We start from the raw sequence: 57158 nt of genomic DNA on the forward strand, positions 1-57158 counted from the left end.
TTGATGTTACAGGAGGAGTCAAGTTTCCACCCAGAGCAATAATCCTTGTTACTTCTGTCGCTACACATTTTGCTCTACTGATCGTGCGATCGACTAACACGGCTCCCACTGAAATAGTGGCAAATGCACCATACAAAATCTCATCATCGCGCCGACCCAAAAAACTAGCATCGAGGCGTAGTCTGCCATCAATGAACAAAATTTGATTAGGAAGTTCGGGTGCGATCTCCGCCCTAATTGGCTGCCATTCACCATTACCAAACTCAACTTCAGTATTTACCCTGTCACTAGTGGGAATTTCTTCAGGATTAATGCTGACAGGCGCATCATAGCCCATACTCCAAGGCTCTAAGCGAATATTATACTCGCTCCAAAAATTGTCTGCTATTGGCTTTATAAGGTTAGCAACCATAGAAATTAAGCTGTACAAATTGGAAAGGATTATACATGAGCAAGCCATTAATACCAATAAAACTAAGGTTTAGCTCCATAGGGGCGCAATCTTAAGGGCTTTGGGCATTCTTTTTTCGCTTACGTCTCCACACTCTATACACAATCCATCCTCCCAAAATAACTACGATTACTCCAGCAACTTGCAGACCAAAGATTAAAGTAATAGCAGGTTGATGTATCGCCACAAAACGACGCTGTGGCATAAAATAGACTTGAACAACGCGCACTAGATCCTGATCCGAGACTTTCTCAATCTCTGTAACATAATCTGGGATGGGTTCCATATCTGAAAGTATTGCTGACCAATACATCAACGAATCTGCGATCGCGCTGTTACTTTCCCTAGAGATTGACCAAGAGCGAATCAAACTCGTCTTAGCCTCAGCCAAGCGTTTTGCATCTATTTTTCCTTGACGGACATTCTCGATATAACCATCTATAAGCTGTAAAATCGTATCGCGATGCTTCTCCTCAGAGCGTGTAGTAACAGCAAAATATCCCACATCACGATAGCTACTGTTAAATGCAGATAGACTGTAAACCAATCCACGCTTTGTGCGGATCTCTTCAGATAGATCTCGACTCATCATTTTTGCTAAAACATCGAGACTCCAGCGATCGCTATGTCCATCTCCAACTGTTTGCGTACCAGTGATTAAGCGAATCTGATCATTGAGCATTGGGCCCGCGACCTTGACTCGATAACCTCCTTTATCAGCAGAAACTGCTTTATCAATAGCGGCAGGCTCACCCTGCGATCGCAAATCACCAAAGTATTTTGCTACCAAAGGTCGCAACTGCGACGCTTCAACATTACCGACAACGATGAGAGTCGCATTCTTAGTGTTGTAATGTTGCTTGTAATAATCAAGTAACATATTGCGATCAATCCGCTTTAGCGAATCCTCTTCCCCAATAACAGTCATCGTCAAAGTTGAATTTGGAAATAACGCTTTTTCTACCTCACGCCATAGGTCGTAACCATATCCCCATGCTTCCAATTGGTTAATAAACCATCCATATTGTCCTCCCTTCTCTTGAAAAACTACATGCCGTTCTTTTTCAACCTTATCCACAGGAAATGTCGGATAAAAAACTATCTGCGATAGCCAATCCAAAGCGATTTCCACATCAAGATCAGCAACTAAAGCATAAAAGCCAGTTTGCTCTTTATTTGTCCAACCATTCCATGACCCACCAATATTTGCGATCGTGTCTTTAACTTGTTCCTCTGTCCAACGCTCTGTACCTGTAAAGACCATATGCTCAACATAATGGGAAATTCCATTGTTGAGGATTGTCTCATTTCGCGAACCAGTTTGGAGCACGAGATAAACGATCACAGATTTGCTGTCAGGACGATATTGATGCCACACCCGCAGACCATTCTCTAGTTGATAACGATTTAATGGAACTGAAGAATTCGATTTAGCCTCTAGGACTGTAGGAGCAAAGGCTGCTACAGCGGCTAAAAGAAACAATGGCAGTAGAACAAAATCGCGAATTAATTTCATGTAGTCACGAATAGGCTGGTATGGTTGGACGATCTGTTAGCTCATCTTACCTTTTACTACCAAATACAGTGAACCAGGGAACCAAAAACCAAGAGTAACAGGAAATTGAGCAAAATCACCTCTACTACCACCTTCTATAAGATTAAATATGCAACTTGCTATTCCGATCACTCCGATAATTCGCAAGGTTACAGGTCGAGCTACGGGAAGGAAACAGGTAATGACAATCGTAGCGAGAATGCCAAAGATCAAAACACCACCTGCAATGAATTTAGGGCGATGTTCAGGTGATAAAGCTGCAAATCTCTCTGGTTGTGACATAAAGAATATCGTGCCTGCCACGATAGTAAGAATACCAAGAATATTCCAAGTCGTTTTACTCATGATAGGAACTCCAAAAAAACAGTGCTAAATCTATTTCTCCGCCTATTATGCAAGCTCTCTCGACTAGAGGAGATGATCTCTATCTGTCTAAATTTGTGTTCTTCAACATACATAACTGTGATCAAGATCGGGAAGCAGTTTTTGTGGCGCGGCTTCGCCGCGCCACAAAAACTGCTTCCTGATTTTACTGTTAGCCAATTACTGGGAACGACAGCCGTATGGTAATAAATAGTATTACCTATTGCTGATTTTGACTGGGACTAACATGCCACAAAACTTTGCAGGCGAATATTTGCGCGGACGCTCTTTTAAAGGACAAGACTTGACAGGAGCAAACTTTAGTCGTGCGGATATTCGTAGCGCTGACTTTACTGGAGCAAACCTCACAGATGCAAATTTTACTAACGCCAAAGCAGGTTTAACCGATGGGCGGAAAGCGATCGCGCTCACAGGATTGGTTGCTCTTGCTAGCGTGACAGGTGTTTTCTCGTTTTTCCTGAGTACTGCGATCGCTAGAGAGACGACGGAAAGAACAGGGCTTGAGACTATTCCTGGAATACTTTTACTAATTGTGCTGGCTTTTGGGACTCAAGTTACCTTGCGGCAGGGTTTTATTGTCCTAGATGGGTTCCTGTTTAATGGCATGGTAGCTGCAACAGTCATCGCAACTTCAATTATTGCTTCTCACCGTTTGTTAAGTGAGTCGCTAGCTACTAGTACTCTAGCCATACTTTTAGCATTCATAATTGCTAGAGGAGTAGCGGCGATCGTGGCAAGTGCGGAGATGATTCGGGGGAAGGCGATGGGGGCATTTGTCGGCGCGATCGCAATCGTGGCGGCATTTATCGGATGTCAGTTCGCCAATGCCCCTGCATGGAGCTCTTTGGGCGCAGTGGGCTTAGGTATCTATGTGGCGGTGAGGGCTGTAGCAGGTGATGTAGAACATACTGCCATTCATAATTTTGCTGTAGCCTTTGCCGCATTTTTAGGAACGAGTTTTCGTGAGGCAGATCTCACCAATACCAATTTTTCTCAAGCCCAATTGAATAATGCTGACTTTAGAAAAGCAATTTTGATGCGATCGCGCTTTTATGAAGCCGAGCAGCTATTGCTAGCCAGAGTAGATCGTGGCTCGATTTTGAGCCAGCCAGCTTTATTGCATCTGTTAGTCACAGGCAATGGCAGAAAGCAATCCTATGTGGGGATGGACTTTCAAGGGGCAAATCTAATTGGAGCCGACCTCAATGGTGCAAACTTAAGGGAAGTAGACTTGCGCGGCGCTACCTTAAAAAGTGCAAATTTGGAAAGTGCCAATCTTACCTTGACCAATGCTGTCGGTGCAGATTTCAGCAACGCACTATTTACAGGCATCTGTCTAGATCGATGGACTATTGATGCCACTACCAATCTCACCCAGATTGACTGTCGTTATATCTATTTACAGTCTGTTTTAACACAAGATTTAACGCAAGACAGTCGCTTGGAACGTATACCAAGTCAAGGCGACTGGACATCAGGAGAATTTACTCGCCTATATACAGTCGCCGAGCGCCAAGCTGAAAGCGTCTTTGATTCGACATCCTTAGAGGAGTCCGCGATAAATCGTGATGAGATCTTAGCAAGTCTGTTGATTTTGATACAGGTCGCGATCGCGGACAATCATATAGATGAGCAAGAAAAAGCGATTCTAGAAGAGGCGATTGCGGCTTTGGAGCTTGAAAAAGAGATTACGCTCGAACGTCTCTTAGAAGAACATATTTCTACCAACGATCTGCTCAATAAAATCAACAGTCCCTTAATTAAAGAGCAGTTGTACCAATCAGCCTACATCTTGGCAAAAGCCGATAGTGATGTCAGCAGACCAGAATCTGAACTCCTGCAGACGCTTCAAGACAAATTTGCATTGGCGGATGGCACAGTTGAAAAGCTAACTGCGATCGTTGATGCGGCTCAAAACATGTCAATTTCCGAGCAAATGGAAGCGATCGCCGATCCTGACAAGCGCGAACTAGCGGTTAATACCAATGTGCGCCTATTTGCAATTATGCATGCTGTGGGTGGCGCAATGCCCACTCCTGGATTTGCCACCGTCAGTCATCTAATGATTTATAAAGATCAAGTAGAGCTTGTCCAAAAAATTGGCAAGATTTGGGGATATCCTGCTAATCATGCTTCTCCAGATTTCAATAAGGTTGTGTTTGGTAGCGTAGGTGCTACAGCAGCAAGAATTGCTCTCTCCAATATCGTATTGCTGATCCCTGTCGCTGGCAGCATTATCAGTGGTTCCGCAGCATTTAGTATGACTTGGGCAATTGGGAACCTCGCAAATCAATATTTTGCTGAAGGCTGCGAAATGGATGATGTGACGCTAGCAGAACTATTTGCTAACGCCAAATCTGAGGGAAAACGCACTTTTCAAGATCTCCAAAAGGCAATTGCCGATAAGCAAAAAGAGCTGTCACCAGCGATCTCTGCTTTACAAGAGAAATTTCAGGCAGGAAAGATTAGTGAAAATGACTATATTCGCGAAATCAAAGAGATCGCATAAACGCGCATCGCCTTAAACCCAAAGACCAAAAAGACAAATCTCCCACTAAGAGGGAGATTTGTCTTTTTGGTCTTTGGTCTCATGCCTAGCGTATAATCTTAAGGTAACTTTTTATCTGTATTAATCTAATCAAAAGTGCAAGTAGTTAAAACTTATACTAAAATCTAGATTTAGTGATAAGTCCACAAAAATTCTGAACTTTGACGAAGATTCATGCCATCTCCAACTTCTTCCTCCCTCCGAAATACCTTTGCCAGAACTGAAATCCGCCGTCTGCAAGACTTGCTGCCGCCAGAATTACAAGCATGGGTAAAAGTGCTTAATGCTGACGGTGTCCGCCCGCCCCTAATAGCCTGTGAAGAAGCTGGCGGTGATGAAGTAGTGATTTTAGTTGATATGGTGCGCTGGGAACGCATGGCTGAGGATCAGCGTAATTTGTTGTATTGGCATGAAGTAGCCCGTATCCAAAATGACGCAGTGCCAAAAGATGGCTGGGAAGTCGCAGCGCTAGCTATTGGTCTAGGTGGTGCAGTTGGTGAGCTTTGGGTGCAAAACGGTTTACTATTTGTGCTGGCGCTTGGTATCTGTGGCGTAGCTGGGTTTCAGCTATGGCGCAAGGGCACGAGCAAAAAAGATATTCGCAACTTGATCGAGGCTGATCAAGGCGCAATTCGTCTAGCTGTTCGTAATGGTTATCCTTTGCCTGCGGCTTATAAAAGCTTAGGCAGTGGGCTGAAGATTATGCTCAGTGATGCATCAAAGGGGCGATCGCGTACATTGATCGAAAAACGTCTGGATGCATTGCGCAATGAAGCAAATAAAGCCAGACGTACCTATGAAAATTAGCAAACCAGAAATCCCACTCGCTGTGAACAATTAGTTGAGTGGGATTTCTAGTTTGCTGTTGCTCCCAATCAAAAATCAACAAACTGCGATCGTCCCAACCAAATATCAAACCAGCGATCACACATTCATCTCCTCAGCACCAAGCGATCGCCCCCATGTCAAACTTTTTAGGAATTTAGCTGAAATCTAGCTAGGATTTTATCAAAGATATCAATTGAGAATTTGTATCCGTCTATCTCCACAAACGTAGGTAATTCCACACTTTTAGAATGGTTGACAAAAACTCCTGACGTAATTATGTCACCCAAATAAAACATCTCAAAATCAGACTTTTTCTTGCTTGGGAAAATTTCAAATAAAAGGATTCTATGAATTAACGGCAGTGGTTCTGGTTCTGTTTGTGACTCTCGAAGATACGCTTTACTGTATACTCGCTCAGAGAAATCTTTCAGTGTTGAATAGAGCTCATCTAATCGACTGAATTTGAACATATAGGTTGTGCAACCAATAGTCATTGTAATCCCTTCTTCATCTACTTCTTCCACGAAATATTTATCTATACCTATAATTTTGTGGAGTTTTTCAAAGGATTCACGAAAGTCAATCTTTATACCAGTGCCAGCGATCTCACCAGTTTGAATGATGTATTTCCCAAGATTTTTGCCCATAAAAGTCTTAACCTTCCACATTTTGTAATTTCAACAATTGGTAGTACAAGTAAGCATCATCACCAGAAAGTAACACATCATCTTCTACTTCCTGCATCAACTTAGCCAAGCCAAAGTTTTCTAAAATTTCTTCGGATGTCATTCTGCTGCCCCCAATCCAAATCTTTTAAAGCGTTCTCAGTCCAAGTAAGCCTTAACATCTATTTCTCTTACTTTTCCTTGTTCATGCTGTGAAATACTTTGATATAGACGCTCTCTATTGGCTGGGTTGCTTAATAAATACAATGTTTCCATTAAGCTGCTATATTCTCTTTCATCCAAAATCACAATGCTCTTCTCAGGTTCTTTATAAACTGAAATAACTTCATGATTTTGCAGAACTCTCTCAAAAATTTTTGCAAATTGAGTATTGCATTCTTGGAATGTGACTTGCTGTGTTGACATGGCTTAATAGTCTCAGGGACAAGTTTGCATAATATTCTAACCTATGATTGTTTAAAGCATAACCTACTCACATTGCCCCAACCAAATATCAATAAGTGCTCGCCCCTTCATCTCCCCATAAAAAAGCGATCGCCCCAATCAAAAATCAACAAGCAGCGATCGCCATTAGTATTTGATTAGCTAATCGAGATTTACGGATTTTCAGATTTCATTGATAACTGGTCGTCTAATTGTGATGAATTTTGCTTAATTAATCGCATTAGCAATCTTAGACCTTCATTGACTGATACCGAATTTGGAAATAACTTAGCAACATCAGGATCTAGATTGACAGTGACAGTGCTTTTCTTTCTTCCCTGACCACGAGCAACAACGGTCATTTGAGTAAAATCATATTCAGGAAGTAAATCATCTTCCATATCAATCTCAGAGTTCTGATTCATATGCTTTACGTTCTTTACGAGTAGCTGGACGGACGCTAATTAGGCGTGTTGTATTTTGTCTTTCTGTATAAGATACGACTAGTAGTCTACCTCTAGCCGATTCTCCCATAATAATAAAACGTTGTTCTTGGATGGAATGTGTCGGATCGGCAAAAGTTAAAAACAAAGGATCGTCAAATACAGAGGTTGCTTCATCAAAGGATACTCCATGTTTAGCTAGGTTACTTTTGGCTTTGGTTTCATCCCAATCAAACAGCATGGGTTAATTATTTAACATTATTCTTAGAATTATAGTGGATCGCCCCTAACCAAATATCAACAATCCGCGATCGCCCCTTCATCTCCTCACAACAAAGCGATCGCCCAACCAAATATCAAAAACTAGCGATCGCCCCCAACCAAAATCAACAAACAGCGATCGCCCCCAACCAAATATCAATAAACAGCGATCGCCTATTCATATCTCCACAAAAAGCGATCGCCCCCAACCAAATATCAATAAACAGCGATCGCCTATTCATATCTCCACAAAAAGCGATCGCATCCACCAAATATCAACAACAGCGATCGCACATTCATCTCCTTAGCACCAAGCGATCGCACTCAATCAAATATCAAAAACTGCGATCGCCCCTTCATCTCCCACAAAAAAGCGATCGCCCCTAATCAAAAATCAGCAAGCAGCGATCGCTTATCTATTTCCCAATATTTAACTTCTACAAATGTAAATTTGGAGGTTCTTTAGTTGTTGTATGGCAAGTGAACGGATTATCTTCTACAAATAAAGAATCTAAATAGTGATCGGGGATTTTTGTGAAGTCTCTTAAAAAATTTACATGCTTTTTCTTGATTTCATCTTCTGACAAGGATTCATAATGTACTTCTATTCGATAAATGATTCCATCAAAATACATCAAATCTGATTCCTTTTCATCAGATTGCTTGCCAATGAAAATCCTATCTTCTTTGCCATCGGGATTTGTTTCAGGATACCTGATCGAATGTTTTCTACACTTACGAAGTTTAAAATCAGAAAGATTTAAATGGGACCATATGTGTCCTCTCTCCATCTTATCTATAATATTTTTGCGTTCGTCTAGGTATATACAGTTATCATAAAACTGAATAGTTCCTTCATTAATATCCTTGTCATTTTGAGTAATGGTAAATGCAAGGAAGTGGTTTTTATTGTCATCAATCTTAGCTCCAGAACCAAAGTCACCTGAATGAGCATGAATATTTGGTCTTAGGTGATTTACTGGTGGAATATATGCTTTAAATTCACCAAGATAATGCTCTGGGTAGTCTCCTTTGATAAGATTATCAGTGCTTTTTGGAACTCTACTCTTATCTCCTTGTATGATTATTTTATTGCCATTTTCGTCAATATCAATCGGTAATCCTTCTATGTAAAATTCAAAATGATGCTCATCAATAACTTTAAACTCCTTTTTAGGCTTGTTATATTGAGAAATAATAGTCCTATGATTTTTATAAGCAATAGAATTATCGTCAGGTTCGGAAGCTCTTAACCAAACCAAGACAGTCATATTTTTGCTATAAATTATTCTCTTTTTGACTGATATATATTCCTTTCTCCGCATCGTAAAGTTGTATCCCCAGCCTGCCCGTACTAATTCTTCTCGAAGGGATTGTAGCAAAGAGAAGCTAGCATTATTAACAGCATCAAGCTCAAATAAGCCTTCTGGACTAGGTAACTTACCACGATTCCTCTTGAATTTCTGAAAACTCATCCATGGAAATTCATCAATAGTGCGTTTGTCTTGACTACGGATACTTAAAATCTTGGGTGGTTTTACATATTCATATTCCTTACTTTCATTAATTGTAGATAATATTTTATCTAACGCTTCAGGGCTATCTTTTACCAGAGCAAGCAAGAGTTGGATTATTGATACGATGAATTCATTCATGGCAAAAAAACAATATGAATAATATATGTAAACCTGTATCTGAAAGCCCGTCAGCCTGATATTTTAAACTATTATAATTATATCTTGATGATTTTGTAACTGCGTATGAGAAACATATATATTCTCAAAGTAATTACTAGTTTTTGTTTAACGGTTTAAGATACGAGTAAGCAACATCACCAGAAAGCAACTAATCATCTTCTACTTCCTGCATTAATTTTGCCAAACCAAAGTTTTCTAAGATTTCTTCGATTTGGTTATAAATATCTATAGAGATTTGCACCGCAAGAGGACGGTGCTGCTCATCAAAAACATATTGCTTTGGGATATCTATCATATTCATGCCTTACTCTATACAAATAAATTACAAAGACTACGCTGCTTGATGAGCTTCAGCATAGATTTTTAATGCTGCTGCCATTTTCTTCTCATAGTCATCGCCTTGTGACTGAAACCACGCAAGTGTTTGAGGATCAACTTGCACAAGAGCATTCAATGGAGATACAGGCTTCCACCAGCGCGACTTATTGAAAAACTCTTCGGTCAAAGGTGGAATATCAGATGTATCAATTTCTGATTCTGATAGAGCGTCAAGTTTAGCCCAATTCGTCTCTGAGGTATTGTTCATAATATTTTTGCTCATATGGTAAAGCTTTGCGGAGTGAAATAACACGGATCGTTTGAGCGTCTATTTCTGTGAAAACAATAACGACAACACGACCATCAAGTAACCCAAGACCAACCCATCGCTCTTCTCCATAGTCTTGTCTTTCGTCTAAAGAAACTCGAAGAGGAAGTTTAAAAACCTTATAAGCATCAGCAAAGTCAAGTTGATGCTTGGCAATATTGCGCTGGTTTTTCTGTTGATCCCACTCGAATTTCATTTTTTGATTTTACCAAATTTTATTTGCGATCGCCATTAGCGTCAGAAATAACAAACAAAAAAGCCCCGCATTGCGGGGCTTTTTTGTTTGTTAAAGCTTAGTAACGAGCAGCGTTAGGCTTGTGTACGATGAAGCTTTGGACTTGGCACTGCTTGATGTTGTCGAAAGCAACAACGCGGATGAAGCTACCAGGATAGCTAGAGCGGCAAGCTTGAACTTCAGTCAAAACTTCTTGAGGAGTTCTGGCGCTGAACAAGGGCAACTTCCAAAGAGTCCAGTAGTGGATTGCTGGATCGGAATCTTCGTTGAATTCGATCGCAGGGTAGAAACCTTGCTTAAGGGTGTACTCGATTTGACGAGTGATTTGAGCATCGCTCAAAGGGGGAAGATAAGAAAGAGTTTCGTAACGACGCTCTTTTGGTAAAGTTTGCATTATTTCCTCGCGATTAGAATTATATTTCTATTGATTTTGTTGAGTGGTAGCGCGATCGCTATCAACATCTGAATCCGCAATCGATTCTAAAGGTTCTTCCAAGAGATTTCCAAGACTAACTTCTAAACTAGATTCTGGATTGCTTTTCTCATCAATCCCAGTATCTAACTTATTATCTAGATTCTCGCATTCTGCATATCCCTCAGAAGCCTGAACATTCATAATGCGTTCAAAATGCTGACGGCGAAGTTGCATATTTGATTGTTGGATGCCAGTCCGAGTCATCTCTGGCAAAAATTCTAAAATTTCATTCGCCAGATGCTCTCGCACTGTCATTACTCGAAAAGCCATTTCTTGGTGAACCTCAAAAAGGTCTTTGATATAAAGCTCACCATTTTGGAGTCTTTCGCGCGTTGAGAACTGATTAAACCAAAGAGCTTTTAACTTATCGGTTTCCTGCAATTGCTCACCAATAGTCTTGACAGCCTCGAAGGTCAAAAAATTGATCAACATATTGGCTGTGGACTTAGTACTGCGCTTAATATCCATAGGCTGAACTTAACCAAGAATTATTACTATATTGTTTCGCGTAGCGAAACAATATAGTAATGGAGCTAATCAATTAGACGGTATCCATTGCTTCAAATTCAAACTTGATTTCTTTCCAGAGTTCAAGAGCAACGTTCAATTCAGGAGACCAACGACCAGCTTCACGGAGGATGTCGCCACCTTCACGCATCATGTCGCGACCTTCGTTACGTGCTTGTACGCAAGCTTCGAGAGCAACGCGGTTAGCGGTTGCACCAGGAGCAGCACCCCATGGGTGACCCAATGTACCACCACCGAACTGTAGGCAAGAGTCATCGCCGAAGATTTCGACGAGCGCAGGCATGTGCCATACGTGGATACCACCCGAAGCAACGGGCATAACACCAGGCATAGAAGCCCAATCTTGAGTGAAGTAGATACCACGTTCGCGATCGAGTTCGATGTGGTCTTCACGCATTAGGTCAACAAAGCCCATGGTGATGCCCTTTTCGCCTTCGAGCTTACCAACAACGGTTCCAGAGTGGAGGTGATCGCCACCAGACATACGAAGACACTTAGCCAAAACGCGGAAGTGAATACCGTGGGTTTTTTGACGGTCAATAACGGCGTGCATTGCGCGGTGAATGTGCAAGAGCAAGCCATTGTCGCGGCAATACTTAGCAAGAGAGGTGTTTGCTGTGAAACCACCAGTCAAGAAGTCATGCATGATGATTGGTGTGCCGATTTCTTTTGCGAAAGCTGCACGTTCCATCATTTGTTCAGATGTAGGAGCAGTTACGTTCAAGTAGTGACCCTTGACTTCGCCAGTTTCAGCTTGAGCTTTTTCGATTGCTTCTTGTACAAACAGGAAGCGATCGCGCCAGCGCATGAAAGGCTGAGAGTTGATGTTTTCGTCGTCTTTGGTGAAGTCCAAACCGCCGCGAAGACATTCGTATACTGCACGACCGTAGTTCTTAGCAGATAGACCCAATTTAGGCTTGATGGTACAACCCAATAGAGGACGACCGTACTTGTTCAACTTGTCGCGTTCAACTTGAATACCATGAGGAGGTCCTTGGAAGGTCTTCAAGTATGCAATAGGCACACGGATGTCTTCTAGACGAAGTGCACGAAGAGCTTTGAAACCGAATACGTTACCAACCAATGAGGTTAGCAAGTTAGTTACAGAACCTTCTTCAAACAAGTCAAGAGGATAGGCGATGTAAGCGATGTATTGATTGTCTTCGTTGGGTACTGGTTCGACATCATAGCAACGACCTTTGTAGCGATCGAGGTCGGTCAACAAATCTGTCCATACAGTTGTCCATGTACCTGTAGAAGATTCAGCGGCTACCGCAGCAGCAGCTTCTTCTGGAGGTACGCCTGGTTGAGGCACGAAGCGAAAAGCAGCGAGAAGGTCAGTATCTCTGGGTGTGTAATCGGGGGTATAGTACTTTAGTTTATAGTCCTGAACACCTGCGTCGTACCCAGCCTTGGCTTTAGACTGTGTTTTTGAGTAAGACATTAATATCTCCTTACTATGGTTGAATGAAAATCAGTAAACTGCAAATATATATCTGCAAATTGCACGGCAAAAAAAACTAAAGAGTCAGAGTCAATAGTCAAATCGAAAATTAAAGAAAGATTGAAAATCTGTTAAAAATCTAATTAGCCCTTTGATATCTGCTTCTTTGGTGGAATACTTTTTTGCTTTATATAAGTTAATCCTATCAGGAATTCTTCGTGAGAAGTCCTTGAGCGATGTCTCTAATTTAAACATAAAGTGCGTATCCACATTTACTTTTTTTGAAAAAAAATTTTTGAAACTCTCTATTTTTGGTAACAAATTCATATAAAAAATTTATATAACTCTAATAAGCTAGATATATCCTCTAGTACTTGTTTTTGCGAGATCTTTCTAGGCTGAGCCGCGTAAACCCTTTAAATATAAGGATCAGTCTGTAAGTTAGCGAGGTAGTTTATGTTAAGAAAAATAGCGATTTATGAATATGTTTTTGTACTGATACGATACATAATGATACAAAAACTAATATTAATAGTCAGTAATCTTAATAAGATTAAAAAAATATTAGAAATCCTAATGACTTATATATCAATACAGAATCAATCGATTTGATCTGAATTTGTTGTTAAGTTGACCGTCAATTTCATTAGAGTATTTTTACTCATTGCTGTAGTGATAAAAGCTAAGGCAGCGCGAAACACTGCCTTTAAGAATAATTGAAGCAGCACAAAGTACCGCCATATTTTTACTGAGCTTGCTTAGCTAGCCATGCTAGCAAGACTAGTTCAAGGCTCTGGTTATTTTTGTGCATTTCCTGCTTGACCCATTGCGCGATCGCATCGATCGCCGAGAAACTAGAACCAGCTTGCCATTTCATGTCGATACCCATGGAAGTGAGGTGAGTCCCTTCGAGGGTCTGCAAGCTGACGGTTTTAGGGAATTTTTGGGTGAGTAGTTGGGAAAGGGTCGAGATTTCATCAATGCTATCGTCTACAAATTTGACTAATAAGTTATTTGCAGTCTGATAATTGGCGGTGACTAGTTGCTCAGTTTCCTTTGGGGTGGGCGTAAACTCCATTGATGACATTTCGGGAATCGTGCCTGCGAGTTCCTTAAAAAATGGAATCGAGCGATCGGCGCTGTAGTTGTTGTAGGCGATGTAAATATTGCCAGCACGAGCGGGTTTATAGAGACTATTAATCAATAGATGGATTTTGCAGCCCATGCTGTGACCCATGCCAAATACTGGGAAATAATCAAGAAAGAGTTTGCTGCGGGCTTTCCGAAATGAGGTGTTGACTTCACGAGCAATCTGACGGTGGTCGAAAGTATTATTCAGAAATGGGGTAGCGACGATCGCGTAATTATTTTTGGCAAGTTGCTCTAGCACGCGACCGTAGGTAACATGGGGCGCAGCCGCAAAAAATGCACCTCCCAAAAAGTGAATTACGCCTTTGGGCTTGGGCGGTGTCAACACCCAATTTTCTTCGATTTGCTTCCACTCCATCAGTTTCGCCACTATTTACATTTCTTTATATTTATTATATAGCTGTCGCCATTCTTGTTAGGACTTAAAACCCAAATAGTGAGAGGCGGCGCTTCGCGCCGCCTCTCACTATTTGGGTTTTGATTTGTCTTGATAAAAGTGGCTAAGGCTATACTTAGTCTACAAATCGAGAATAAAAAGAAACCCGCTTTTTGAGGGTTTCTTTTTATTCTCGATTTGGTTTGTCAGTAGCACGGTTGAGCAGTAAGAGTGAGCAGACTAAGCCAACAAAATGGGCAAAAATAATATTAAAACTAGCTTGAATAATTTGGAAATCGAGGGGCTGAATTACAGAGTTAAAGCTACCTGCACCAGGTAATATTGCTTGTCCTTGTCCTGCTCTAAGCGTTAATGCACCAATAATTGCAAAGGCTCCTAGTAAAGTAACAAACATGCCAATCAGATTAATAATCAATCCAATTTTGATTTGAAATACGGTCTGGCTTTTAGTTGGACGATCAGGCGATCGCAGCTTTTTCGCCATTTGCGTATAACGGAAATTCCAGAAAATACTTGCACCTAGCACAGCTACACCAACCCAAGCAAAGCTAAGTCCCGGTAGTGAGGCAGGGCTAGTATCTAATCCTGTAGGACTAATTGTTCCAGCCCTAGGAAACAAAAAAAGTTGTAATAGCACTACCGATGAAACTACGCACAAAACTACTTGTGTCCAAAAAGCTGTCCAGCCCCAGCGCCTAAAAGATAAAACAACTCGCAATACGTTGGGCGAAACATCACTGTTATCTTCTTCGTTTTTGGCGCTTTTTAGTTCTCTGGGCATTTTTTTATGGTGGCTGCTAGTAAAACCAGTAAATACTATAGCGTTTTACGCTTTCATAAAATCCAGAAAAATCAAAGGGGCGCTTAGCGCCCCTTTTTAGTGAGAAAAAGGTAGGCATAGGCGGCGCTAAGCGCCGCCTATGCCTACCTTATAAATAGGGCTATCGCCCCCTTGATTAGCAATATTTTGATACATCTTCGCCTTTGTCAGCAAGATAACTTAGCGATCGAAACCGTAAACCTACCAGTTGATCGTATAGAGGATTAATCTCGCACATAGCAGGAATATGCATGATCTTGCGTCCAAATAGAACTATATCGCGCTCAAAGGGACATTGAGCAGGAACGACTTTACAAATTAAATTCGCAAGGCGGGAATCATGAATATCCATATGATCGAGCCATTCTTTGACAGGCTCTAACAGATTTGGATGATGTTCTTCGTGGTGAGATGATGATTCTAGTTTTTGCCGTAAATCATTAATTGGCTTGATTTCTTGTTTTAGCGCTTTGCAAAATTCTTGAATAATGCAATCTTCTGTATCCGTGTATTTACCATCGGCAAGTGCCATCATCACTGCCATCCGTAAAAAGTTTTCGCCTACCTTGCGATCGCTACCCAATGCATCAGCCAAGTCTTGAGCACTAATCGGTTCAAAATTAGAGACGGTTACTTCTTCGCCCCATTCTTCGCTATGACTAATTTGATCAAAGAGGGTGCGCTCTTGCTCACTGTACTCATTGTCTGCAAGGGCAATGCTCATGAGTCCTCGAAACCAAGCTGAAATCTGTTCTTGCGTATAAGTCGGATGATTTTTTTGCATAACAAGTCAGTCTACAGGTTGAATAAATCATATAGCAATTTAAAACTCAGAGATTAGAGGTGGTGCTTTGCTTCTCCTCTAATCTCTGAGTTTTATACTGACAGTAATTTCCGATCAAACGAACCGAAACTTTTAAAAAAGTGTTGCAAAGCAACACTTTTTTAAAAGTTTCGGTTCGGGTTTGAGCTTAAAGCGCTGTAATATCTATTAATTATTGCTTGATATCGAATATGACAAGTTTTGATGGTTCGCAAATACCGATCGCAATGACGATCGCGGGTTCTGATAGTGGGGGTGGCGCGGGGATACAAGCTGACCTCCGTACTTTTGCTTTTCATCTGGTGCATGGCACTAGCGTACTTACTTGTGTAACTGCTCAAAATACGCAAGGCGTAACAAGGGTAGATGCGTTGTCAGTGGAGTCTGTGACAGCACAATTTGAAACTGTGATGATCGATATGCGGATTGGGGCGATCAAAACGGGAATGTTGCTCAATCAAGAGATTATTAAAACTGTTGCCAAAAAGCTAGTTGCTTTTGGTTTTGGGAATGTGGTAGTTGATCCTGTGATGGTTTCGCGGACTGGGGCTCAGTTAATTGATGATGATGCTGTGAAAACCATGGGTGAGACGCTAATTCCCCTTGCCGCGATCGCAACGCCTAATCGCTATGAGGCGCAAATTCTTGCTGGGATGGAAATTCATACGCTGGAAGATATGCAAGCTGCGGCTCAGAGAATCTATAAATTAGGAGCGCGATCAGTACTGGTGAAAGGTGGTGGCATGTCAGGCGATCTCAAAGCAGTTGATGTGTGGTTTGATGGCGATCGCCTTGAGGTGTTGCGGACTGAAGTGATTGAAACTATACATACTCATGGAACTGGATGCACTCTGTCCGCTGCGATCGCTGCAAATCTAGCATTAGGGAAATCACGGTTTCAGTCTGTGGTGGATGCGAAGAACTATGTGACTGAGGCTTTGAAATATGCTTTAGCGATCGGAAAAGGACAGGGGCCAGTCGGGCATTTCTTTCCATTGTTATAGGTCTAGCAAAAAAAAGAGAGTTGCGGCGCGAAACACCGCAACTCTCTTTTGGGTTTTAGGTAACTGTGTTGTGGGAGCTTTGCGCCCACGCTGCATGACTAACAAAATCGCTATTCCTTTAAATAATTTTGCCAAAAATCACTAAGCTTTGATCGATGCCATCTAATTCAGCGATTTCTGGCAAAAAGCCCCATTCCGTAAAGCCTAATCTTTCAAATAGACGACGACTGGCGGCATTATGGGCAAATACAAATCCGACCAATTTAGTAATATTCAACTTAGGGCATTGGGCGATCGCATGACTAAGCAACTTTTTGCCGATTCCCTTGCCTTGAAACATCGGATCTATATAAATGCTTACCTCGGCAGTTTTGTGATAGGCAGGGCGACCATAAAACATCTGCAAGCTTAACCAGCCAATGATCTTCTCATTTTGATCGCTTTGAATATTGCGATCGCCGATTGTGATCACCCAAACAGGATAGCGATCTTCATGCGATCTGAACCAAGTGCGACGGCTCTCAACTGAGATTGGTTCGAGATCGGCAGTGGCAAGACGACTAGGAATAGCCGCATTATAAATTTGAATAATTGCGGATAAATCAGCCTCTACTGCCACCCGAATTTGCATGGACTTATACTCCCAAAGTTCTTTGTTGCTTCAAAAAATTGCGCCGCCCATCTTGGAAATAGCTATAAAAAAATATAGCGCTTTGCTCTCTTATACCAAAACACAAAATGGCTACGCCATTTTGTGTTTTTAAAACCCTTATGGGGTTTTAATACCAATTCACAAAAGTGTCGCGACACTTTTGTGAATTGGTATTAAAACCCAGAAATTAAAAGCGACGCATAGCGTCGCTTTTAATTTCTGGGTTTTGGTTTATGATCACATAGTTACTCATCTCCTTTTTATGGAATTATTTGCTGGGTTACTCACCACGGTTTTAGGTTTAGCAGGCGCACCAGGAATTGCAATTGATAAAGTTGCGACGGACTTTTTGCGTGGGCAAATCGTACGGGCTGATGTCCTAGAAGTACGAGTTGATAATGCTCCTAACTATCAGATTCTTTTGGGTAACGTCGATCGCATCCGTGTTGCAGGTCGTGGAGTTTACGTTTTAGAATTTTTGCGAATTGATCAGGTGGATCTGGAAACTGATCCGATTAGCATCGACCCTAACTTGTTACAATCTGGCAAAATTGTCTTGCGTCGTCCGTTGCAGGCTGCTGCGCGTGTCGTTTTGCGTTCCGAAGATATTAATACGGCTTTGCGATCGCCAAACGTTCAACCTTCCTTTAGAAATCTCAGCATTGATATTACTGGAACTAATAAAAATCCCGAAATTCTTGATCTAATCAATCCAGAAGTTACTTTTTTGGAAGGCGATCATATTCGCCTCTCAGCCACATTAAAATCGCAACCAACAGCAACTAAGCCTAAAGTCACAAGTCTCGATGTCTCCGTGAATGCGCAGATAAAGACTATTGGAGGAACCAAACTACAAATTATCAATCCTAAAATTGAATTGGCAGGAACGCCAGTGCCCGATCGCATTGCCAGAGCTTTTACAGAAGGATTGAATAAAGTCTTAGATTTGCGGCAATTAGAAAGCAAAGGCATCACAGCGCGAGTTCTCAAACTAGAACTTACAGAAGGAAAAATGCAAGTGATTGGCTTTGCCAAGATGGATTCTCTTCCTGAGCAATAGTTGCAACCATGAGTCAATGCCTCAACCCTAACTGCAATTTTCAAAATTCAGATCCCAGACTTAGTTTTTGTAGTCAATGTGGCTCAAAGCTAAAGATTGGCGATCGCTATCGGGCGTTGAAAATTCTTGGGCAAGGTGGCTTTGGCAGAGCTTTTATTGGTATTGATGAAGCTCTGCCTTCTCAGCCACACTGTGTCATTAAACAGTTCTTTCCTGCTGATCTCAGTAGCGCAGTGAAAGCAGCCGAATTATTTCAACAGGAAGCTATTCGCCTTGATGACTTGGGCAAACATCCACAAATACCGACATTATTCGCCCATTTGGAACATGATGGTTGCCAATATCTGATCCAAGAATTTGTTGATGGGCAGGATCTGTTAAAGGAACTTCGAGAACAGGGAGCTTTTAGTGAAGCCAAAATTCGGATGCTGTTGGCAGACTTACTGCCAGTTCTGCAATTTATACACGATCGCAACGTAATCCATCGAGATATCAAGCCCGAAAATATTATCCGTAGGCGATCGCCCAGCACCTCTGGCTCTTTATCTAACTCCATGGCGACTGGTAATCATGTGTTAGTTGATTTTGGCGCAGCAAAATTCGTGACGGCAGCCGCAATGATGGAGACAGGAACCCGCATCGGGAGTGCAGTGTATGTTGCCCCAGAACAAATGCGAGGGAAAGCAATATTTGCTAGTGATCTCTATAGTTTGGGTGTGACCTGTATCCATCTGCTGACTAATGTGTCACCATTTGAGTTAATGGATATCGACGGAACTTGGATTTGGCGTGATTTTTTAGAAAACACTTCCATTAGCCCTGTCCTTGGTCAGGTTTTAGATCGCATGATTGCCTCAGCTCCAAGTCATCGCTATCAGACGGCTCAAGCAGTGTTAAGCGATCTGAAAAATTTAACTTCATCATCCTCGCAATCGAATAGACCAAGATTCCAAAGACCAACTTACTTGAAAGCAGGTGCGAAAACACTGATTACTCCGATCGCTCCACCCAAATCTCAACCAACTCAAGCGATCGCACCGTCGTTATCTCAATTTTCATTTGAGACAGCCATAGTTACAGTTAATCGGAATGCGATTAACAAATTAACTCAAAATCAGTTGCAAATTAGCACAAGACAAAAAACTGGAAGAATTTATATTGAGAATCTCGGTAATATTCAAGGTAAACCGATTGGGCTGGAGATGGTATTCATCCCCGCAGGAAGATTTCAGATTGGGTCGCCGATCAATGAGTTAGAACATAGCGAGGAAGAAAGTCCACGCCATATCGTGAACATCCCCCCATTCTTTATGTCTCGATTTCCAATCACACAAAGGCAATGGAAAATATTGATGGATAATAATCCTGCAATTTTTATAGGCAATAGCGATCGCCCTGTGGAAACTGTGACTTGGGATGACACCCAGCTTTTTTGTCAGAAACTAGCAGAGCGAACTGGTCGCCCCTATCGCTTGCCCAGTGAATCGGAATGGGAATATGCTTGTCGAGCAGGAACGTTAACAGCTTTTGGTTTTGGGGAAACGATCGCTGCAAATTTGGCTAATTATAATAGTGCAAGTCCCTACAAATACGCACCACAAGGTGTCAGTAATTCCTCAACATCTGAAGTTGGGACTTATCCTGCCAATGGCTTTGGTTTACATGATATGCATGGAAATGTTTGGGAATGGTGTGCAGATAATTGGCATGACGATTATGACCTTTTGCCCAAGGATGGCAGTGCTTGGACTCAAGGAGGTGATCTCAGTTGTCGAGTAATCCGTGGAGGCTCTTGGCGCGATCCTGCTCATTATTGTCGTTCGGCTAAGCGTTCCCGAAATGCAACAAGTCAAGGCGATCGCAGCACAGGTTTTCGCATTGCTGTTACTTTAACAATTTGATCAGCAAAGCAGTAGCCCTGCACTCAAGTGCGGGCTGAAAGCTCAAACCCGTTGAAACGGGTTAATTAGAAGTATTCTTTAGTCTGCTTCAGCAGCCTTGAGTTTTTAGCCAAGAACTTTAGTTCTTGGGTTGCTTGCGTTATAACAAAGCAGGTGAACGCCTGATTTCTTGACCTTCGATAATTGTGTGTAGCTGCCAATTAGGATCAGTATCAGGGAAATCGGAACGATAATGAGCGCCGCGACTTTCGGTGCGAAATAGAGCCGATCGCATTAACAAATATGCATAGTCAGCCAGATTACGGGTTTCGATCCATAGGCGTGAAGGTTCAGCTAGTTCAACTAACTCGAATTGCCATGCCAAAATTTGATTTAAAGCAATTTCTAAATCAGCTTGGACTCGACAGATTCCTGCCGCTTGCCAACTCAGATTTTGAATTCCAGATTTAATTTGTTGAATAGTTGCCGAATGATTATGATCTTCTAGTTTGGGTGCGATCGCCTTCGGAACATTAAAAATCTGCGTTTGCTGTGAACAGACCTGCTCTGCTAAACGTTCTCCAAACACAAAGCATTCTAAGAGAGAATTACTCGCTAAGCGATTAGCTCCATGTACGCCCGTGCTTGCCGTTTCACCAACAGCATAGAGTCCGCTGATGGAAGTGGCTCCATAGGAATCCACGGCAATACCTCCCATACAGTAATGAGCTGCGGGTGTCACAGGAATCGGTGTAGAGAAAATATCAATTTGCCATTGCTGACAGATTTTGATGATATTGGGAAAGCGATGAGCGATTCTCTCTTTGGGAATTGCTTGTAAATCGAGAAATACTGTAGGTTCCTTGGTCTTCTGAAGATGGTTAAATATGGCGCGACTAACAACATCTCTAGGTGCTAGCTCACCCTTTGGATGATAACTAAAAGCAAATCGATCGCCTTGATGATCGATCAAATGTGCTCCTTCCCCACGTACTGCTTCACTGATGAGAAATCTGGGAGCTTTAGGCAAAGCGAGAGCAGTTGGATGAAACTGCACAAATTCCATATCTCGAATTACAGCTCCTGCACGCCATGCGATCGCGACACCATCTCCCGTGCTTGAGGGTGGATTGGTATTTTGCGAAAATACTTGAGCACCGCCACCTGTTGCCAAGACTACCACTGGCGAACTTAAACAACTAATTTCCTGTTCCTGATCTAAATAAAAAACACCGCCACAACGTCCCTTTTCCATATACAAATCTAAAACTAGGGTTGTACTCAAAACCTGAATACTAGGATTCTGGAGTACTGCGTCGGCAAGCTTTGACACCAACGCTCGACCTGTTGTATCTGCCGAGTGCAATACTCTACGTCTTGAGTGAGCAGCTTCTAAGGTGAGGGCAAGGCTACCATCTTCATCGCGATCGAAGTCTACGCCCAAGGCGATTAATTGCTGAATTTGTCGAGGTGCGGCGTTAACTAATACATCTACCGCCTCGGTTTCACATAAGCCAACCCCAGCGGCTAATGTGTCTTTGCCATGAAACTGAGGCGCATCATTTTTGTCGATAACTGCGGCAATCCCACCTTGCGCCCAGTCACTAGCCGAAGTTGACAAATTATCCTTAGTCACTAAACCAATCCGCCAGTTTGGTGCTAAATCTGTAAGTCGAAGCGCAGTATAAAGTCCAGCAGCACCGCTGCCAATGATCAAAGCATCAAACCTTGTTTGGTTCATTAAGTAAAGCCAAGTTGTCTATAGTCGATATTATCTCACTAGATCAATATCATTTCATTGAGTAAGAATCCAGTAGAGGGAGCATAGCATTTACGCCACAATTTTTAAACACACAACAACAATCTCGATCTGCAAATGCTATGCCCTCAATGCTTTCACAGATATCATGTCTTTGTGTTTTGAGGTTTTGGGCATAGGATTCTCAAATTATGGCGATCGCAAAATTTATAGATTGTGAAGGGAATGCTTTGCCCCTACAATTCCATGATCAACCTCAAATATTCTATTTTCCGATATGTCTATAGACCATATTAAAAGAGATATCGCCAACCCGATTGACAGTTTCGCTATCTTCCACTTTCACAAACCCCACCCGTTGATATAAATTCACCACTGGATTATCTGCTCGAACACTCAGACTCACCGCAGGAAATAAACCTTGAGACAGTTCTAAAACTTGCTTTAGCAATCTACTACCAACCCCATTACCTCGATATTCAGGCAACACCGCGATCGCTAATTCTGGAATAGCGGGGTCAATACAACCAAATCCTCGATCATCATCTGCCCACAATCGGAGCCAAGCGGCGGCGAACGCATTTTCATTCATAAATGCCACAGCACCCATATCGCCTAGCCTGCCCCATCCCGCGACATAGCGAGCGAGAATCGGCTGACTTTGCACAGATTTAAGGGAGTCTTCATGGGCAGCATACATCAACATCGTCCATAAGATTGGCTCATCTTCTATTGTCAATTCTCGAACTATGTAATCCATATCCATATCTAACTTCAAAAATGATGAAATTTTATAAATTGACGCGATTCTTTAATTCAGAGACAGAGGCTAACCAAGCTTCGTAGTCTTCAGTTTCTTGCCATAATTCATTCAATTCAGAATTTTCATCAAGAATGAGATCGATCGCTAAATGAGCCTTCTGAACTAAAGCGGTTGAGGGCAGAATTTTGTTGGTTTCAACCCAATTGTCAAGCCTCTCGGAATAAGCACTGCGTTTACCCCAATTGCCTTGTAAACGAGCAATAACTTCGATCGCAGCAATCGCCTCGGTTGCTTCAGAAGCCTCAACACCTTCTTCACCAGAATTAAGTACTGCATTTAAAGCTTCTTCAACTGGCGAGAGGTCACTAACTTTCTCCAATTCATATGTCCAGTCACAAGCATCATCATTCCCAAAGGAATCAACAGCCCAAGTTCCCATAAATCTCTCTTAATAAGGTACAAAGTAAATATACATTTTTCTGAGCAAGAGCAAATAGCTTTTTAGTTTTGGCAATCATTATTGAGTTACAGAAAATGTAACAGCGATAAGCGATCGCAAATTATGTCCTAAACTAAAAACATAGAAATATAGACATCTTAAAATCAGCATTATGAACACTTGTTATCGAGCCACGCTCATTAGTCTGTTAGCTTTAGCCTTAATAGGATGTGCAGTCCCAGACACTCGTAATCCTCAAGTTTCACTAATTAGCACAGTGAGTCCAGCGCCAACTAATATCGCTGAATCTCCAAAACCAATTATTGATAATCGCCCAAATAATCGCAAAGTAAAACTTGATGATCGATTAGTTGAATCAAGTACCAGTTTTGGATTTAATCTATTCGATCGCCTTGCTAAGCAAGATCCCAAAAAAAATATATTTATCTCACCTTCGAGTGTAGCGATCGCCTTATCGATGACCTATAACGGTGCGAGTGGTGAAACCCAAGAGGCGATCGCTAAGGCTTTAGAATTGCAAAACATCAAAATCGATGAGGTGAATGACTTCAATTGGAATATCCAACAATTATTAGCTAATGGCGATACAAACGTCGAGTTAAGTATTGCGAACTCACTCTGGGCGCGAAAGGATATTGCATTAAAGCAGACTTTTTTAAATAAAGTGAAGGAATTCTATCAAGCCGAAATCAGCAACCTTGACTTTAAAGATCCTAATGCCGCAAATACGATTAATGCTTGGGTAAAGAAAAATACCAAAGACAAAATCGATAAAATCGTCGATCGCATTGAGCCAGATAGTATGCTGTTTTTAATTAATGCAGTTTACTTTAAAGGTAAATGGGAATCTCCCTTTGAAAAATCTCTCACTAAGCCACAGCCCTTTACCCTTGCTGATGGTGCAAAGATCCAACATCCTGCCATGTCGAGATCGGGTGAGTATCGCTACTACGACGCACCGACATTTCAAGCGATTAGTCTTCCCTATGGCACTGGACGCTTCAGTATGGAGATTTTCTTGCCAAAGCCTAAATCAAATCTTTTAGAATTTCAGAAGCAATTGACTGCAAAAAATTGGCAAGAATGGTCAACGAAATTCACTCGCAAAGAAGGCTTGATTCAATTACCGCGCTTTAAAGTGGAATATGAGACTAGTCTCAAATCAGCCTTGCAAAATATGGATATGGCGATAGCGTTCGATCCAGACAAGGCAGATTTCCGTAATCTCTCAAACGTTAAAGCCTTTATTGGAGACGTAAAGCATAAAACCTTTGTTGAAGTCAATGAAGAAGGAACAGAAGCAGCCGCAGCAACTTCTATCGAGATGAAAGTGACTTCGGCAATGCCTTCTGAAGAATCTCCATTTCAGATGATCGTCGATCGCCCATTTTTCTTTGCAATTAGCGATCGGCAAACTGGCACAATCATCTTCATGGGTGCAATTAAAAATCCTAAATAAGCAAAAAACTCCGTATTGCAGGGCTTCTTACTTGTTTGGACGACAGATATACGCCAAAGTGACGTACCTGTAGTTAATAGGCGATCGCTTATTATGATATTTGCTAAAAACTTAGAATGCCTCTATATGAAAAACTGCGATCGCATTGCTGCTACTAGTTTATTAGTCTCATTACTTATCGGAATAATTGCTTCAGATAGTTATAGCTCGGCTGCTTTATCTATTAGTCAATCATCACCTATTGCGGTCATTCCAAACCAAAAGCCGAGAAATTTCGAACGTGATCGCCAATTAAATCTTGATACTAGATTGATTGAGGCTAGTAATCGTTTTAGTTTCAATCTATTTGATCGGATTGCTAAAAAAAAACAAATAAGAATATATTTATTTCACCTCTAAGCATATCGCTCGCCCTATCAATGACCTATAACGGCGCAAGTGGAGAAACTCAAAGCGCTATGGCGAGAACTTTAGAGGTGCAAGGTATTGCGATTAGTGAAGTAAATAACTTCAATCGAATATTACAAAAATCGCTGTTGAGTAATGATAAAGGCACTGAGATTAGCATTGCCAACTCACTTTGGGCAAATAAGGATTTTTCTTTAGAACAATCGTTTGTTGACAATACAAAAACCTACTATCAAGCAAAACTAAGCAATCTTGACTTTAGCGATCGCAATGCACCAACCATCATCAATGATTGGGTGAAACAAATAACTAAAGGTAAAATCAGTAAAATCATAGAGGAAACGAATAGCAGTACTACGATCATTTTGGTTAACGCTATATATTTCAAAAGTGGATGGAGGAAGCCTTTTAATAAGTCAAATACTAAGCCAAAGCCATTTACTTTAGATGATGGCACAAAGATTCAACATCCAGCAATGTCACATAATAGCTTCTATTTATATTTTGACACACCAGAATTTCAAGCTATTAAGATTCCCTATCGATCTACACGCTTTAGCATGGATATCTTTTTACCAAAGCCTACATCTAATCTAACCAAGTTTCAAGAACAATTAAAAGCAAAAAATTGGCAGGTTTGGTCAGATAAGTTTGAGAAAAGGGAAGTATTTGTTCAATTACCCCGTTTTAAAATAGAATATGGCATTGATCTCATCAATACCCTCCAAAAAATGGGTATGCAAATTGCTTTTAGCCCAGCCGCAGACTTCCGTAATCTTTCATCCGAAAAAGCTTTTATCAATGAAGTGAACCACAAAACTTTTGTCGAGGTGAATGAGCAAGGAACAGAAGCGGCGGCAGTTACTTCTGTTGGTATGACTAGAGGGCTTAATTTACCAGAACCAGAGAGTGCTCAGATGATTATTGATCGCCCATTTTTCTTTACAATAAGCGATCAGCAAACTGGCACTATTCTCTTCATGGGCGCAATTAAAAATCCATCTAAATAAGACAGATCGCCGACTGCTATATAATTAAGCATATCAAGTTTTGTAATACAGCAATATTGTGACTGAAATCTCTTCCAATCTTGAAATTCAAGCAAGGTTACTAGAACTACGCAAAGTACTGCAACGCACTAGTTATGAGTACTATGTCCTTGATGCTCCCACTATGGAGGATTCAGTTTATGACGCGCTCTATCGGGAATTGCAAGCACTTGAAGCGCAATATCCACAACTGATTACTCCTGACAGCCCCACGCAGCGCGTAGGCGAGAAACCAACTACTCAGTTTGTATCAGTTCAGCATCACATTCCACTTTTCAGTTTAGAAAATGCCTTTATTTCTAGTGATGTAAAAGCTTGGCAAGAAAGATGTCAAAAGGGATTAGCAAGTAATGCAGAGGAAGTAAGCGGCACTAAGTACCGCTTACTTCCTGACGGGTTTTTAGATAGTGTTTGTGAATTGAAGATTGACGGATCGGCGATCGCATTAACCTATGAGCATGGGGTCTTAGTGCGTGGAGCAACTAGAGGCGATGGTACATCAGGCGAAGACATCACTCCTAACATTAAAACTATTCGTTCCATTCCCTTAAGATTAAATTTAGAGAATCCACCTGATCGCCTCGAAATTCGCGGTGAAGCATTCTTACCGATCGCTGTTTTTGATGAAATTAACCAAGAGCGATCGCAGCAGGGAGATGCCCTATTCGCCAACCCCCGCAACGCCGCCGCAGGAACTCTCCGTCAACTCGATTCTCGTATCGTCGCCAAACGCCGCCTTGATTTCTTTGCTTATACTATCCACATTAATCAGGCAGATTTTGCAAAGCAAAATCTGCCCGATATTTCTTCGCAATGGCAAGCTCTAGAATTCCTCCAAACAATTGGCTTTCGTGTTAATCCAAATAAACGACTCTGTAAGTCCATACAGGAATTGCAAGAGTACTATGACTTTTGGTCAACGGAACGGCTCAAACTTCCCTATATGACCGATGGGATGGTGATGAAGCTGAATGACTTCTCTCAACAAGAACAACTCGGTTTCACCCAAAAGACTCCCCGTTGGGCGATCGCATGGAAATATCCCGCCGAAGAAATGCCCACGATCATCGAATCTGTTACCGTGCAAGTAGGTCGTACAGGCACACTCACACCAGTTGCCGAGTTACGTCCAGTCTTGCTAGCGGGAACAACCGTTTCAAGAGCAACTCTGCATAATAGCGATCGCCTAGCCGAACTAGATTTACATCTTGGGGATACGGCGATCGTGCGAAAGGCTGGAGAGATTATTCCTGAAGTAGTGCGCGTGCTGCCTGAATTGCGACTTAATGGCGCAATTCGTTTTGTAATGCCCACCCACTGCCCTGAATGCAGTCAACCAGTTTTTAAGCCCGAAAACGAAGCGGCTACCCGTTGCATTAATTTAGAATGTCCTGCGATCGTGCGGGGTGCGATCGAGCATTGGGTCAGCCGTGATGCGCTGGATATTAATGGAATTGGCGAGAAATTAGTCAGGCAATTAGTTACTGAAAATCATATAACTTCCGTTGCCGATCTTTACGATCTGACTAGTGACCAGTTACAAACCCTCGATCGCATGGGGCAAAAATCTGCCGACAAGATCATTTCTGCGATCGCCCAATCCAAAAATAAGCCTTGGGCGCGAGTCCTCTATGGTTTGGGCATCAGGCATGTGGGCAGCGTAAACGCTCAAAATATTGCGGATAATTTTCCGAATGTGGAGTTATTAGCAAGGTCTACGCCCGAAGCGATCGCTTCTATCTTTGGTATCGGTGAGGAAATCGCCCAAGCTATTTATGAATGGTTTCGCAAAGAAGCTAATCAGAGCTTGATCCAGCGCTTACAAGCGTCAGGATTACAGTTCGTATGCGAGAAGAAAGATAATCAGGCGATCGCTATAAACCCTAATATCACTGGTAAAACTTTTGTGGTCACAGGGACGTTGCCAACGCTAAAGCGAGATGAAGCTAAAGCGCTCATTCAATCCGCAGGCGGCAAAGTAACTGACTCTGTGAGCAAAAAAACAAATTATCTAGTTGTTGGAGCCGACGCTGGCTCTAAGTTTGAAAAAGCACAATCTTTGGGTGTGCAATGTCTTTCTGAAGAAGAGTTATTAAATTTAATTGACTCGTAAGGCGGGTAGCCCTGCACTCAAGTGCGGGCTAAGAGCTAAAGTCGGTTGAAACCGACTGAAGAAATTCGACCCGTTCAGCAATTCTCATTATGAAACCGATTTTTATAATGAGAATTGCTGCAACCCGTTTCAACGGGTTTTAGCTTTTAGCCCGCACTTGAGTGCAGGGCGTTTGCGATGTGTGCTGAGTACAAGGGAGCTTTTTAACGGGGGCTGGGGGAGATCTATACTTACCAAAAAAGACGAGAAAAAATTATGACAAATTTTGATTACGATTTATTTGTGATTGGGGCGGGCAGTGGTGGACTTGCCGCCTCCAAACGTGCCGCCACATTTGGCGCAAAAGTTGCGATCGCAGAAGGTGACCTCGTAGGGGGGACTTGTGTGATTCGTGGCTGCGTACCCAAAAAGCTCATGGTCTATGCATCACATTTTTCGCATTTTCCTCAAGAGGCGGCTGGTTATGGCTGGGATATTCCCGCAGGTAAGCTTGACTGGAGCAAACTCCGCGATGCTATTCAAACCGAAGTATTGCGCTTAAATAAACTGCACATTAGTTTTTTAGAGAAAAGTAATGTCGAGCTAATTTCAGGATTTGCCAAATTTGTGGACGCGCATACTGTAGCGGTAGGCGATCGCCAATTTACTGCCGAACGCATTCTGATCGCTGTCGGAGGTGAAGCCTCCAAGCCAAATTTAGCGGGTATGGAATATGCCATTACTTCCAAAGAGATGTTTTTATTGCCGCAATTTCCACAGCGTTTTGCAGTGATTGGTGGAGGTTATATCGGTACTGAGTTTGCAGGAATCATGCAAGGGCTAGGTGCTGAGGTGACGCAAATAATTCGCGATCATTCAATTTTAAAAGGCTTTGATAACGATGTGCGAACCAATGTTCAAGAAGGTATGGTTAGCCATGGCATTAACTTTCATATTGGTGTTGACAGCGAGTCCCTCACGATTTCTAAAAATGAGAACGAACTCACAATTTCCTTTAACGATGGTGATGGTAATGCGCAGCAAATCACCGTTGATACCGTTTTAGCAGCAACAGGTCGAAAACCAAATCTCGCGCCTTTAAGCTTGGAAAAAGCAGGAATCGAAGTTGTTAATGGCGCGATCGCAGTCAAAGAAGATAGTTGCACCAATCAACCGCATATCTATGCGATCGGGGATTGTACCAATCGGGTGAATCTAACACCTGTTGCGATCGCAGAAGGTCGCGCCTTTGCTGATACGGTCTATGGTCATACGCCCAGATTCATCAGTCATACCAATATTCCCTCAGCGGTTTTCTCTCAGCCCGAAGCCGCTACCGTTGGTCTATCTGAAGAAAAAGCACGAGATCTGTATGGCGATCGCGTAAAAGTTTATAAAACTAAATTTCGGCCGATGTTCTATAGCCTTGCGGTCGGAGAAGCAAAAACCATGATGAAACTAATCGTAGTCGGCGAAGAAGAACGGGTTTTGGGTCTACAAATGGTGGGCAAAGATGCCGCAGAAATCATTCAAGGCATGTCGCTCGTCGTAACAATGGGCGGTTGTAAAAAAGATCTTGACAACACAATGGCGATGCATCCCACCGCCGCTGAAGAATTCATGACGATGCGTTTGTAAGGATGAACACTTGCAAGATGACTTTTTATCAACAGGAATGCTTTCCTGCGATCGTTGCACTGAAGATTGGTTCCATGATTGAAATTGCTAATTGCTGACTGAACTTTTTTGCTATTGTAAAGAAACATTTAAAATATTGAGATTTCTTCAAAAAAATTTATATTCAATTAGCAATGCAATTCATGTAAAGATTTATATGACTTTTTATGTTGAATATTATTCTTTAACTATTTTTTAATCATCAATCACTCCCCTACTGCCAAGCAGGGTCTAGTAATTAGTTCTCACCATTTACAAGGCGGGGATCGCCTATCTGGCAATGATCCCCATTTTTGATGCTTATAATCGATGCATGATTGAAATTGATGTTATAAGTTTATCTCGCACATACTTGTCTGAAAATAAGTTTCAAAACTCATTTAAAATTTCTAACTATTCCTTTAGAAATACTTCTGACAAGACATAGCGAATTTTTAAATCCTAATAAATTTAGCCATTTCTTGTGATGAACCCATTACAAATCCTTAATAATCAAGAAATATAATGTACCTGTTCTAAGCTCATTAAACATTTTTAATAAATCAGTTACCTCAAATTCTTCTAAATACTTAATTTAAATTCACCTATATATTGAAGGACTTAACCAAAATGATTGAATCTATACGCTGCCCTAATTGTGGTGCGATCGCCGAACGCCACCACCTCTCCTATCTTGCTCAAGTCAAAACTCAATGCGACGCATGTGACTATCTATTAGTAATGTGTACTCGCAGTGGTCATGTCCTAGAGTCCTATGCTCCAGGATTACCATCAGAGCCACGACCAATGCAACCAATTGCAGTTCGCCTCACGCCGCTTGCTCAACCTCAAAGCAATAATTCTCGTAGAGATGTTGCTGCTCTGAGCGCTTAGCTTCGTATTTACTATTAGTATTTACCAAGTGAGGGGATTTGGATTTAGATGCAAGCACTTACAATAAAAAATAGCTCTCTTAGATCTGATTCACGAGTTAATCAAATCTGAGGGAGCTAAAATTTTGATCGCCTAAACTGATAGTTTGGAAATTCATATGGCTGCCTTACGCGATCGCCTATTGATGACCTACGAAGAATATCTCGCTTTGGAATCCCATCAAGAATTTGGAATCAGTAAACTTAGCGATCTTAGTGAGTGATCTATATAGATAAGGTGTAATTTGATAATCCTGTACAAGTTTATAGCTATAAACTTAATCAATATAGCTACCAAAAAAAGTTAAAATTCAAAAGCCTAAAGTCATCGACTACTAACAAAACTGTAAGTCAGTGACTGAAAGCTTAATCGGGATTTGCAACCTACCAAAACAGAGCAACCAATCACCGATTACCCAACACTTAACACCAATTACCGTTCTGAAACATGGCTCCCATCGCCAAACTACTGATTGCCAATCGAGGTGAAATTGCCCTCCGAATTATTCGGACTTGCGAAGAACTCGGAATTCCGACAGTTGCTGTTTATTCCGATGTTGATCGCAACTCTTTGCATGTACAACTAGCCCATGAAGCTGTCTGCATTGGCGACTCACCCAGCAGCAAAAGCTATCTAAATATTCCCAATATTATTTCGGCAGCTCTCACCCATAATGCCACTGCTATTCACCCTGGCTATGGCTTCTTATCAGAAAATGCCAGATTTGCCGAAATTTGTGCTGATCATAACTTGATGTTTGTGGGGCCAAGCCCTAACTCGATCCGCTCAATGGGCGATAAGTCCACTGCCAAAAAGACGATGCAGAAAGCGGGCGTGCCGACTATTCCTGGAAGTGAAGGCTTAATCGAGTCGGAAGAACAAGCGATCAAAATTGCTGAAGATATTGGCTACCCCGTCATGATCAAGGCGACAGCAGGTGGTGGTGGTCGCGGTATGCGTCTGGTCATCAATCCTGATGATTTATTACGTTTATTACGTGCTGCCCAAGGCGAGGCAGAAGCAGCTTTTGGGAATGGTGGGGTCTATATTGAGAAAGTCATTGAGGAGCCACGCCATATTGAAGTGCAAATCTTGGCGGATATGCATGGTCATGTGGTGCATTTGGGCGAAAGAGATTGTTCGATCCAACGTCGCCACCAAAAGCTATTAGAAGAAGCGCCTAGCAGTGCCGTTAATCCAAAATTGCGTGAAAGAATGGGTGATGCGGCGGTAAAGGCGGCTAAAGCGATTAATTATCTCGGTGTGGGTACTGTCGAGTTTTTGCTGGACAAATACGGCAAGTTTTATTTCATGGAAATGAATACTCGTATCCAAGTCGAGCATCCTGTGACGGAGATGATCACTGGTATTGACTTAATTGCCGAGCAGTTACGAGTTGCCCAAGGCGAGAAGTTACGCTTCCAGCAAAAGGAAATTGAGATTCGTGGTCATGCGATCGAATGTCGGATCAATGCTGAAGACCCCGATCACAATTTCCGACCTAATCCAGGTCGCATTAGTGGCTATTTACCTCCTGGCGGGCCTGGTGTTCGCATGGATTCCCACGTATACACTGATTATGTGATTCCGCCCTATTATGATTCGCTGATTGCGAAGTTGATTGTCTGGGGTAGCGATCGCAATGCCGCGATTTTACGAATGCGCCGAGCTTTACGTGAATGTGCCATTACAGGCGTACCGACTACGATTCCTTTTCATCAGAAGGTTTTAGATGATGAGGAATTTAGATTGGGGCATGTGTACACCAATTATGTGCCATTGCTGCAAGCGAGACTGGCAGAACGAGAATAAAAAAAGCACCCCGATGGGGTGCTTTTTTTATTTGAAACTAAGTGCGATCACTACTTGGCAAACCGATACCGTGATCTCTCAGCCTTGTTTTGAGATCATTGAGTTCGCGGCGAATGTCATCATTGATCGCAAAGCCTTCACCTAAATTTGCAAGAGCTTTCTGTCACTATCTACTTCTCTCTAACTCTATCTATCAGTCAGATCTTGTACATTAATTCGTAAAAAACGGCCTAAACTTTGAGCTATGTTTTGAGCAATTGTTATAGAAATAAAAACCAAGGGAATGGGACTCTTTTTCCCAGAAATATAGATTTTGAGATAGTATAAAATCCCTCCTTTACTACCTCTAGTTTTTGTTAATATAATTTCTCTAATATCCATTAACAAAAATTGATATTTCTTTCGACCAAAAATTGTTTGTACTTCCCAGATTAAATATTTTTCATCGCGATCAAAAGTTAAACAATGCCATTGCAATAAAAAATAAGTTATAAATAAGCCAACTATAGGAAACAACAATAACAACAATGGCAGTAATATAACCTGCCATTGTTGACTGGCAGAATAAGTTAATTCGATTTTCCCATCACCAGAAACAACAAATTTATTGAACTTTTCTACCCATGACGCTAGCTCCACAGACTCTATGTTCAGGTAAGGAGACATGCGATCGCTAAATATAGTTATCTCTTTGTCATTAGTTGTTAAAGTGATCCATTGTTCGTCACGACCTTTTTTATTTGTAACAAAATGAAAATAAGCTTTAGAAACATTCTGCCAAGTTGTATCTTCGCTTTTTGCATACCCTAATAAATGTCCAGAAGTTTGTTTGCAAACGACTTTTTTAGACGTATTACGCTCACAGCTTAGAGTCTTTGTGCCTATGGAATAGAGACTGTCATAAGCAATAAATGGAAAAGAAAACAACGGGGTCATACAAGCTGAGCCCCAAATACTTAGAAAGACAATAATGATGACTTCAGGTTTCCCTTTAATTGTTATTTTTTGGCGATCTTCACTTGGGACTATGTTGTATTCCATGAGATTTTCTCCAATAGTTTTAACAAAAAAGCACCCCATTGGGGTGCTTTCTTAAGTTAGATATGCGCTGCGCGTTTGTAAGCTTCATCCAAAACTTCGCTAAGAGTTGGGTGAGCGTGAACAATCGTTGCTAACTTCTGCACCGTTTGGCGATCGCGTATTGCTGCCGATGCCTCATGAATCAAGTCCGAAGCATGGATACCAATGATATGCACGCCCAAAAGTTCGCCCGTATCTTCGCGATAAACAATCTTCGCTAAGCCTTCGGTTTCTCCCTCCGCGATCGCCTTGGAATTACCCTTAAAGTATGACTTCGCTGTAGCTACCTTAAAGCCTTCCGCCGCCCCCTTCTCCTTAGCCTGTGGTTCAGTCAAGCCGACAAAGCTAACTTCAGGATGAGTAAACGCCGCCGCAGGGATGCTTTGATAGTCAACTGTAGAAGCACGACCACACATATTCTCAACAGCCACAATACCCTGTGCTGAAGCCGCGTGAGCCAACATCATCTTGCCCGTCGCATCACCGATCGCCCAAAGATGCGGAACGGAAGTTGCCATCGTGTCATCCACATCAATAAATCCACGCTGATTAGGCGCAATACCTACACTTTCTAAACCAAGATCCTTAGTGAGCGGAATCCGTCCTGTGGCAACCAAACAAGCATCCACTTCCAGAACTTCCACTACCTTCTTCGTTTTGGCATCGGTAAGTTCAATCTTGACGGGAGCACCAGCCGTAATCTTGGTAGCGAATACACCAGTTCTCGTTTCGATATCGCGAGGTTTGAGAAGTACACGCTCCGCAATCTTGGCAATATCAGGATCAAACCCTGGCATCAAAATATCTAACGCTTCGATCATGGTTACTTCAGAACCAAGCGCTGTATAAACATCGGCAAATTCCAGCCCGATGTAACCACTACCAATAATCGCCACCCACTGGGGCAAAGTTTCTAAACGCACAGCCTGATCGCTGGTGTAGACAGTTTTGCCATCGATTTCAATACCGCGTGGCACAAATGGCTCGGAGCCTGTGGCGAGAATAATATCTTTGGCGGTGTAAGTCTTATCGCCAACGCTAACTTTCTGCACACCTGCGACACGACCACGACCTTCCAAAATATCTACGCCTAATCGTTTGAGGCTATTGGTCAAGTCGCCGCGCAATTTCAGTACTAAGTTATCGGCATGACTGGCGATCGCCCCGCGATCGAAATTTACTTCACCCACATCAATGCCTAACGCCTTTAGGTGAGACTTTGCCCGCATTTCTCGCACCCGTCCCGAAGCCGCTAGCAATGCCTTGGATGGGATACAGCCACGGTTGACACAGGTCCCGCCCATTACGCCATCTTCGACGATCGCTGTTTTTAAGCCACAAGCGACGGCATGGAGGGCTGCGCCATGTCCACCAACGCCAGCGCCAATAATGATCAAATCGTAATCAAATTTGTCCGACACCTAATCTTTCTCCAGTAGAATCGATCTACTATTTTTACATCGTTTGGACATCGTGTTAGCCCTTGTAAGATGTCGCTGTCAAGGAAATTGCTACACTTTATCTATAAAAATCATTAAAATGTCTTAATTGCAATAATTACTTATGCGGAAGTTTGTAATGATTGGTAAGGCTGAATCAGGATCTCTGCGGGAACTCCCAGCTCTTTATTTAGTTTTCTGATCATTTCTAGGGTTAGAGAAAACTTACGCGCTAATATCTCCGCCGAACTAACTCGACTACCGAGATAAGCCTCTAAGTCATTGTGTGACCATCCACGCGCATCCATGTAGTACCGAATTGCTTCAATCGGATCGGGAAGTTCGATGGGAAAGTGCAGTCTTTCATAGGATTCCGCTAAGCTGCTAAGAATATCTAGGCGATCGCATTCGGGGGTATTTGGTTCAGCATCGAATAATAATTCAATTTCTTGGAGGACTTGTTGATAGTCTGCTTCAGTCCTAATGGGTCGCAGTTCCATAGGGTTACCTTCACTAGAGTAATCACTAAACTTTTATCCAGTTTTAAAATTATCTAAATTTAATATGTCACTACAGTAATGATTTTAGTAATCATATAAATATCAAAGGATTATTTCACCTCACTACGCTTAGCTTTATAGGCTTCTACGAGTAAAACTATATTTGAAGCAGTAAGGTGCAAAACGTAAGCTGCTAAGTATTCAGGCACTTCTTTTGTTTCTGAGCCTTGACCATGACCAGATGTTTTATTGCGAACAGTCGGAACACCAGCTTCAAGAACTTGCTTTAAACCTGAAAAATGGGTTTGCAGATAGCTAGGTACAAGTTCTTCTCTTTTTAGGATAGTATCAATAAGTTTTGAAGCAGTAGCAGTCTTGTCATAAGCCCAACTAAATTTGTCACAAATAGTTTTCATTGTGCTTTCAAAAGCCTTCAAAGATTCAACAATTGCTGCTTTATACTCTTGATTTCGATAATGATCATGAGCACTTCGGAACTCTTGCTCAGCACCACTAAACCCTTCACTAGAGATTAGAGTGAGTGCTGGCACAACTGCTTCTGCATGGAGAAAAACTGAATCAATACGAATAATTTGACCATTGTTGTACTGATATCCAATTCCATGCTCAAGAAAACGATGATTTAGCTCTTCAATTGCTTCCTCAGATGTTTGTGGCAGTAATTCATCTGCGTATCTATATTCCTCAAACAGTTTTGGGACAGTATGCTCAATGTAGAAGAAAGTAAGCTCGATTAGATCAAGAAGGTTATCAGTATGTGTGGCTTGATTAAGAAAAAAAGATCTGCATTGCTCAAAGCTACTTTCAGGATGTTGATCTCCCGCTAGAATAAGCAAACCTAGTTCTCTTGTTAATGACTTATAAACTGATGCCCACACATTTCTAGCTAGTGATGAAATTTGACCATTATAAAGTCCAATAGCAGTTTCCCATATGTATATCACCTGTCTTCTAAATGGAATCGGCAAGTCTGTATATTGATAAACTTCTGGCTGAGTGATACGCTCAATAGCCTTTTTTCTCTTGGAATATAAGTTAACAATTGCCATTTTTTAGTAAGGGTCTAATTTAAGTAATTGAATAAGCAGTTTGAGTTACTCAAGTTAGTGATTTTTCTCTAACTTTATAGGATTTGTGAATATTGTTTATCTTTATGCTAAAACTTCAGAAAGAGATAACCTTCCGTTAATTGGCTCAAACTCATCTTCTAACAACCATAACTGAGCCTCTTCGTAGCTTTGACTAGTTAACACAACCTTATAATTTTCAACAGGATCGCAAACACGACATACACCCATGCGATCGCCCATTAGCATTAGCAAATAAGGTGGCGACTGCATTGGATCGATCCAAACTTCAAGAAAGCTCCACTCATCCTTCACTGGGTCGAGTACGGGGGATAACATGGTATCGATTGTTTGCATCTACTTTAACCTCGCCATAAAACAAAGGAATAGTTGAACCGTCTACCGCAATCCTGTAACCAATAGGCTCTGAGAAAAACAACCCATAACGCTCATAATTGCGGATTGTTCCAGTATAATCACCTGATTCGATAATTGCCTGAGCAACTCGAATCATAGTAGCCTCATCTTTAAAAACATGAGCAGAGCGCCCTAGCTTAAGTAAACGTTGAGATTGCAGTGTATTTGGCAAGTGTTTAGGAACGTGTCGTTGATCGAGAATAACATCACGATTTATGCCAGTCATTTCACAAGAATTTGCTAGTTTAGATTCGAGTCAATTTACAGGTAAAGATTACATTCTGATGAATCATATTAACCATCTAGTATTAAGTATTTGTGGATTTTATGAGTGTCTCTAAAGAGCTTTTAACCCTTACTTCATGGATGGCTGGTGAATTTAGCAACCGTGAACAATCACTAGATCAACCTGTTTGGTTTGTGAACTTAGTCTGGTGGCAGCGTCCTATCCCATTTAACGTTTTAGGCAGCATTGCCATTTTTGCCGAACAAGCCAATGCGCTAATCCTCGATCGCCCTTATCGTCAGCGCATTTTGCAATTTGTAGAAAATGACGGCAAAATTCAAGTGAAATATTGGGGATTTAAAGATCCTGCGGCATGGACTGGGGCTGGACGCGATCGCGATCGGCTTAACCAAATCACCATTAATGACATCGAACCCCTCGTTGGTTGTTTATTAGATGTCTCATTTACCAATGGTCGCTACAAAGCCGAAATGCCCAAGGAGGAAAAATGTTGTTTCCAATATTTAAACGAATCACGCCAAGTTGTTTTAGGATTCGAGGCTAGCGCTGATGAATTTTGGAGTGGCGATCGAGGGATTAATCCTGACACAGGATCGGCAATCTGGGGTGCGATCGTAGACTCATATAAATTTAGCAAAACCCAAGATTTTGGCAACGAGATCCTAAACAACTAGCTAGGTAGCGAATCGTGAGAGTTAGCGATGACCGTACTTACCCGATCGCGCAGATTTAGTGACATAATGTACAGGAAAACTTAGGATAAAACTGATACTGCTATGTCAGACGGAAAAGGATTTGGCTTTGGTTTAGGCAAAATGAAAGAAGCCTTCCAAAAAGCGCAGCAAATTCAAGAAGGCGCAAAAAAGCTACAAGAAGAACTAGATGAATTGCGCTTAACTGGAGAATCAGGCGGTGGTTTGGTAAAAATCACCCTAAGCGGTAACCAAGAACCTCAAAGCGTGGAAATTTCTCCCGAAGCTTTAAATGAAGGTGCAGAAGTTTTGTCCGATTTGGTACTAGCAGCCCTCAAGGATGCCTATCAGCTTTCTACTGGCACTATGAAACAAAAAATGGAAGACCTCACTGGTGGCTTAGGTTTGCCCGCAGGTTTCTAACTTTTCAAGAAGTGTTTTCAAGAATTGTGCAAGGCACAATTCTTGAGCGAGACTAGAATTTTTTATCTGATATTTTTATGATTAATAACCCCGCTTTGCGCGTACAGCGCCGCAACCAACCAGCCACACTTATTCCTACAGAGCAGCAAGCATCGATTCTTGATTGGCTAGAGTCCACAGGTCGCCTTATCGCTAGAGAAGGTACGGAGTCGAGCTTAAAGTTTGATGACGAAGCCGAAGAATTAAGTGAATTGATGCTAGGTGATGACCCTAGCTACATCGATGACGATGACGATGATGATGATAACGACGATATTGATTAGACATAAAAAATGCGGCTAGCCGCATTTTTTATGAGGTAGTATGCCAAAAAAACAAAAATTCCCCCATCTAATCGGTTCTAAGTGGACTGCTATGCAAGAAACTTTCGGTTGGCGACATTTTGTTGTAGTGAATCGCAAAAATGAAGGAGAGCTAGTTTTTGCCGAGATCAAAGCAGCCTGTGATGATTCTGTAAGATTTTGGCTAAATGCAAAGGCTCTGAAGAGGCGATCGCTATGGTTACCTGGCTGGAAAACCTTAAGTGAAATGTAATACTATAGCTATCGCCATTCTTGTTAGGACATAAAACCCAAATAGTTTTAGGCGGCGCGAAGCGTCGCCTAAAACTATTTGGGTTTTATGTCGTCCTGATACAAATGGCTAAGGCTATAAGATACAAAATGGCTACGCCATTTTGTATCTTTAAAACTCTTACTGGGTTTGGGTTTTAATTCACAGAAGTAATGCTTAAACAAAAAAAGAGGTGTCGCTTAGCGACACCTCTTTTTTTGTTTAAGCATTGGCTAAAGCTTTGATATCCATGAGCTTTAAGAAGCGATCGAAATTAAAGTATTTTCCCATCATGTCGCAGATGCTGGTAACTTTCACTCCTTCATGCAGACGAACTTGCCCTAGACAAGATTCGATAATACTGACTGTACTGAGTGTGTCTTTATTGACTGAGAGAATAGGGACACCCAATTCCATCGCTTTGTGGGCGACATCATCATTAACAAAGGGACGACCCGTCAGAATCAAGCAATTTGTCGATGTTTCTAGGGCAGCGAACTGGAGATCGATACGGCTGCTGCCTGTAATTACGGCCTTGTTATAAGATTTGCGGAAATAGCTTTGAGCTGAGTTGACATCCATTGCGCCAATTTTGAGTTCCTCAACCATGACTTTTCCTAAATCAATATTTTCAGGACGGCAGAGGATATTTGCACCAAGTTGCTCAATGATTTCAGAGACGCTGACACTTCGCAAAGTGCGGTTTTCTGGCATGAGGGCAAATACTGGAATACCTTGATTTTCGAGATAAGGGTGGAGAACCTCGATCGCTGTTTCATATTGTTCATCAGGAATGTCATTAATGACAACACCTAAAAGGCGATCGCCAAAGCGTTGTTTTGCCATCAAGATATGGTCAACTACTAACAGCGAACCAAATCGCATTACCAACAAAATGGGAGCTTCGAGTTGCTCTGCCATCTCCTCCAGAGAAAGCCCAAAAATTGCACCTTCGGCAGTATTAGCAGGTGCTTCTAAAAGTACGAGATCGCCTTCAATTAATTTTTTATACTCATCCAACTTAGTACTGTAATCAGCCTTATCTTCACCAGATAGACGGCGTTGGAGAGCAGCTCGGTCAAGATTAAGAAGAGTGGGGCGCAAAAGTGATTGCGGCAAATTTAGCGCTTGCTTAATAAATTCCACATCAGCTTCAGTGCGTTCGGCTGATTCGGGTAATTCTTTGGTCGTAAAAGTACCTATCGGCTTACCATAGCCAATTTTGTAACCTTTAGCTTGCAAGTTATAAGTTAATCCCAAAATTGTTGCTGATTTTCCACTGCCTGATCTGGTGGAACCAATCAGCAAATGCTTAGCCTGTGGCACGTCTTGCCCTCAAAAAATGATTACAAACTTTACAGAGTTGTATTAAAGCCTACATCCTGTTTGGCTATTGTAACTGATGGACTGTTACGGATGCTTGTTGATCTTGGTTAATTGTGCATACGGATTATGCAATATATCGATGAGTAACAAAGCATAGCTATCGATATATTGCGTCACTAATACGACAAGCATCAAATATTTCCTTGGGATCATGTACTCGCAAGATATCTGCGCCACCAGCAATACATGCACTACAGGCTGCAATCGTTCCATAAAGACGATCGCGAGGATCAGGGCGATCGCATATTTTACCGATAAAACTTTTACGAGATACACCTAGTAATAGAGGTGCGCTGATCTCCTTAAAGCTGCGTAGATTTTTTAAAATTTTAAGATTATGGTCAAGAGTCTTACCAAAGCCGATTCCCGGATCGATCGCAATTAAATGCTTTGGAATGCCACAAGCTTTGGCTACCAAAATTGCATCGTTAAGGAATTTCTTAACATCTTGCACCACATCGCGATAGTGAGGATTTTCTTGCATAGTGCGTGGCTCGCCTTGCATATGCATTAAAAAAATTGGTACTTGTAACTTTCCCGCTAGAGGCAGCATTTCAGGATCAAATCTTCCAGCAGACACATCATTGAGCATATTTGCACCTGCGGCGATCGCAGCTTTTGCGACAGTTGCCTTGGCTGTATCAACGGAAATCGGCAAGTTGGGATAGGTTTCGCGGATGGCTTGAATAATCGGCAAAATGCGATCGCATTCTTCGTCAGCGCTAACTGGCTGAGCATTAGGTCTAGTTGATTCGCCGCCAATATCGAGTATGTCAATATAGGGCAACATTTGCGCGACTTGTTCTAGTGCTGCATCCCTTGAGTTAAATTGACCGCCATCGCTAAAACTATCGGGTGTAAGATTCAAAACACCCATGAGGTATGTGCGATCGCCCCAAATAAATTCGCGATCGCGAATTTTCCAATTAGCTAATTTATTTGAGTTTGCAGTTTTGCTTGTGCTTAGATTCAATGTTTACACCTCAGAATTTTTTACAGCACTTGGTGCTATTACAGGGCTTTGCGCGCAAACCCAAACCAAGAAATTTTTTAAAAGTGTTGCGAAGCAACACTTTTAAAAAATTTCTTGTGGTTCGTTTGATCGGTAACTGCTGTAAGTAAAGAGGATGCGCAAAGCGCATCCTCTTTACTTAGATGTCTGCGAGAACTTCGGCGGGATGTAGTTCGGCCTTAACAGCGAGATAAATTTTCTCGATTTTACCCTCTGGATCAATCACAAAGGTATTGCGGAAGATTCCCATATATTCTTTGCCCATCATTTGCTTCTTGCCATAGCTCTCGTAGGCTGTAGCAACTTGAGCATCGACATCACAGAGTAATGGGAAAGGTAAATCAAACTTTTCGGTAAACTTTTGATGAGACTTAGCATCATCGGTACTGACCCCAAAAATCAGCGTATTTTTGGCTTGAAACTGAGCATAGTTATCGCGAAAGCCGCAAGCTTCTTTAGTGCATCCAGGGGTGTTATCGCGAGGATAGAAATATAGAACTACACGCTTACCTTTAAGACTAGAGAGCGTCACAATGTTGCCGCTCGTGTCAGCAACGCTAAAATCTGGGGCGATATCGCCAACATTCAAAGCCATAGATATTCTCTATAAGTTGTTATCCAAAACATATTATGAATCACTACTGCCTGACAGTACATGTCAACTTTTGAAGACTTTTGCAAACCTAGTAAGTAGCTTGTATTTTGGTGTTTCCAGCGCCTTTAGCGCTGGAAACACCAAAATCAGTTTTTTGAAAGCACGCCTACGGCGAGCTTTCAAAAAACTGATTGTTATTGTGAGAATTGCTGGAATCGTCGCCTATTGGTTTGCAAAAACAAAGCTTTGTGTAATGATCTGTGGCAGTCGATCGCAAATGCAAATTTTTGCAAAAATCCTGTGAATCCTTGGCTCAGTTTGTTGCAACAGCATCGCATTATCGCCGTTATTCGTGCTGATAATATTGTGACTGCACGGGAAATGGCACTTGCCGCCGCCGCTGGTGGGATTAAGCTAATCGAAATTGCTTGGAATACCGATCGCGCCGAGTCACTAATACCCAAATTGCAGCAGGAATTACCTGATTGCAAAATCGGCACAGGCACAGTTTTAGATCTAGATAGCGTGGAGAAGGCGATCGCCTGCGGTTGCAGTTTCTTATTTACACCCCATACAAATCCTGAGCTAATTGCTAAAGGTGTCGAGCATAATATTCCTGTAATTGCAGGGGCGCTGACACCGACTGAAATAATTGCCGCATGGCAAGCAGGAGCAGCAGCCGTTAAAGTTTTTCCTGTTAAGGTAGTGGGTGGAATTGATTACTTGAAGTGTTTACAGCCAATCTTGCGAGATATTCCCTTAATTCCCACGGGCGGGATTACTGTTCAAAATGCCGATGAATTTTTGGCAGCTGGCGCGATCGCTGTGGGTATTTCCAGTCATTTATTTTCGCCAGAATCAATCGCCGAGGATGATTGGACAACAATCATTGCTCGATCGCGAGCTTTAATTCAAAAAGTTCAACCATTTCAAAACCAGTAACATGTCTCGACCCATCAATAGAATTGCGGCGCGAAGCGCCGTAATTCTATTGATGGGATTTGGTAGCAACATGCCTAGCTACAGATATAAAAAAGATTTATGCAATATGCAGCATTAGGGCTAGATGTCGGCAGAAAACGCATTGGTGTAGCAGGATGCGATCGCCTTGGCATATCTGTACATGGCATCACTACGATTACACGCAAGTCATGGGATGAGGATATGGCAATCTTGCGATCGCTAATTATTGAGCGCAATATCGATACGCTTGTAGTTGGATTGCCATACAACATGGATGGCTCGCTTGGTCATCAAGCTAAGCATGTCCAGAAATTTGCTAATGGCGCTGCCAAACAACTCGGCATGGCTTTAGAATTTGTCGATGAGCGCTTAACCTCCTACGAAGCTGAAGAGATGATGAAGTCTCAAGGTATTTCTACAAGACATAACAAAGAAATGATTGATCGCAAAGCCGCTGCTTTGATTTTGCAACAATGGTTAGCGCTAAATCGTCAAATCGTCACATAGCGAAATCTCTCAACGAAATCTCTCAAAGCGTATCAATTCTCATTTTAAAAATTGGTTTATTTAAAGTCAGCCGCAGGCTGACTTTAAATAAACCAATTTTAGGTTTGTCAGCGCCTGCGGCGCTGGCAAACCTAAAATTGGTTTCATAATGAGAATTGCTGATAGCAAAATCTCTCAAAGTGAGACTTTACGATAAACTGTCACATTTGCTGTCATAATGCTTAAAAGCGCCAAAAGCCTTATACAAGAGGGTTTCTCTGAGCTAGTAGTGCTATAGGATACAAAACAGCAATCTATGGAAGGATCGACGATCATACTTACGGATGACGCAGGTAAGAGCTTGCCTTGCACTGTCGAAACCGCGTTTAAAGTGGACAGCACCGAATATTTGTTGCTGCAACCAGTAGACTTTTCTGTGCAAATCTTTGCATGGCAAGAAACCGATGACGAAGAAGAGACTGAATTAGTCGATGTCACTGAAGAGGAAATTGATCTAATTTTCCCAGTAGCTCAGGCGGTTTTAGCAGAACAAAATCTTTCCCTCAAACGTTCTGCACATACGTTGACCGTTCAGGGCGAATTACCTGAACCAACTGAAGACGATATCATTGAAATTGATACCGAAGAAGATGGAAACTGTGGTGAATTTCAAGAACTAGCTCATTTCTACTATGAAGAGCAAGCTTTTTCTGTATTTACATCCCTAGATCCTTTGATGTTTATTGCCAAAGTTGGAGATGATGGTCAACCTGAAATTCTCACTCCTGATGAAATGGTAGCCCTTGAGCCTTATGTGGAGCAATATCTAGACCATGTCCTCAGCACAGAAGATGCCGAAGAAGAGATCTAATTGGCTGTTTTATGGTGTTGCCGTTCCCTTAACTATCCTAGTTACTGGCATAGCTAGCAGTTCTTGGTGGATCTGGGCAAGTGCAGCACCAAGCAATTTTGGGGCAAAGATTCGATTAACTATATCCGATGGGATGCCAACCCAATCAATCGCGCAAGAGCTAGAAGCAGCAGGCGTAATTCGCTCTAGCTTGGCTCTGCGTTTGTGGGTTACGTGGCAATCATTGCGAAGCAATGAGCCAGTAGCCTTGAGAGCAGGAACCTATGACTTTGCTACTAATCAGTCATTGCCAGAAGTTGTTGCTCAAATTCAGACCGCAAAATCCTCAGAAATCCGATTTACGATTCCTGAAGGTTGGTCGATTGCACAGATGGCAGATTTATTTGAGAAACAGGGTTTTTTTACGGCTAAGGATTTTGTGGCGGCAGCTCAGCGGGTCAGTCCTCGGCGACGAAACTGGATTCCTGAAGATGTGCCCAGTTTGGAGGGGTTTCTATTTCCTGATACTTATCAAATCTTGCCATCAGAAGCGACACCTGATCGCATAATCGATTTGATGCTTGATCGCTTTGAACAAGTAGCTTTACCTGTTTATCAAGAAAATCAGTCTGGTAAGCCAAAGGTTAAAGTTAGCCTCAAAGACTGGGTCACTCTGGCAAGTATTGTTGAAAAAGAAGCAGTAATTGAATCTGAGCGGCGGATAATTTCAGGCGTTTTTTGGAATCGCATCAGAAAAAATATGCGTTTAGAGTCAGACCCCACGGTTGAATATGGCTTAAATATCAAACAAACTCCTGAAAATCCACTTACCTTAGAACAGGTGCGGACTGATTCGCCCTACAATACTTACTTAAATGAAGGGCTACCTCCAGGGGCGATCGCTTCAGTCGGTTTAGCTAGTCTCAAGGCTACTCTTGATCCTGCAACCACTGACTACTTATTCTTTGTGGCTAAGTTTGATGGCAGTCATGTATTTAGCCGTTCTTTAGAAGAACACGAAAAGGCTTTACAAGCGATCGACAAAAAAATCCAGCAAAAAACACCCAAACAGTAATCAAAACCCAAAAGAGAGTTGCGGCGCTAAGCGCCGCAACTCTCTTTTGGGTTTTACTGAACAGTTGGTCGAGGCGCAACTGTTCTAGCACAAAGCGCTGTAAGATATTCTTAATTATTTAATTAACATTTTCAAAATATTTGTGAAACCTTGGCAACTTATTTCTCCTGACTTAGTTTTGTCAGCACCAATTTACGCGATCACTCCGCAACTGATGGGAGTTCATGGTTTACGCGGTCTGATTTTGGACGTGGACAATACGTTAATTGGTGATGATGAAGCCGATGTGTCAACGGAAATTCGTATTTGGATCGAGCTAATGCGGTCAAAATATCCCATCTGGCTAGCCAGCAATAACTTTAGCGATCGCCGTATTCAGAAGGTCGCAGAGAGTTTAAACCTTCCTTATCGTAGTCGCGCTGGTAAACCTTCGCGGCGAGTGGTGCGTCAAGTTCTCGAAGCAATGGAATTGCCAGCTTCTCAGGTAGCAATGGTAGGCGATCGCCTATTTACAGACACCATTGTTGGTAATCGCTTGGGCTTATTTACAATTTTGGTACAGCCTCCTTGTGAAGAACTTGTATTTAAGCCATCGATCGCCACAATATTTAAAGCGCGATCAAGTTTTCTTCGCAATTGGGAAATTTGGATTGCCCGTAAATCTGGTGTAAAAATCTAAAAAGCAGATTTGGTAATTAGAATTAGCGATATCTACACCTTTCTGATATCAATAGACATAATAGATAGAAATCAACAATGAATTATTGAGATAAATATCTCAATAATTCATTGTTGATTTATTTTTCATAATATGTAGGATTGTCTCAATGACTGCACCGATTGCTCCATCAATTAACTATCACAGGTCTTTAATGCGTTGGTTATTGTCAGACAATCGCCACGAAAAGGGCGAGGGCGATGGACATACCCCAAAGCATTCTTGGTGGCAAGTAATGTGTTTGACGGGCGTAGATTATTTTTCAACACTTGGCTATCAGCCGGGCATTGCGGCTTTGGCAGCAGGTGTACTCTCACCGATCGCCACATTCATTTTAATTTTATTAACCCTATTTGGGGCATTGCCAATCTATCGCAGAGTTGCCGTATCTAGTCCCCACGGTGAAGGTTCGATCTCTATGCTCGAACATTTGCTCCCTTGGTGGCAGGGAAAGTTATTCGTGCTGTGTTTACTTGGGTTTGTTGCTACTGATTTTATTATTACGATTACTCTTTCGGCAGCCGATGCCACCGCCCATATTATCGAAAATCCCCTTGTCCCAGAGTTTTTTCGAGGACAAACGATCTCGATCACCCTATTTTTAATTGCATTACTGGGTGGAGTATTTCTCAAGGGATTTCGTGAAGCGATCGGCATCGCCGTGTTTTTAGTTGTTGTCTATTTGATCTTAAATGCCGTAACGATTTCCGTTGGGGTATATCAAATTGCCATTCATCCCGTCGCGATCGCGAATTGGCAATCACTTCTTTTTGCTAACAACCAAAATCCACTGCAATTAATCGGAATTTCAGCGTTAATCTTTCCCAAATTAGCTCTAGGATTATCTGGATTTGAAACTGGTGTCGCCGTGATGCCACTGGTCAAAGGTTATAAGAACGATACAGAAGAGCATCCACGCGGACGGATTCGCAATACTTACAAAATGTTGACGACCGCAGCGTTGATTATGAGTTTCTTCCTGCTCACTAGTAGCCTCGTTACCACAATCTTGATTCCTGCCGCCGAATTTGCTACTGGTGGAAAGGCAAACGGACGCGCCCTTGCTTACTTGACGCATCTATATTTAGGAGATGGATTTGGCACAGTTTATGACTTAAGCACGATCGCAATTTTGTGGTTTGCAGGTGCATCCGCAATGGCAGGGTTGCTAAATATTGTGCCACGCTATCTGCCTCGCTATGGCATGGCTCCAAATTGGACATTGGCAACTCGCCCTCTAGTTTTGGTGTATACAGCGATCGCCTTTTTTGTCACCATTCTATTTCAGGCTAATGTCGAGGCTCAAGGTGGAGCTTATGCCACAGGAGTTTTAGTGCTAATGAGCTCCGCTTCCTTTGCGGTAACTCTGGTGGCGAGACAACATGGCTCAAAGCGAAGTATGTTCGTTTTTGGTAGCATCACCTTTGTATTTGTCTACACGACGATTGCCAATATTATCGAAAGACCTGAAGGTATAAAAATAGCAGCTACATTTATTGGTGTAATTATTGTCACTTCTCTAATATCAAGGGTCTGGCGCTCTACGGAACTGAGAGCAGAGACTATTGAAATAGATGAAATGGCGCAGCAATTTATTGCTCAAGAGAGTCAAAGAATTATTCGCATCATTTCGCATCGCCCCAACCGCGGTAGTGAAAATGAGTATGCAGAGAAAGAAATCAAAACTCGTGAAGACAACCATATTCCATCTTCTGATCCGATTATCTTTTTAGAAATCAAAATCTCCGATCCGTCAGAGTTTTCTGGAAAAATCATGATTCAAGGAGTTCAGATTGGTGATCACCGTATCCTGCGATCGCAGGGTGCAGCTGTCCCAAATACAATTGCGGCAATCCTTTTATATATTCGTGATCGGACAAATAAATTACCACACGCCTATTTTGGTTGGGCTGAAGGTAATCCAATTAAGTACTTGATGCGATTTATTTTATTTGGTGAAGGAGATATAGCTGTAGTTTCGCGTGAAGTACTTCGCAAAGCCGAAAAAGATCCTGAGCATAGACCAGTTATTCATGTTGGTGGCTAAGGTGGTGTTGCAGGTGCTTCGACTGGGCGAATGATCGGTGGAGTAATCTCTTGAGCTGGTTTAAAGATTGCTGCGATCGCTTGTTGTAAAGTTTGTGCCATCACAATGCGATTCTCATAGGCAACAATTACGCGGACTAGGGTCGGCAATTTATTTTGAGTTGATTCTAAATAAAGTGGTTCTACATATAAGAGTGATTGTTCTATGGGAATAATTAACAAATTCCCTTGAATCGCTCGCGATCCTTGTCGATTCCAAAGTGAAATTTGTTGAGAAATAACTGGATCTTGGTTTATTCTGGCTTCGATTTGTTCGGTTCCATAGACAAGTATTTGCTTAGGGAAAGTATAAAGTAGAAGTTTGCCATAGTTCTCTCCATCAGATCTTGCTGCTAACCAAGCTACTAAATTTGTACGTTCTTTAGGAGTGAATGGTAAAAGCAGAATAAACTCCTCAAAGGGAACCTCAGGCAAACTAGTAATCAAGTAATAGGGTTCTACCAATCTTGGTTTGTCACCATAGACTTCATTGGGAATTTGCCATTGATCTTCACGGTTGTAGAACACTTGAGCATCAGTCATGTGATAAGTCATCAAGCGCTCTGATTGAATCCGAAACAAATCAACGGGATAGCGCAAATGCTGACGTAAAGACTCCGGCATTTCACTTATCGGGTTAAACAAATCAGGAAAAATCTTTGCCCATGTGTGAATAATCGGATCGCTGGTTTCGGCAATATAGAAATTCACATTGCCATGATAAGCATCAATCACAACCTTGATCGAGTTACGAATGTAATTGAGCCCTTCTTTGCCAATATCTGAATAGGGATAGCGATCGCTGGTTGTATAGGCATCAACAATCCAGTAGAGATTACTGGGATCATTAGCTTGATCATTAGCCTGAGTCTTGGTACTTGTCGCCACTAGATAAGGATCACTGTCATAGCGCAAAAATGGAGCGATCGCCTTAATCCTTTGCATAATGTTCCGACGAAACAGTAACTTGGTTTCGGGCAGAAATTCTGGAGTTACCGCCATGCGCCAATCATTCAGATATTTGGCAAATAACATCCGCCGCCACCATGAATCAAGAGCAATACCACCTCTTCCATCGTAAATGTTGTAAACATTATCATTGTCGCTAGGATAATCTAGCTCCTTTACTTTTGTCCCAGTCATCACATAGGTATCGGTATTCTCTCCGTAATAAATACGAGGCTGACCAATCGGGATACTTGTCCGCACTGCCTCGCTAGAAGTGGTGAGAGGAGTACCTTCGGTGATGCCAATATCTTTAATAAAATATTCAGGCAAGCCCCCTGCTGCAACCCGATTGACTGGACTCAGCGTAAATCCATAACCATGGGTATAAATCAAATGTTGGTTAACCCAAGTTTGTGCTTCTTGAGGAACTGCTGCATAGTCTAATTCTCTCGCTGCTATGAGTACCTGTTGTTGACTAGCAGGAGATTTAGATAGCTTCTCTTCATTAATCGTATAGCGATCTATATCTGCATCAGGAAAACTGTAGTAGAGACGGATTTGTTGCAGTTGGCGATTGGTTGCAAGTAGGGGCTGTTTATCCCAAAGTCGAATATTCCGAACTGTAAGATCATTCTTTTGAATAGATTTTGCCGTTAATTTGCCCTGCGGATTAAAAACTTGAGAACTAATACTTTCAAGTCCAAAGGCTTCACGGGTAAAGGAGATTGTGCGTTGGATGTAGGGCTGTTCACGGGCGAGTTCATTCGGCTGTACGATTAATGATTGCACTGCGATCGGTAAACCCTCACCAAGCCCGATCGCCATCGTCAGATATAAGATTAATACGGCTACTACGGGCTTACGGCTGACAGGCTGGCGATGAAATCTAATCCATCTCAAAATCAAGTAAATAGCGATCGCTAAAGCTAAAATACTGAGCCCTGTGTAAACTGGCAACTGCACCACATTATCGGTATAACTAGCACCATAGGAAACTCCACGTGGTGAATATAAAAGTTCATAACGATTGAGCCAATAGCTAAACCCAATGATCAACATCACAACGCCGCCAAGTCCGTAAAGATGGCGCTGTTGAGCGTGGGAAATGCCGATAAATTTACCTTCGCTAAGACTATTCCCCGATAGTAAATAGGTTAAAAGTACGGCGATAAAACCATATAGGCAAATACCGACTAGCCCAAATTCCAAAACTTCCAATGTGGGCAAATTGAATATATAAAAGCTAATATCTTGATTGAAAACTGGCTCAGTTCGTTCAAAACTAGTGGATTGAAAGTAGGGAATAATTCGCATCCACTGCCGTGAGATCACCCATGCTGTAAATGCACTGATCAAACATGCGATCGCTTTCAGTAAAAACTTGGGGTAAACCAACAAAGCGATCGCTACCACAATAGTCATGACTGCTGAGAATCGCTCTCTGAAGATCTGAATTACCAATTGACCGATCAAATCTGGTCTAAATAGTAAAGGGGCGATTGGAGCATTACTTGGCTGAATCACTGACGGTCGCCATTGCGCGATCGCGACCTGTCCATAATGAATTATGAGCAGGCAAATTAATAGGCTCAAGCCCACAACTAGCGGCAATAGCCAACGCAATCGCAGAGAAGTCGGGATATATTTGGATGATATTGCTTGCTGCTTATTTAGTTGCTGATTTGGAGATGTTCGCCTTCGTGTTTTAGACTGTTTTCGTTCAGCATCGCTAGGCAAATCAGCATATTTCAGCGTTTCAGCAGTCTGCAAATTCCTAAGTAGATAGACTAAAGCGATCGCGAATACGGCACTGCCCAGCCCAATTTGCCAAGTAAGCCGCAACAAATACATTGGCAAATAGCCCATCTCTTGAAACCATAAAATCTCTGCCCCCAATCGCGCCACGATTTCACTGGTCAAAACTAAACCCGCAATCCCCAGCAAGGCAAAAATATAATAGCGCTTAGATAAATTAAATGTGTTTAGTTTTGCAGAGATTAACTTCATGATTTTATCTGGAAGCACTAGCCCCGTTGAGGCAAGTTTGGGCTAAAAGCTCGCACTTGTCTCAACGGATTGGCTTAAAATTATTTTTTAGTCCACTTCAGTGGACTTTAGTTTTTAGCCAAGAACTTGAGTTCTTGGTTTCAGCTGTAAGTTGATGATACAGTCATTACAAGATCTTTTCTAACTAACAACAATGGGAAACCTTCAGGGACGCGATCTTCTTAGTTTGGCAGATTTGCAACCAAGCGAAATTCAGGAATTGCTGACTCTTGCAAAACAACTCAAAGCAGGAGAAGTCCAGTTTGACTTTCAGCGTAAAACCCTTGGATTGCTGTTTCGCAAAGCATCAACAAGAACGCGAGTTAGCTTTACCGTCGCCATGCATCAACTGGGAGGACATGTCATCGACCTCGATCCAAATGTGACGCAAGTCAGTCGGGGTGAGCCGATAGAGGATACCGCCAGAGTACTCGATCGCTATTTGGATGTTTTGGCAATTCGCACTTTTGAGCAAGCGGAGTTAGAGACTTTTGCCAAATTCTCGAAGATGCCGATTATCAATGCCCTGAGCGATTTGGAGCATCCATGTCAAGTCCTTGCGGATTTGCTAACCGTGATGGAAAACTTCGGCTCTTTAAAAGGATTAACCCTTACTTATCTAGGTGATGGCAATAATATGGCGCATTCCCTGATGATTGGTTGTGCTCTTGTTGGCATGAATGTTCGTATTGCTTCACCGAAGGATTTTATGCCCGATCCTGCTGTTGTTGCTCAAGCAAAAGCTCTAGCTATTAATTCCGAAGTAATCGTCACTGATGATCCTAAATTAGCGTCACTAGCAGCTCATGTCCTGTATACAGATGTATGGGCAAGTATGGGACAGGAATCAGAAGCAGAAGATCGGATTCCTATTTTCCAACCCTATCAATTGAATGCGAAACTTATGGCTTTAGCCGATAAAGATGCGATCGCGCTGCATTGCTTACCTGCTCATCGTAGCGAAGAAATTACTGATGAAGTAATGGAAGGTGCTCAGTCTCGCATTTGGGATGAAGCCGAAAATCGTCTTCATGCTCAAAAAGCTCTGCTAGCTAGCGTTCTCTAGATTTGCCTACACAAACTAAAGATCAATCATAATTGCCCTAAATAAAATAGAACAGATGCAAATGCATTTGTTCTATTTTATTTAGGGCAAAGACCAGAAATATTGTTTCCTCCCCTTATAAAGCCTACCGTGTACACAAGTCTCTCTGTGTTCGTTTCGATTTATCTAAGACCCCTAAATCCCCCAATTCTGGGGGACTTTGAAAAAGATTTATTTTCTTGTTCCCCCAGAATTGGGGGCTAGGGGGCTTAGTTAACTACTGACTTAAGTTGGTTTTTATGACTAGTGTGTACATCGTAGTCTTTGCAAGATGATGTTTAGAGTAGGGTAATTTCCTTGATTTCACACACAAGCTGAGATGTCTATACACACTAGCTTGCAAAGGGGGAGAAATTATTTAGAAAAATACGACACGACTATCAAAACCTTGACGACGAATAGTTTGACTCAAAGTCTCAGCACTACCTCGATCGGGATAGCCCTGTACCTCGATATATGTGCCACGATAGGAAGATCTTAGTTGAGCATTAGGCGCGATCGCTTGTACTCTTTGCAACTCAGACACTAAGCCTGTAGGAATAATCACGAAATAGCGTAGCTGTGCGCCAGCAGGTACGCTTTGAGATGGGATCGCTGGAATTCCCTGAGCTTGTACTGACTGATTTTGTGGGGGAAGTGGCTGAGGCGATCGCACAATTTCGATCGCATTACTATTAGGAAACTCTGAACCAGGGACATTTGGTAATGGCTCATTTGTCCGTGAAGTCGGAATCGGAATTGATTCCACAGGAATCGGCGCAGATGTGGATGGTGGGTTATTGTTAGGGATAGGAGGAATAGAACTTACGGGTGCAGAGGGCAAAGTAGAAAACTTACTCTGGACAGTTTTGATCTGTGGATTTAGTCCTGCCTGACTAAACTGAGCAGCGCGACGTTGGGCCAGATTTAAGTTATTGAAGCGACCTAACTGTACAACCTGTTCGCCTGTATCTAAACGGCTAGCAAATGCATCTGGAGCCAATATCTTTGCTTGTTTGATATTTGCCACATTGGGTAAATATACGAGGTACTGTGTACTACTAGCATTGCTGGGAACTGCTGGAAGTGAGTCATTTGGGAAAGACTGGGCATTAGCGGAGCCGCTAAAGTTGGCTATGGTGCTAATACTCAAAAGAGATACTAGTCCAATGGCAGTGTTACGAAGAGTGTTTTGTGTGAGGAGTCTCATATGCTTGTGCTGAAGGTAGCAAAAAATGAAATTGGGCGAGATTGTACCATACTCTACAAGACTGACATAAGCTCTTTTAGTTTCAAGTTAGCTATAGATGCTTGTATCAAGACACATCAAAAACCAAAATATTAAGAGGCGGCGCAAAGCGCCGCCTCTTAATATTTAAAAACTAAAGGTGACGCTTTGCGCCACCTTTAGTTTTTTATAAATCACGATGGGTAAAAGCCTTAGCATTTGCCCCAGCATAGTCAGCGACAATATGACCATTTCCCCCAAGTCGATACTTATAAGTAACTAAGCCTTCTAATCCAACAGGACCACGAGGAGGCATCTTGTTGGTGCTAATGCCCACCTCTGCCCCAAATCCATAGCGAAAACCATCAGCAAATCTGGTGGAACAATTGTGGTATACACCAGCTGCATCAATGTCACTCGTAAATATATCGGCGATCGCTTGATCTTCAGTGACGATCGCTTCAGTATGTTTAGAGCCATAGGTAGTGATATGGGTCATTGCTTCTTCTAACGAATCAACAATTTTGATAGACAAAATCAAGTCACAATATTCCGTTGACCAGTCTGATTCATTAGCAGGATTAATCGCAATGATTTTTTGGATGCGATCGCAGCCTCTAAGTTCTACGCCTTTCTCTTGTAAGGAGGCTAAAGCTAATGGTAAGAATTTGGGTGCGATCGCATTATGCACCAACATTGTTTCGATCGCATTACAAGCCGCTGGATATTGGGTTTTGCTATCAACTGCAATCGCTACTGCTTTATCTAAATCTGCCGACTCATCTACATACAAATGGCAGACTCCATCGGCATGTCCGAGAACAGGAATATGGGTATTGGTTTGGATATAGCGGACAAACTGATTGGAACCTCTAGGAATAATCAGATCGATGAGTTTATCCATCTTCAAGATTGCCAAAGTTTCTGCGCGGGTGGTCAATAGCTGCACCACATGGGGCGATACACCGCCATGTTTTGTAAATAGCTCTTCTAATGCTTTATACATGACAAAAGCGATCGCTTCACAGGAATGGACAGCTTCACTACCGCCTTTGAGAATTACGCCATTACCTGACTTAATACCTAGCGCGGCAATTTGGGTAACAGCATCAGGACGCGCTTCAAAAATCACCCCAATTACGCCCAAGGGACAAGACAAACGCTCTAATACTAGCCCTGTATCTAGTTCACGATGAATCTGGCGATCGCCAATCGGATCATCAAGGCGGATTACATCGCGTACGCCTGCGACCATACTTTTCAGTTTATTTGCATCCAACTTGAGACGAGCGATCAAGGCGCTAGACAATTTGTTCGCATTAGCAGCAGTGACATCCTTGTGATTGGCTGTCAAAATCATTTCAGTTTGTTGTTCTAAGGCGACTGCGATCGCTTCTAATGCGTTATTCTTCGCCTCGCTTGGTAATTTTGCCAAGGCGATCGCAGCAGTGCGAGTACGTTGGATCGACTCTAATAAATCTTGTGGCAAATCTATAGGTACATTCCCAGACACGTTAATCTCAATTACTTTTCGTGGACTACAATTTTAGAGCAGAGATTTAGTTAACTAAGACTAGCAAATCTCCACTATTTTCCTATCTTACAGCAATTACCGATCAAACGAATCACTAGATAAACTTTGAAAGTGTTGCGAAGCAACACTTTCAAAGTTTATCTAGGTTTGGGCTTAAGCGCAAAGCGCTGTAATACGAAAAGATCATAAGGTAGTAGAATGGGCATTGCTCAACTTACGATATTCTTAACAACTCATTTACTGTATTAACCAATTCCTCTGGGCGAAAAGGCTTGCCAATATAAGCATTTGCTCCTTGGCGATATCCCCAATGACGATCGACTTTGGTGGATTTAGTCGAACACATGATGATATTGATATTCCATGTTTCAGGATTGTCTCTCAGTTTGCGACAAAGCTCATAACCATTCATTTCAGGCATCACAATATCTATAATCGCGAGATCAGGATGTAGCTCTTCAGCTTGGGCGATCGCTTCCACACCATTTTTCGCAGTTACAACTTCAAATTGATTGTTTTGGAGCAAGCTAGTAATCATTTCCCTTTGAGTTTTACTATCTTCAACAACAAGAATTTTGGACATGGAAGGAATCCTCTAAGCTCTACATTTCCATCCTAGATCTGAGGCAGAAATTGCACATGAAGACTAAGTCCTGAATCTGCTAGTACTTTAGTCCCATAAAAAATTGGGACTATCGCTACTTGTTCGTTACTATATAAACAGCTAATCTGAGGTCACACCAATTCTCGAAAGTATTACTGCTGGTTTGAGAATTAGTCTGAAGCGATCGCTCAAAGCATAGGTAACTTCCATGAAAATCCGCATTTTACTTGTTGACGATCATTCTTTTATTCGTCGTGCGTTGAAGATTTCTCTTGGTGATGAATCTTCCTTAGAAATTGTTGGAGAAGCCGAAAATGGACAATTCGCGATCGCGCAAGTAGAAAGCCTTCAGCCAGATGTTGTTCTCATGGATATCCAAATGCCACTTATGGATGGAGTGGAAGCCACCAAACAAATTTGCGATCGCTTTCCTGAAACAAAAGTCTTAATTCTCACTGTTGATGATACGGAAGAATATGTTTCACAAGCTCTAAAATATGGAGCCTCAGGATATATCTTAAAAAATACGTCTCCCGAAGAATTATCATTTGCCATTCAAGCTGTCTATCGAGGCTACATGCACTTGGACTTAAACCTAGGCAGAAAAGTAATTGCGCGAGTCCCAGAGATTTCCGAGGTGTATACAACTGATTGGGACAAACTCACTCCAAGAGAGCAGCAAATAGTAAAATTAATTGCTACAGGTGCAAATAATGAGGAAATTGCCAATCAGCTTTATATATCCACAAGAACTGTAAAAAACCACATTACCAATATTCTGAGTCAGCTAAATTTACGAAACAGAACTCAGATTGCGATCTTAGTTACTTCGATTCTTAACTATTCGTAACTGATATCACATGGCAAATAAATCTAAAATTGTTCAAAATAGCTGTCGCACCCAAAAAATTGAACAGCGGCGCGAAGCGTCGCCATTCAATTTTTTTTGGTTGTAAAACATAGGATAGGATAGCGATCTCAGGAGGAAGATAAAGCATGGTTAAAAGAGGAGATAGCTTTATTTCGCAAGGATCGGCAGCGCGATTTCGAGATTTGCAAATACAACTACGCGATCGCTGGCAAAACATCGAGCAATTCGATAATAGTGATTACGATATCCTGGTAGTTCCATCTTTGACCCTTGATCCATCGGAGCTCAAAAAAGTTGAGGGCAGTCATCATTACGAAGAGCGTTTACTATTTTCTCTGATTCGTCTTCGTAATCCTCGTAACCGTCTCGTTTATGTGACCTCCCAACCTTTAGCG

At 42.0% G+C, this 57158-nt stretch carries 61 protein-coding genes and 1 pseudogene (2 of these 62 only partly in view); 26 read left to right on the forward strand and 36 right to left on the reverse strand.

What is annotated here, in order from left to right:
• The 3 genes from PseudUWO311_RS01350 to PseudUWO311_RS01360 all read right to left on the reverse strand — a co-directional run.
• Positions 1 to 412, reverse strand: partial view of a hypothetical protein gene (locus PseudUWO311_RS01350; protein WP_142653297.1) — the 5' end (the start) only. It extends 665 nt beyond the left edge of the window; the window shows 412 of its 1077 coding nt (coding positions 1–412); its start codon is at positions 410 to 412; its stop codon lies beyond the left edge, outside the window.
• Positions 413 to 503: 91 nt separating this feature from the next.
• Positions 504 to 1967 carry a M16 family metallopeptidase gene (locus tag PseudUWO311_RS01355; RefSeq protein WP_142653298.1) on the reverse strand — a complete coding sequence of 488 codons (1464 nt, stop codon included), beginning with the start codon at positions 1965 to 1967 and terminating at the stop codon, positions 504 to 506.
• Positions 1968 to 2003: 36 nt separating this feature from the next.
• Entirely contained in the window at positions 2004 to 2351 is a 348-nt protein-coding gene (locus PseudUWO311_RS01360; RefSeq protein ID WP_142653299.1) for a hypothetical protein, read from the reverse strand.
• A gap of 265 nt (positions 2352 to 2616) precedes the next feature.
• On the opposite strand from PseudUWO311_RS01360, the gene PseudUWO311_RS01365 reads away from it, so the two are divergent.
• From PseudUWO311_RS01365 to PseudUWO311_RS23850, 3 genes are all read left to right on the forward strand, one after another.
• The gene (locus PseudUWO311_RS01365) at positions 2617 to 4899 is read left to right on the forward strand and encodes a DUF533 domain-containing protein (RefSeq protein ID WP_142653300.1); all 2283 of its coding nucleotides are present in this window, start codon (positions 2617 to 2619) and stop codon (positions 4897 to 4899) included.
• A gap of 213 nt (positions 4900 to 5112) precedes the next feature.
• Positions 5113 to 5745: a DUF3318 domain-containing protein gene (locus PseudUWO311_RS01370; RefSeq protein WP_142653301.1), complete on the forward strand. Its 633-nt coding sequence runs from the start codon at positions 5113 to 5115 to the stop codon at positions 5743 to 5745.
• Between the two features lie 52 nt (positions 5746 to 5797).
• Positions 5798 to 5935, forward strand: coding sequence for a hypothetical protein (locus PseudUWO311_RS23850; protein ID WP_190303351.1), 138 nt, complete (start codon positions 5798 to 5800; stop codon positions 5933 to 5935).
• Here the strand turns inward: PseudUWO311_RS23850 and PseudUWO311_RS01375 are convergent.
• From PseudUWO311_RS01375 to PseudUWO311_RS01435, 16 genes and pseudogenes are all read right to left on the reverse strand, one after another.
• Positions 5913 to 6434: a hypothetical protein gene (locus PseudUWO311_RS01375; protein WP_190303352.1), complete on the reverse strand. Its 522-nt coding sequence runs from the start codon at positions 6432 to 6434 to the stop codon at positions 5913 to 5915. The two genes, PseudUWO311_RS23850 and PseudUWO311_RS01375, sit on opposite strands and share 23 nt — an antisense overlap.
• Positions 6421 to 6546: pseudogene (locus PseudUWO311_RS23855) on the reverse strand (hypothetical protein); the annotation flags it as partial. The gene PseudUWO311_RS01375 and the pseudogene PseudUWO311_RS23855, both read right to left, overlap by 14 nt.
• Positions 6547 to 6590: 44 nt before the next feature.
• On the reverse strand, positions 6591 to 6857 hold the full coding sequence (locus tag PseudUWO311_RS01380; protein ID WP_142653303.1) for a type II toxin-antitoxin system Phd/YefM family antitoxin: 267 nt from the start codon (positions 6855 to 6857) through the stop codon (positions 6591 to 6593).
• Positions 6858 to 7048: 191 nt separating this feature from the next.
• A complete protein-coding gene (locus tag PseudUWO311_RS01385) occupies positions 7049 to 7300 on the reverse strand; it encodes a hypothetical protein (RefSeq protein ID WP_142653304.1) in 252 nt (83 codons plus the stop codon).
• The gene (locus tag PseudUWO311_RS01390) at positions 7284 to 7559 is read right to left on the reverse strand and encodes a BrnT family toxin (protein ID WP_103666304.1); all 276 of its coding nucleotides are present in this window, start codon (positions 7557 to 7559) and stop codon (positions 7284 to 7286) included. The genes PseudUWO311_RS01385 and PseudUWO311_RS01390 overlap by 17 nt, the downstream gene beginning before the upstream one ends.
• A gap of 145 nt (positions 7560 to 7704) precedes the next feature.
• Positions 7705 to 7848 carry a hypothetical protein gene (locus PseudUWO311_RS23860; protein WP_190303354.1) on the reverse strand — a complete coding sequence of 48 codons (144 nt, stop codon included), beginning with the start codon at positions 7846 to 7848 and terminating at the stop codon, positions 7705 to 7707.
• A gap of 168 nt (positions 7849 to 8016) precedes the next feature.
• A complete protein-coding gene (locus PseudUWO311_RS01395; protein ID WP_142653305.1) occupies positions 8017 to 9234 on the reverse strand; it encodes a hypothetical protein in 1218 nt (405 codons plus the stop codon).
• A gap of 190 nt (positions 9235 to 9424) precedes the next feature.
• A complete protein-coding gene (locus tag PseudUWO311_RS23865; protein WP_190303355.1) occupies positions 9425 to 9571 on the reverse strand; it encodes a hypothetical protein in 147 nt (48 codons plus the stop codon).
• A 36-nt stretch (positions 9572 to 9607) separates the two neighbouring features.
• Positions 9608 to 9877 (reverse strand): BrnA antitoxin family protein, encoded by a 270-nt coding sequence (locus PseudUWO311_RS01400; protein WP_142653306.1) that lies wholly within the window; start codon positions 9875 to 9877, stop codon positions 9608 to 9610.
• The gene (locus PseudUWO311_RS01405) at positions 9831 to 10118 is read right to left on the reverse strand and encodes a BrnT family toxin (RefSeq protein WP_142653307.1); all 288 of its coding nucleotides are present in this window, start codon (positions 10116 to 10118) and stop codon (positions 9831 to 9833) included. Before PseudUWO311_RS01405 ends, PseudUWO311_RS01400 begins: the two co-directional genes overlap by 47 nt.
• A 97-nt stretch (positions 10119 to 10215) precedes the next feature.
• Positions 10216 to 10551 carry a ribulose bisphosphate carboxylase small subunit gene (locus PseudUWO311_RS01410; protein ID WP_142653308.1) on the reverse strand — a complete coding sequence of 112 codons (336 nt, stop codon included), beginning with the start codon at positions 10549 to 10551 and terminating at the stop codon, positions 10216 to 10218.
• Positions 10552 to 10578: 27 nt separating this feature from the next.
• Positions 10579 to 11100 carry a chaperonin family protein RbcX gene (locus tag PseudUWO311_RS01415; RefSeq protein ID WP_142653309.1) on the reverse strand — a complete coding sequence of 174 codons (522 nt, stop codon included), beginning with the start codon at positions 11098 to 11100 and terminating at the stop codon, positions 10579 to 10581.
• 73 nt (positions 11101 to 11173) lie between these two features.
• Complete coding sequence (locus PseudUWO311_RS01420) at positions 11174 to 12604, reverse strand: form I ribulose bisphosphate carboxylase large subunit (protein WP_142653310.1); 1431 nt, start codon at positions 12602 to 12604, stop codon at positions 11174 to 11176.
• 745 nt (positions 12605 to 13349) lie between these two features.
• A complete protein-coding gene (locus tag PseudUWO311_RS01425) occupies positions 13350 to 14111 on the reverse strand; it encodes a DUF1350 family protein (protein WP_142653311.1) in 762 nt (253 codons plus the stop codon).
• A 205-nt stretch (positions 14112 to 14316) separates the two neighbouring features.
• Positions 14317 to 14931: a DUF3611 family protein gene (locus PseudUWO311_RS01430; protein ID WP_142653312.1), complete on the reverse strand. Its 615-nt coding sequence runs from the start codon at positions 14929 to 14931 to the stop codon at positions 14317 to 14319.
• A gap of 175 nt (positions 14932 to 15106) precedes the next feature.
• On the reverse strand, positions 15107 to 15754 hold the full coding sequence (locus PseudUWO311_RS01435) for a Mo-dependent nitrogenase C-terminal domain-containing protein (RefSeq protein ID WP_142653313.1): 648 nt from the start codon (positions 15752 to 15754) through the stop codon (positions 15107 to 15109).
• A 230-nt stretch (positions 15755 to 15984) separates the two neighbouring features.
• Between PseudUWO311_RS01435 and thiD the strand changes: the two genes are divergently transcribed.
• The gene (thiD, locus tag PseudUWO311_RS01440; RefSeq protein ID WP_223807396.1) at positions 15985 to 16797 is read left to right on the forward strand and encodes a bifunctional hydroxymethylpyrimidine kinase/phosphomethylpyrimidine kinase; all 813 of its coding nucleotides are present in this window, start codon (positions 15985 to 15987) and stop codon (positions 16795 to 16797) included.
• A 118-nt stretch (positions 16798 to 16915) separates the two neighbouring features.
• Here thiD and PseudUWO311_RS01445 read toward each other — a convergent pair whose 3' ends face one another.
• Complete coding sequence (locus PseudUWO311_RS01445) at positions 16916 to 17428, reverse strand: GNAT family N-acetyltransferase (RefSeq protein WP_142653314.1); 513 nt, start codon at positions 17426 to 17428, stop codon at positions 16916 to 16918.
• 283 nt (positions 17429 to 17711) lie between these two features.
• Here PseudUWO311_RS01445 and PseudUWO311_RS01450 point away from each other — a divergent pair, with 283 nt between their 5' ends.
• Both PseudUWO311_RS01450 and PseudUWO311_RS01455 read left to right on the forward strand, forming a co-directional pair.
• Positions 17712 to 18509: a DUF2993 domain-containing protein gene (locus PseudUWO311_RS01450; RefSeq protein WP_142653315.1), complete on the forward strand. Its 798-nt coding sequence runs from the start codon at positions 17712 to 17714 to the stop codon at positions 18507 to 18509.
• An 8-nt stretch (positions 18510 to 18517) separates the two neighbouring features.
• The gene (locus PseudUWO311_RS01455) at positions 18518 to 20410 is read left to right on the forward strand and encodes a bifunctional serine/threonine-protein kinase/formylglycine-generating enzyme family protein (protein WP_142653316.1); all 1893 of its coding nucleotides are present in this window, start codon (positions 18518 to 18520) and stop codon (positions 20408 to 20410) included.
• Positions 20411 to 20549: 139 nt separating this feature from the next.
• Here the strand turns inward: PseudUWO311_RS01455 and nadB are convergent, their stop codons facing one another.
• The 3 genes from nadB to PseudUWO311_RS01470 all read right to left on the reverse strand — a co-directional run bounded on the left by nadB (position 20550) and on the right by PseudUWO311_RS01470 (position 23350).
• Entirely contained in the window at positions 20550 to 22130 is a 1581-nt protein-coding gene (nadB, locus tag PseudUWO311_RS01460) for an L-aspartate oxidase (RefSeq protein WP_142653317.1), read from the reverse strand.
• A gap of 283 nt (positions 22131 to 22413) precedes the next feature.
• Positions 22414 to 22908: a GNAT family N-acetyltransferase gene (locus tag PseudUWO311_RS01465; protein ID WP_142653318.1), complete on the reverse strand. Its 495-nt coding sequence runs from the start codon at positions 22906 to 22908 to the stop codon at positions 22414 to 22416.
• A 31-nt stretch (positions 22909 to 22939) separates the two neighbouring features.
• Positions 22940 to 23350, reverse strand: a complete 411-nt coding sequence (locus PseudUWO311_RS01470) for a DUF4259 domain-containing protein (protein ID WP_142653319.1) — start codon at positions 23348 to 23350, stop codon at positions 22940 to 22942.
• 172 nt (positions 23351 to 23522) lie between these two features.
• Here PseudUWO311_RS01470 and PseudUWO311_RS01475 point away from each other — a divergent pair, with 172 nt between their 5' ends.
• The 7 genes from PseudUWO311_RS01475 (at position 23523) to accC (ending at position 32780) form a co-directional block, all read left to right on the forward strand.
• Positions 23523 to 24830, forward strand: coding sequence for a serpin family protein (locus PseudUWO311_RS01475; RefSeq protein ID WP_142653320.1), 1308 nt, complete (start codon positions 23523 to 23525; stop codon positions 24828 to 24830).
• Positions 24831 to 24956: 126 nt separating this feature from the next.
• On the forward strand, positions 24957 to 25229 hold the full coding sequence (locus PseudUWO311_RS01480) for a hypothetical protein (protein WP_142653321.1): 273 nt from the start codon (positions 24957 to 24959) through the stop codon (positions 25227 to 25229).
• Positions 25230 to 25249: 20 nt separating this feature from the next.
• On the forward strand, positions 25250 to 26248 hold the full coding sequence (locus tag PseudUWO311_RS01485; protein ID WP_263402885.1) for a serpin family protein: 999 nt from the start codon (positions 25250 to 25252) through the stop codon (positions 26246 to 26248).
• Positions 26249 to 26303: 55 nt separating this feature from the next.
• Positions 26304 to 28400: an NAD-dependent DNA ligase LigA gene (ligA, locus tag PseudUWO311_RS01490; RefSeq protein WP_411729370.1), complete on the forward strand. Its 2097-nt coding sequence runs from the start codon at positions 26304 to 26306 to the stop codon at positions 28398 to 28400.
• 255 nt (positions 28401 to 28655) lie between these two features.
• Positions 28656 to 30017, forward strand: coding sequence for a glutathione-disulfide reductase (gorA, locus tag PseudUWO311_RS01495; RefSeq protein ID WP_142653324.1), 1362 nt, complete (start codon positions 28656 to 28658; stop codon positions 30015 to 30017).
• A 648-nt stretch (positions 30018 to 30665) separates the two neighbouring features.
• Positions 30666 to 30929 (forward strand): hypothetical protein, encoded by a 264-nt coding sequence (locus tag PseudUWO311_RS01500; protein WP_142653325.1) that lies wholly within the window; start codon positions 30666 to 30668, stop codon positions 30927 to 30929.
• 486 nt (positions 30930 to 31415) lie between these two features.
• The gene (accC, locus tag PseudUWO311_RS01505) at positions 31416 to 32780 is read left to right on the forward strand and encodes an acetyl-CoA carboxylase biotin carboxylase subunit (RefSeq protein WP_142653326.1); all 1365 of its coding nucleotides are present in this window, start codon (positions 31416 to 31418) and stop codon (positions 32778 to 32780) included.
• Positions 32781 to 32966: 186 nt separating this feature from the next.
• On the opposite strand, the gene PseudUWO311_RS01510 is transcribed toward accC, so the two are convergent.
• From PseudUWO311_RS01510 to PseudUWO311_RS01535, 6 genes are all read right to left on the reverse strand, one after another.
• Entirely contained in the window at positions 32967 to 33821 is an 855-nt protein-coding gene (locus PseudUWO311_RS01510) for a hypothetical protein (RefSeq protein ID WP_142653327.1), read from the reverse strand.
• A gap of 56 nt (positions 33822 to 33877) precedes the next feature.
• A complete protein-coding gene (lpdA, locus tag PseudUWO311_RS01515) occupies positions 33878 to 35281 on the reverse strand; it encodes a dihydrolipoyl dehydrogenase (RefSeq protein ID WP_142653328.1) in 1404 nt (467 codons plus the stop codon).
• A 140-nt stretch (positions 35282 to 35421) separates the two neighbouring features.
• On the reverse strand, positions 35422 to 35799 hold the full coding sequence (locus tag PseudUWO311_RS01520) for a type II toxin-antitoxin system HigA family antitoxin (RefSeq protein ID WP_142653329.1): 378 nt from the start codon (positions 35797 to 35799) through the stop codon (positions 35422 to 35424).
• Between the two features lie 110 nt (positions 35800 to 35909).
• Complete coding sequence (locus PseudUWO311_RS01525; protein WP_142653330.1) at positions 35910 to 36869, reverse strand: STM4504/CBY_0614 family protein; 960 nt, start codon at positions 36867 to 36869, stop codon at positions 35910 to 35912.
• A gap of 102 nt (positions 36870 to 36971) precedes the next feature.
• Positions 36972 to 37244, reverse strand: coding sequence for a hypothetical protein (locus PseudUWO311_RS01530; protein ID WP_142653331.1), 273 nt, complete (start codon positions 37242 to 37244; stop codon positions 36972 to 36974).
• A complete protein-coding gene (locus PseudUWO311_RS01535) occupies positions 37192 to 37530 on the reverse strand; it encodes a DUF6972 family protein (RefSeq protein WP_142653332.1) in 339 nt (112 codons plus the stop codon). Before PseudUWO311_RS01535 ends, PseudUWO311_RS01530 begins: the two co-directional genes overlap by 53 nt.
• Positions 37531 to 37631: 101 nt before the next feature.
• On the opposite strand from PseudUWO311_RS01535, the gene PseudUWO311_RS01540 reads away from it, so the two are divergent.
• The 4 genes from PseudUWO311_RS01540 (at position 37632) to PseudUWO311_RS01555 (ending at position 39260) form a co-directional block, all read left to right on the forward strand.
• Positions 37632 to 38225, forward strand: coding sequence for a chromophore lyase CpcT/CpeT (locus PseudUWO311_RS01540; RefSeq protein WP_142653333.1), 594 nt, complete (start codon positions 37632 to 37634; stop codon positions 38223 to 38225).
• Between the two features lie 102 nt (positions 38226 to 38327).
• Entirely contained in the window at positions 38328 to 38666 is a 339-nt protein-coding gene (locus PseudUWO311_RS01545; RefSeq protein ID WP_103669061.1) for a YbaB/EbfC family nucleoid-associated protein, read from the forward strand.
• Between the two features lie 77 nt (positions 38667 to 38743).
• Positions 38744 to 38989: a DUF3134 domain-containing protein gene (locus PseudUWO311_RS01550; protein ID WP_142653334.1), complete on the forward strand. Its 246-nt coding sequence runs from the start codon at positions 38744 to 38746 to the stop codon at positions 38987 to 38989.
• Positions 38990 to 39029: 40 nt separating this feature from the next.
• Positions 39030 to 39260, forward strand: coding sequence for a TIGR02450 family Trp-rich protein (locus PseudUWO311_RS01555; protein WP_142653335.1), 231 nt, complete (start codon positions 39030 to 39032; stop codon positions 39258 to 39260).
• A gap of 240 nt (positions 39261 to 39500) precedes the next feature.
• Here PseudUWO311_RS01555 and PseudUWO311_RS01560 read toward each other — a convergent pair whose 3' ends face one another.
• The 3 genes from PseudUWO311_RS01560 to bcp all read right to left on the reverse strand — a co-directional run bounded on the left by PseudUWO311_RS01560 (position 39501) and on the right by bcp (position 42271).
• A complete protein-coding gene (locus PseudUWO311_RS01560) occupies positions 39501 to 40604 on the reverse strand; it encodes a phosphotransacetylase family protein (RefSeq protein ID WP_142653336.1) in 1104 nt (367 codons plus the stop codon).
• 157 nt (positions 40605 to 40761) lie between these two features.
• Positions 40762 to 41637, reverse strand: a complete 876-nt coding sequence (gene folP, locus PseudUWO311_RS01565) for a dihydropteroate synthase (RefSeq protein WP_223807398.1) — start codon at positions 41635 to 41637, stop codon at positions 40762 to 40764.
• A gap of 178 nt (positions 41638 to 41815) precedes the next feature.
• Positions 41816 to 42271, reverse strand: coding sequence for a thioredoxin-dependent thiol peroxidase (gene bcp, locus PseudUWO311_RS01570; RefSeq protein ID WP_142653337.1), 456 nt, complete (start codon positions 42269 to 42271; stop codon positions 41816 to 41818).
• 300 nt (positions 42272 to 42571) lie between these two features.
• Between bcp and PseudUWO311_RS01575 the strand changes: the two genes are divergently transcribed.
• The 6 genes from PseudUWO311_RS01575 (at position 42572) to PseudUWO311_RS01600 (ending at position 48410) form a co-directional block, all read left to right on the forward strand.
• Positions 42572 to 43213: a bifunctional 4-hydroxy-2-oxoglutarate aldolase/2-dehydro-3-deoxy-phosphogluconate aldolase gene (locus tag PseudUWO311_RS01575; protein WP_142653373.1), complete on the forward strand. Its 642-nt coding sequence runs from the start codon at positions 42572 to 42574 to the stop codon at positions 43211 to 43213.
• A gap of 99 nt (positions 43214 to 43312) precedes the next feature.
• Positions 43313 to 43741, forward strand: a complete 429-nt coding sequence (gene ruvX / locus PseudUWO311_RS01580; protein WP_142653338.1) for a Holliday junction resolvase RuvX — start codon at positions 43313 to 43315, stop codon at positions 43739 to 43741.
• Between the two features lie 295 nt (positions 43742 to 44036).
• Positions 44037 to 44591: a DUF3727 domain-containing protein gene (locus PseudUWO311_RS01585; RefSeq protein ID WP_142653339.1), complete on the forward strand. Its 555-nt coding sequence runs from the start codon at positions 44037 to 44039 to the stop codon at positions 44589 to 44591.
• Complete coding sequence (gene mltG, locus PseudUWO311_RS01590; protein WP_223807400.1) at positions 44554 to 45645, forward strand: endolytic transglycosylase MltG; 1092 nt, start codon at positions 44554 to 44556, stop codon at positions 45643 to 45645. Before PseudUWO311_RS01585 ends, mltG begins: the two co-directional genes overlap by 38 nt.
• 127 nt (positions 45646 to 45772) lie before the next feature.
• Entirely contained in the window at positions 45773 to 46324 is a 552-nt protein-coding gene (locus PseudUWO311_RS01595) for a YqeG family HAD IIIA-type phosphatase (protein WP_339375425.1), read from the forward strand.
• A 148-nt stretch (positions 46325 to 46472) separates the two neighbouring features.
• Positions 46473 to 48410 carry an APC family permease gene (locus tag PseudUWO311_RS01600; protein WP_142653341.1) on the forward strand — a complete coding sequence of 646 codons (1938 nt, stop codon included), beginning with the start codon at positions 46473 to 46475 and terminating at the stop codon, positions 48408 to 48410.
• Here the strand turns inward: PseudUWO311_RS01600 and PseudUWO311_RS01605 are convergent.
• Positions 48407 to 51403, reverse strand: a complete 2997-nt coding sequence (locus PseudUWO311_RS01605) for a UPF0182 family protein (RefSeq protein WP_142653342.1) — start codon at positions 51401 to 51403, stop codon at positions 48407 to 48409. The two genes, PseudUWO311_RS01600 and PseudUWO311_RS01605, sit on opposite strands and share 4 nt — an antisense overlap.
• A gap of 193 nt (positions 51404 to 51596) precedes the next feature.
• On the opposite strand from PseudUWO311_RS01605, the gene argF reads away from it, so the two are divergent.
• The gene (gene argF, locus PseudUWO311_RS01610) at positions 51597 to 52508 is read left to right on the forward strand and encodes an ornithine carbamoyltransferase (protein ID WP_142653343.1); all 912 of its coding nucleotides are present in this window, start codon (positions 51597 to 51599) and stop codon (positions 52506 to 52508) included.
• Positions 52509 to 52905: 397 nt separating this feature from the next.
• On the opposite strand, the gene PseudUWO311_RS01615 is transcribed toward argF, so the two are convergent.
• The 3 genes from PseudUWO311_RS01615 to PseudUWO311_RS01625 form a co-directional block, all read right to left on the reverse strand.
• Entirely contained in the window at positions 52906 to 53736 is an 831-nt protein-coding gene (locus PseudUWO311_RS01615; RefSeq protein WP_142653344.1) for a hypothetical protein, read from the reverse strand.
• A 205-nt stretch (positions 53737 to 53941) separates the two neighbouring features.
• A complete protein-coding gene (locus PseudUWO311_RS01620) occupies positions 53942 to 55267 on the reverse strand; it encodes a glutamate-5-semialdehyde dehydrogenase (RefSeq protein ID WP_142653345.1) in 1326 nt (441 codons plus the stop codon).
• 235 nt (positions 55268 to 55502) lie between these two features.
• Positions 55503 to 55871, reverse strand: coding sequence for a response regulator transcription factor (locus tag PseudUWO311_RS01625; RefSeq protein ID WP_142653346.1), 369 nt, complete (start codon positions 55869 to 55871; stop codon positions 55503 to 55505).
• Between the two features lie 229 nt (positions 55872 to 56100).
• On the opposite strand from PseudUWO311_RS01625, the gene PseudUWO311_RS01630 reads away from it, so the two are divergent.
• Positions 56101 to 56742, forward strand: a complete 642-nt coding sequence (locus tag PseudUWO311_RS01630; RefSeq protein ID WP_142653347.1) for a response regulator — start codon at positions 56101 to 56103, stop codon at positions 56740 to 56742.
• A gap of 146 nt (positions 56743 to 56888) precedes the next feature.
• Positions 56889 to 57158, forward strand: partial view of a peptide ligase PGM1-related protein gene (locus PseudUWO311_RS01635; protein WP_142653348.1) — the beginning only. 1281 nt of this gene lie beyond the right edge of the window; the window shows 270 of its 1551 coding nt (coding positions 1–270); its start codon is at positions 56889 to 56891; its stop codon lies beyond the right edge, outside the window.

This window comes from Pseudanabaena sp. UWO311 (assembly GCF_006937785.1).
Classification (GTDB): Bacteria; Cyanobacteriota; Cyanobacteriia; order Pseudanabaenales; family Pseudanabaenaceae; genus Pseudanabaena.

Bases quoted from the DNA above. Each gene is read 5' to 3' on its own strand.
- PseudUWO311_RS01355 (WP_142653298.1), bottom strand. From the start codon at position 1,967: ATGAAATTAATTCGCGATTTTGTTCTACTGCCATTGTTTCTTTTAGCC.
- PseudUWO311_RS01360 (WP_142653299.1), bottom strand. From the start codon at position 2,351: ATGAGTAAAACGACTTGGAATATTCTTGGTATTCTTACTATCGTGGCA.
- PseudUWO311_RS01365 (WP_142653300.1), top strand. From the start codon at position 2,617: ATGCCACAAAACTTTGCAGGCGAATATTTGCGCGGACGCTCTTTTAAA.
- PseudUWO311_RS01370 (WP_142653301.1), top strand. From the start codon at position 5,113: ATGCCATCTCCAACTTCTTCCTCCCTCCGAAATACCTTTGCCAGAACT.
- PseudUWO311_RS01375 (WP_190303352.1), bottom strand. From the start codon at position 6,434: ATGTGGAAGGTTAAGACTTTTATGGGCAAAAATCTTGGGAAATACATC.
- PseudUWO311_RS01380 (WP_142653303.1), bottom strand. From the start codon at position 6,857: ATGTCAACACAGCAAGTCACATTCCAAGAATGCAATACTCAATTTGCA.
- PseudUWO311_RS01385 (WP_142653304.1), bottom strand. From the start codon at position 7,300: ATGAATCAGAACTCTGAGATTGATATGGAAGATGATTTACTTCCTGAA.
- PseudUWO311_RS01390 (WP_103666304.1), bottom strand. From the start codon at position 7,559: ATGCTGTTTGATTGGGATGAAACCAAAGCCAAAAGTAACCTAGCTAAA.
- PseudUWO311_RS01395 (WP_142653305.1), bottom strand. From the start codon at position 9,234: ATGAATGAATTCATCGTATCAATAATCCAACTCTTGCTTGCTCTGGTA.
- PseudUWO311_RS23865 (WP_190303355.1), bottom strand. From the start codon at position 9,571: ATGATAGATATCCCAAAGCAATATGTTTTTGATGAGCAGCACCGTCCT.
- PseudUWO311_RS01400 (WP_142653306.1), bottom strand. From the start codon at position 9,877: ATGAGCAAAAATATTATGAACAATACCTCAGAGACGAATTGGGCTAAA.
- PseudUWO311_RS01405 (WP_142653307.1), bottom strand. From the start codon at position 10,118: ATGAAATTCGAGTGGGATCAACAGAAAAACCAGCGCAATATTGCCAAG.
- PseudUWO311_RS01410 (WP_142653308.1), bottom strand. From the start codon at position 10,551: ATGCAAACTTTACCAAAAGAGCGTCGTTACGAAACTCTTTCTTATCTT.
- PseudUWO311_RS01415 (WP_142653309.1), bottom strand. From the start codon at position 11,100: ATGGATATTAAGCGCAGTACTAAGTCCACAGCCAATATGTTGATCAAT.
- PseudUWO311_RS01420 (WP_142653310.1), bottom strand. From the start codon at position 12,604: ATGTCTTACTCAAAAACACAGTCTAAAGCCAAGGCTGGGTACGACGCA.
- PseudUWO311_RS01425 (WP_142653311.1), bottom strand. From the start codon at position 14,111: ATGGAGTGGAAGCAAATCGAAGAAAATTGGGTGTTGACACCGCCCAAG.
- PseudUWO311_RS01430 (WP_142653312.1), bottom strand. From the start codon at position 14,931: ATGCCCAGAGAACTAAAAAGCGCCAAAAACGAAGAAGATAACAGTGAT.
- PseudUWO311_RS01435 (WP_142653313.1), bottom strand. From the start codon at position 15,754: ATGCAAAAAAATCATCCGACTTATACGCAAGAACAGATTTCAGCTTGG.
- thiD (WP_223807396.1), top strand. From the start codon at position 15,985: ATGACAAGTTTTGATGGTTCGCAAATACCGATCGCAATGACGATCGCG.
- PseudUWO311_RS01445 (WP_142653314.1), bottom strand. From the start codon at position 17,428: ATGCAAATTCGGGTGGCAGTAGAGGCTGATTTATCCGCAATTATTCAA.
- PseudUWO311_RS01450 (WP_142653315.1), top strand. From the start codon at position 17,712: ATGGAATTATTTGCTGGGTTACTCACCACGGTTTTAGGTTTAGCAGGC.
- PseudUWO311_RS01455 (WP_142653316.1), top strand. From the start codon at position 18,518: ATGAGTCAATGCCTCAACCCTAACTGCAATTTTCAAAATTCAGATCCC.
- nadB (WP_142653317.1), bottom strand. From the start codon at position 22,130: ATGAACCAAACAAGGTTTGATGCTTTGATCATTGGCAGCGGTGCTGCT.
- PseudUWO311_RS01465 (WP_142653318.1), bottom strand. From the start codon at position 22,908: ATGGATTACATAGTTCGAGAATTGACAATAGAAGATGAGCCAATCTTA.
- PseudUWO311_RS01470 (WP_142653319.1), bottom strand. From the start codon at position 23,350: ATGGGAACTTGGGCTGTTGATTCCTTTGGGAATGATGATGCTTGTGAC.
- PseudUWO311_RS01475 (WP_142653320.1), top strand. From the start codon at position 23,523: ATGAACACTTGTTATCGAGCCACGCTCATTAGTCTGTTAGCTTTAGCC.
- PseudUWO311_RS01480 (WP_142653321.1), top strand. From the start codon at position 24,957: ATGAAAAACTGCGATCGCATTGCTGCTACTAGTTTATTAGTCTCATTA.
- PseudUWO311_RS01485 (WP_263402885.1), top strand. From the start codon at position 25,250: ATGACCTATAACGGCGCAAGTGGAGAAACTCAAAGCGCTATGGCGAGA.
- gorA (WP_142653324.1), top strand. From the start codon at position 28,656: ATGACAAATTTTGATTACGATTTATTTGTGATTGGGGCGGGCAGTGGT.
- PseudUWO311_RS01500 (WP_142653325.1), top strand. From the start codon at position 30,666: ATGATTGAATCTATACGCTGCCCTAATTGTGGTGCGATCGCCGAACGC.
- accC (WP_142653326.1), top strand. From the start codon at position 31,416: ATGGCTCCCATCGCCAAACTACTGATTGCCAATCGAGGTGAAATTGCC.
- PseudUWO311_RS01510 (WP_142653327.1), bottom strand. From the start codon at position 33,821: ATGGAATACAACATAGTCCCAAGTGAAGATCGCCAAAAAATAACAATT.
- PseudUWO311_RS01520 (WP_142653329.1), bottom strand. From the start codon at position 35,799: ATGGAACTGCGACCCATTAGGACTGAAGCAGACTATCAACAAGTCCTC.
- PseudUWO311_RS01525 (WP_142653330.1), bottom strand. From the start codon at position 36,869: ATGGCAATTGTTAACTTATATTCCAAGAGAAAAAAGGCTATTGAGCGT.
- PseudUWO311_RS01530 (WP_142653331.1), bottom strand. From the start codon at position 37,244: ATGCAAACAATCGATACCATGTTATCCCCCGTACTCGACCCAGTGAAG.
- PseudUWO311_RS01535 (WP_142653332.1), bottom strand. From the start codon at position 37,530: ATGACTGGCATAAATCGTGATGTTATTCTCGATCAACGACACGTTCCT.
- PseudUWO311_RS01540 (WP_142653333.1), top strand. From the start codon at position 37,632: ATGAGTGTCTCTAAAGAGCTTTTAACCCTTACTTCATGGATGGCTGGT.
- PseudUWO311_RS01545 (WP_103669061.1), top strand. From the start codon at position 38,328: ATGTCAGACGGAAAAGGATTTGGCTTTGGTTTAGGCAAAATGAAAGAA.
- PseudUWO311_RS01550 (WP_142653334.1), top strand. From the start codon at position 38,744: ATGATTAATAACCCCGCTTTGCGCGTACAGCGCCGCAACCAACCAGCC.
- PseudUWO311_RS01555 (WP_142653335.1), top strand. From the start codon at position 39,030: ATGCCAAAAAAACAAAAATTCCCCCATCTAATCGGTTCTAAGTGGACT.
- bcp (WP_142653337.1), bottom strand. From the start codon at position 42,271: ATGGCTTTGAATGTTGGCGATATCGCCCCAGATTTTAGCGTTGCTGAC.
- ruvX (WP_142653338.1), top strand. From the start codon at position 43,313: ATGCAATATGCAGCATTAGGGCTAGATGTCGGCAGAAAACGCATTGGT.
- PseudUWO311_RS01585 (WP_142653339.1), top strand. From the start codon at position 44,037: ATGGAAGGATCGACGATCATACTTACGGATGACGCAGGTAAGAGCTTG.
- mltG (WP_223807400.1), top strand. From the start codon at position 44,554: ATGTCCTCAGCACAGAAGATGCCGAAGAAGAGATCTAATTGGCTGTTT.
- PseudUWO311_RS01600 (WP_142653341.1), top strand. From the start codon at position 46,473: ATGACTGCACCGATTGCTCCATCAATTAACTATCACAGGTCTTTAATG.
- PseudUWO311_RS01605 (WP_142653342.1), bottom strand. From the start codon at position 51,403: ATGAAGTTAATCTCTGCAAAACTAAACACATTTAATTTATCTAAGCGC.
- argF (WP_142653343.1), top strand. From the start codon at position 51,597: ATGGGAAACCTTCAGGGACGCGATCTTCTTAGTTTGGCAGATTTGCAA.
- PseudUWO311_RS01615 (WP_142653344.1), bottom strand. From the start codon at position 53,736: ATGAGACTCCTCACACAAAACACTCTTCGTAACACTGCCATTGGACTA.
- PseudUWO311_RS01625 (WP_142653346.1), bottom strand. From the start codon at position 55,871: ATGTCCAAAATTCTTGTTGTTGAAGATAGTAAAACTCAAAGGGAAATG.
- PseudUWO311_RS01630 (WP_142653347.1), top strand. From the start codon at position 56,101: ATGAAAATCCGCATTTTACTTGTTGACGATCATTCTTTTATTCGTCGT.